The sequence below is a fragment of the Streptomyces sp. NPDC087845 genome, assembly GCF_044742755.1.
GTDB lineage: Bacteria > Actinomycetota > Actinomycetes > Streptomycetales > Streptomycetaceae > Streptomyces.
On the sequence record NZ_JBIUVC010000001.1, the window covers coordinates 1,141,989 to 1,186,552 of the forward strand.

44 protein-coding genes, 1 rRNA gene and 2 pseudogenes (1 of these 47 only partly in view) are annotated in these 44,564 nt (G+C 70.2%); 30 read left to right on the top strand and 17 right to left on the bottom strand.

Translation table 11 applies throughout. From position 1 onward, the window contains the following. Positions 1 to 340, bottom strand: the start of a protein-coding gene (locus tag ACIOMQ_RS05265; RefSeq protein ID WP_362206395.1) for a bifunctional metallophosphatase/5'-nucleotidase. 1,511 nt of this gene lie to the left of the window's left edge; only the first 340 of its 1,851 coding nucleotides appear in the window; the start codon lies at positions 338 to 340; its stop codon lies off the left edge, out of view. A 312-nt stretch (positions 341 to 652) separates the two neighbouring features. Between ACIOMQ_RS05265 and mshD the strand changes: the two genes are divergently transcribed. From mshD to pstB, 11 genes are all read left to right on the top strand, one after another. Further along, a complete protein-coding gene (mshD, locus tag ACIOMQ_RS05270) occupies positions 653 to 1,576 on the top strand; it encodes a mycothiol synthase (protein ID WP_362206394.1) in 924 nt (307 codons plus the stop codon). A gap of 184 nt (positions 1,577 to 1,760) precedes the next feature. Further along, complete coding sequence (locus ACIOMQ_RS05275; protein WP_362206393.1) at positions 1,761 to 2,171, top strand: GntR family transcriptional regulator; 411 nt, start codon at positions 1,761 to 1,763, stop codon at positions 2,169 to 2,171. Then, entirely contained in the window at positions 2,168 to 3,070 is a 903-nt protein-coding gene (locus ACIOMQ_RS05280) for an ABC transporter ATP-binding protein (protein WP_401758759.1), read from the top strand. The genes ACIOMQ_RS05275 and ACIOMQ_RS05280 overlap by 4 nt, the downstream gene beginning before the upstream one ends. Then, entirely contained in the window at positions 3,067 to 4,041 is a 975-nt protein-coding gene (locus ACIOMQ_RS05285) for an ABC transporter permease (RefSeq protein ID WP_362206391.1), read from the top strand. The genes ACIOMQ_RS05280 and ACIOMQ_RS05285 overlap by 4 nt, the downstream gene beginning before the upstream one ends. Before the next feature lie 289 nt (positions 4,042 to 4,330). Continuing rightward, the gene (locus ACIOMQ_RS05290; RefSeq protein WP_362206390.1) at positions 4,331 to 6,586 is read left to right on the top strand and encodes an RNA degradosome polyphosphate kinase; all 2,256 of its coding nucleotides are present in this window, start codon (positions 4,331 to 4,333) and stop codon (positions 6,584 to 6,586) included. Then, positions 6,573 to 7,571 carry a CHAD domain-containing protein gene (locus tag ACIOMQ_RS05295; RefSeq protein ID WP_401262764.1) on the top strand — a complete coding sequence of 333 codons (999 nt, stop codon included), beginning with the start codon at positions 6,573 to 6,575 and terminating at the stop codon, positions 7,569 to 7,571. Before ACIOMQ_RS05290 ends, ACIOMQ_RS05295 begins: the two co-directional genes overlap by 14 nt. After that, positions 7,568 to 8,020 (top strand): NUDIX hydrolase, encoded by a 453-nt coding sequence (locus ACIOMQ_RS05300; RefSeq protein ID WP_402187895.1) that lies wholly within the window; start codon positions 7,568 to 7,570, stop codon positions 8,018 to 8,020. The genes ACIOMQ_RS05295 and ACIOMQ_RS05300 overlap by 4 nt, the downstream gene beginning before the upstream one ends. Before the next feature lie 187 nt (positions 8,021 to 8,207). Beyond that, positions 8,208 to 9,344: a phosphate ABC transporter substrate-binding protein PstS gene (gene pstS, locus ACIOMQ_RS05305; RefSeq protein WP_362206387.1), complete on the top strand. Its 1,137-nt coding sequence runs from the start codon at positions 8,208 to 8,210 to the stop codon at positions 9,342 to 9,344. A 195-nt stretch (positions 9,345 to 9,539) separates the two neighbouring features. Next, positions 9,540 to 10,535, top strand: a complete 996-nt coding sequence (gene pstC / locus ACIOMQ_RS05310) for a phosphate ABC transporter permease subunit PstC (RefSeq protein WP_362206386.1) — start codon at positions 9,540 to 9,542, stop codon at positions 10,533 to 10,535. Beyond that, a complete protein-coding gene (gene pstA, locus ACIOMQ_RS05315; protein ID WP_401262760.1) occupies positions 10,532 to 11,617 on the top strand; it encodes a phosphate ABC transporter permease PstA in 1,086 nt (361 codons plus the stop codon). The genes pstC and pstA overlap by 4 nt, the downstream gene beginning before the upstream one ends. A gap of 28 nt (positions 11,618 to 11,645) precedes the next feature. Next, entirely contained in the window at positions 11,646 to 12,422 is a 777-nt protein-coding gene (gene pstB / locus ACIOMQ_RS05320) for a phosphate ABC transporter ATP-binding protein PstB (RefSeq protein ID WP_362206384.1), read from the top strand. Positions 12,423 to 12,569: 147 nt separating this feature from the next. Here pstB and ACIOMQ_RS05325 read toward each other — a convergent pair whose 3' ends face one another. Further along, positions 12,570 to 13,568 (bottom strand): inorganic phosphate transporter, encoded by a 999-nt coding sequence (locus tag ACIOMQ_RS05325; protein WP_362206383.1) that lies wholly within the window; start codon positions 13,566 to 13,568, stop codon positions 12,570 to 12,572. A gap of 5 nt (positions 13,569 to 13,573) precedes the next feature. Further along, positions 13,574 to 14,194, bottom strand: a complete 621-nt coding sequence (locus tag ACIOMQ_RS05330; protein ID WP_114245730.1) for a DUF47 domain-containing protein — start codon at positions 14,192 to 14,194, stop codon at positions 13,574 to 13,576. 200 nt (positions 14,195 to 14,394) lie between these two features. On the opposite strand from ACIOMQ_RS05330, the gene ACIOMQ_RS05335 reads away from it, so the two are divergent. Beyond that, positions 14,395 to 14,754 carry a metal-sensitive transcriptional regulator gene (locus tag ACIOMQ_RS05335; protein WP_362206382.1) on the top strand — a complete coding sequence of 120 codons (360 nt, stop codon included), beginning with the start codon at positions 14,395 to 14,397 and terminating at the stop codon, positions 14,752 to 14,754. Between the two features lie 15 nt (positions 14,755 to 14,769). Here the strand turns inward: ACIOMQ_RS05335 and ACIOMQ_RS05340 are convergent, their stop codons facing one another. Together ACIOMQ_RS05340 and ACIOMQ_RS05345 are read right to left on the bottom strand one after the other, a co-directional pair. Next, a complete protein-coding gene (locus ACIOMQ_RS05340; RefSeq protein ID WP_402187897.1) occupies positions 14,770 to 14,964 on the bottom strand; it encodes a hypothetical protein in 195 nt (64 codons plus the stop codon). Positions 14,965 to 15,226: 262 nt separating this feature from the next. Beyond that, positions 15,227 to 16,168 carry a hypothetical protein gene (locus ACIOMQ_RS05345; RefSeq protein WP_401936742.1) on the bottom strand — a complete coding sequence of 314 codons (942 nt, stop codon included), beginning with the start codon at positions 16,166 to 16,168 and terminating at the stop codon, positions 15,227 to 15,229. Positions 16,169 to 16,301: 133 nt separating this feature from the next. On the opposite strand from ACIOMQ_RS05345, the gene ACIOMQ_RS05350 reads away from it, so the two are divergent. Together ACIOMQ_RS05350 and ACIOMQ_RS05355 are read left to right on the top strand one after the other, a co-directional pair. Continuing rightward, positions 16,302 to 16,490: a hypothetical protein gene (locus tag ACIOMQ_RS05350; RefSeq protein WP_362206379.1), complete on the top strand. Its 189-nt coding sequence runs from the start codon at positions 16,302 to 16,304 to the stop codon at positions 16,488 to 16,490. Positions 16,491 to 16,664: 174 nt separating this feature from the next. Then, positions 16,665 to 18,302 carry an FAD-binding oxidoreductase gene (locus tag ACIOMQ_RS05355; RefSeq protein ID WP_401936739.1) on the top strand — a complete coding sequence of 546 codons (1,638 nt, stop codon included), beginning with the start codon at positions 16,665 to 16,667 and terminating at the stop codon, positions 18,300 to 18,302. Between the two features lie 174 nt (positions 18,303 to 18,476). Here the strand turns inward: ACIOMQ_RS05355 and ACIOMQ_RS05360 are convergent, their stop codons facing one another. From ACIOMQ_RS05360 to ACIOMQ_RS05390, 7 genes are all read right to left on the bottom strand, one after another. Further along, positions 18,477 to 19,208 (bottom strand): phosphatase PAP2 family protein, encoded by a 732-nt coding sequence (locus ACIOMQ_RS05360; protein WP_401262749.1) that lies wholly within the window; start codon positions 19,206 to 19,208, stop codon positions 18,477 to 18,479. Positions 19,209 to 19,561: 353 nt separating this feature from the next. Next, the gene (locus ACIOMQ_RS05365; RefSeq protein WP_401262747.1) at positions 19,562 to 20,572 is read right to left on the bottom strand and encodes an NlpC/P60 family protein; all 1,011 of its coding nucleotides are present in this window, start codon (positions 20,570 to 20,572) and stop codon (positions 19,562 to 19,564) included. Between the two features lie 237 nt (positions 20,573 to 20,809). After that, positions 20,810 to 21,415 carry a hypothetical protein gene (locus tag ACIOMQ_RS05370; RefSeq protein ID WP_362206375.1) on the bottom strand — a complete coding sequence of 202 codons (606 nt, stop codon included), beginning with the start codon at positions 21,413 to 21,415 and terminating at the stop codon, positions 20,810 to 20,812. Then, positions 21,412 to 23,760, bottom strand: a complete 2,349-nt coding sequence (locus ACIOMQ_RS05375) for an alpha/beta hydrolase (protein WP_401758796.1) — start codon at positions 23,758 to 23,760, stop codon at positions 21,412 to 21,414. Before ACIOMQ_RS05375 ends, ACIOMQ_RS05370 begins: the two co-directional genes overlap by 4 nt. A gap of 264 nt (positions 23,761 to 24,024) precedes the next feature. Then, positions 24,025 to 24,507 (bottom strand): hypothetical protein, encoded by a 483-nt coding sequence (locus ACIOMQ_RS05380; protein WP_401263468.1) that lies wholly within the window; start codon positions 24,505 to 24,507, stop codon positions 24,025 to 24,027. A 71-nt stretch (positions 24,508 to 24,578) separates the two neighbouring features. Continuing rightward, positions 24,579 to 26,372: an alpha/beta hydrolase gene (locus ACIOMQ_RS05385; protein ID WP_402187899.1), complete on the bottom strand. Its 1,794-nt coding sequence runs from the start codon at positions 26,370 to 26,372 to the stop codon at positions 24,579 to 24,581. Next, complete coding sequence (locus ACIOMQ_RS05390; RefSeq protein ID WP_362206372.1) at positions 26,369 to 26,740, bottom strand: hypothetical protein; 372 nt, start codon at positions 26,738 to 26,740, stop codon at positions 26,369 to 26,371. Before ACIOMQ_RS05390 ends, ACIOMQ_RS05385 begins: the two co-directional genes overlap by 4 nt. Positions 26,741 to 27,079: 339 nt before the next feature. On the opposite strand from ACIOMQ_RS05390, the gene ACIOMQ_RS05395 reads away from it, so the two are divergent. After that, positions 27,080 to 27,493, top strand: a complete 414-nt coding sequence (locus ACIOMQ_RS05395; RefSeq protein WP_401936729.1) for a hypothetical protein — start codon at positions 27,080 to 27,082, stop codon at positions 27,491 to 27,493. Between the two features lie 67 nt (positions 27,494 to 27,560). On the opposite strand, the gene ACIOMQ_RS05400 is transcribed toward ACIOMQ_RS05395, so the two are convergent. From ACIOMQ_RS05400 to ACIOMQ_RS05410, 3 genes are all read right to left on the bottom strand, one after another. Beyond that, a complete protein-coding gene (locus ACIOMQ_RS05400; protein WP_401262736.1) occupies positions 27,561 to 28,196 on the bottom strand; it encodes a GNAT family N-acetyltransferase in 636 nt (211 codons plus the stop codon). Positions 28,197 to 28,267: 71 nt separating this feature from the next. Continuing rightward, the gene (locus tag ACIOMQ_RS05405) at positions 28,268 to 28,639 is read right to left on the bottom strand and encodes a DUF1801 domain-containing protein (protein ID WP_362206369.1); all 372 of its coding nucleotides are present in this window, start codon (positions 28,637 to 28,639) and stop codon (positions 28,268 to 28,270) included. Between the two features lie 9 nt (positions 28,640 to 28,648). Beyond that, positions 28,649 to 29,011, bottom strand: a complete 363-nt coding sequence (locus tag ACIOMQ_RS05410) for an ATP-binding protein (protein ID WP_401936726.1) — start codon at positions 29,009 to 29,011, stop codon at positions 28,649 to 28,651. Between ACIOMQ_RS05410 and ACIOMQ_RS05415 the strand changes: the two genes are divergently transcribed. From ACIOMQ_RS05415 to ACIOMQ_RS05465, 11 genes and pseudogenes are all read left to right on the top strand, one after another. After that, positions 28,992 to 29,231: a Scr1 family TA system antitoxin-like transcriptional regulator gene (locus ACIOMQ_RS05415; protein WP_401758738.1), complete on the top strand. Its 240-nt coding sequence runs from the start codon at positions 28,992 to 28,994 to the stop codon at positions 29,229 to 29,231. The two genes, ACIOMQ_RS05410 and ACIOMQ_RS05415, sit on opposite strands and share 20 nt — an antisense overlap. 556 nt (positions 29,232 to 29,787) lie before the next feature. Continuing rightward, positions 29,788 to 30,151 (top strand): annotated as a pseudogene (locus ACIOMQ_RS05420) (PadR family transcriptional regulator). Further along, a pseudogene (locus tag ACIOMQ_RS05425) lies at positions 30,148 to 30,642 on the top strand (hypothetical protein); the annotation flags it as partial. The pseudogenes ACIOMQ_RS05420 and ACIOMQ_RS05425, both read left to right, overlap by 4 nt. Continuing rightward, positions 30,590 to 31,099 carry a phosphatase PAP2 family protein gene (locus ACIOMQ_RS05430; protein ID WP_362206472.1) on the top strand — a complete coding sequence of 170 codons (510 nt, stop codon included), beginning with the start codon at positions 30,590 to 30,592 and terminating at the stop codon, positions 31,097 to 31,099. The pseudogene ACIOMQ_RS05425 and the gene ACIOMQ_RS05430, both read left to right, overlap by 53 nt. Positions 31,100 to 31,217: 118 nt before the next feature. Continuing rightward, positions 31,218 to 31,847 (top strand): DUF402 domain-containing protein, encoded by a 630-nt coding sequence (locus ACIOMQ_RS05435; RefSeq protein WP_402187902.1) that lies wholly within the window; start codon positions 31,218 to 31,220, stop codon positions 31,845 to 31,847. 284 nt (positions 31,848 to 32,131) lie between these two features. Beyond that, positions 32,132 to 32,440, top strand: a complete 309-nt coding sequence (locus tag ACIOMQ_RS05440) for a hypothetical protein (RefSeq protein ID WP_018101695.1) — start codon at positions 32,132 to 32,134, stop codon at positions 32,438 to 32,440. A 179-nt stretch (positions 32,441 to 32,619) separates the two neighbouring features. Next, complete coding sequence (locus ACIOMQ_RS05445) at positions 32,620 to 33,495, top strand: hypothetical protein (protein ID WP_402187904.1); 876 nt, start codon at positions 32,620 to 32,622, stop codon at positions 33,493 to 33,495. Between the two features lie 61 nt (positions 33,496 to 33,556). Continuing rightward, complete coding sequence (locus tag ACIOMQ_RS05450; protein ID WP_401936709.1) at positions 33,557 to 34,846, top strand: hypothetical protein; 1,290 nt, start codon at positions 33,557 to 33,559, stop codon at positions 34,844 to 34,846. Further along, positions 34,843 to 36,393: an SCO6880 family protein gene (locus ACIOMQ_RS05455; RefSeq protein WP_401936706.1), complete on the top strand. Its 1,551-nt coding sequence runs from the start codon at positions 34,843 to 34,845 to the stop codon at positions 36,391 to 36,393. Before ACIOMQ_RS05450 ends, ACIOMQ_RS05455 begins: the two co-directional genes overlap by 4 nt. 42 nt (positions 36,394 to 36,435) lie before the next feature. Continuing rightward, complete coding sequence (locus ACIOMQ_RS05460; protein WP_401262712.1) at positions 36,436 to 37,854, top strand: ATP-binding protein; 1,419 nt, start codon at positions 36,436 to 36,438, stop codon at positions 37,852 to 37,854. A gap of 1 nt (position 37,855) precedes the next feature. Continuing rightward, entirely contained in the window at positions 37,856 to 39,511 is a 1,656-nt protein-coding gene (locus tag ACIOMQ_RS05465; protein ID WP_402187906.1) for a type VI secretion protein, read from the top strand. Positions 39,512 to 39,647: 136 nt separating this feature from the next. Here ACIOMQ_RS05465 and ACIOMQ_RS05470 read toward each other — a convergent pair whose 3' ends face one another. Continuing rightward, positions 39,648 to 40,274 (bottom strand): GNAT family N-acetyltransferase, encoded by a 627-nt coding sequence (locus ACIOMQ_RS05470; protein ID WP_401985546.1) that lies wholly within the window; start codon positions 40,272 to 40,274, stop codon positions 39,648 to 39,650. 220 nt (positions 40,275 to 40,494) lie between these two features. Here ACIOMQ_RS05470 and ACIOMQ_RS05475 point away from each other — a divergent pair, with 220 nt between their 5' ends. Genes ACIOMQ_RS05475 through ACIOMQ_RS05490 form a run of 4 tightly spaced genes read left to right on the top strand, consistent with a single transcriptional unit; the run spans position 40,495 to position 44,214 of the window. Next, positions 40,495 to 41,433 carry an ATP-binding cassette domain-containing protein gene (locus ACIOMQ_RS05475; protein WP_401262705.1) on the top strand — a complete coding sequence of 313 codons (939 nt, stop codon included), beginning with the start codon at positions 40,495 to 40,497 and terminating at the stop codon, positions 41,431 to 41,433. Beyond that, positions 41,430 to 42,251, top strand: coding sequence for an ABC transporter permease (locus tag ACIOMQ_RS05480; protein ID WP_402187908.1), 822 nt, complete (start codon positions 41,430 to 41,432; stop codon positions 42,249 to 42,251). Before ACIOMQ_RS05475 ends, ACIOMQ_RS05480 begins: the two co-directional genes overlap by 4 nt. Next, on the top strand, positions 42,248 to 43,552 hold the full coding sequence (locus tag ACIOMQ_RS05485; RefSeq protein WP_401758721.1) for a sensor histidine kinase: 1,305 nt from the start codon (positions 42,248 to 42,250) through the stop codon (positions 43,550 to 43,552). Before ACIOMQ_RS05480 ends, ACIOMQ_RS05485 begins: the two co-directional genes overlap by 4 nt. After that, the gene (locus ACIOMQ_RS05490) at positions 43,549 to 44,214 is read left to right on the top strand and encodes a response regulator transcription factor (RefSeq protein WP_362206355.1); all 666 of its coding nucleotides are present in this window, start codon (positions 43,549 to 43,551) and stop codon (positions 44,212 to 44,214) included. The genes ACIOMQ_RS05485 and ACIOMQ_RS05490 overlap by 4 nt, the downstream gene beginning before the upstream one ends. An 83-nt stretch (positions 44,215 to 44,297) precedes the next feature. On the opposite strand, the gene rrf is transcribed toward ACIOMQ_RS05490, so the two are convergent. Beyond that, positions 44,298 to 44,414 (bottom strand): 5S ribosomal RNA (gene rrf / locus ACIOMQ_RS05495). Positions 44,415 to 44,564: the final 150 nt, after the last annotated feature.

Below are 44,564 nucleotides of genomic sequence, written 5' to 3' on the forward strand. Positions count from 1 at the left end.
AGTACGGGTGCCCCTTGCGCGCGGTGCGCAGCGAGGACGCGAGGTACTCGACGCCACCGGCCGGAATCGCCTTGGTCGTGCCGTCGGCCTGCGTCTCGTTGACCGTGCCCGCCGAGCCGGCCGGCGGCTCCAGGTTCCCGTGCAGGTCGTTGAAGGACAGCAGCTGTACGTCGACGGTACGGGCCGGCTTGTGGTGGCCGTGGCCGCCGTGGCCGTGCCCGTGGCCACGGTCCTGGGCGCCGGCCGGCATCGCGGCGACGAGCGCGCCGACGGTGGCGAGCCCGGCCGCGGCGGCGAGCACCCGCCGGGGCGCGCGGTTCTTCTGCGGTGTCGCTGACATCGGTCCCCTTGTGAGTTCAGCGGGAGGTTTGAGGGTGATGACGAGTCTGGAGACTTCGTGCCGCAGCCTAGGGTCAACGCGCGTAGCGCGACAGACGTCCAGGGTTACGAACTGGTTGCCATGCGGTCGGAATCGGGGGCAACTTCCGCACATCGCCCGCTTGGCGTACATACACGGGCAGAAGCGGACCGGCCCGATCCCACGACCGGCCGGATCCACCCCGGTCACCGATCCCCGCCCAAGCTGTCCGGCAGGACGCCGGACCCCGTGCGCACCCCCACAACGCCCCTCGCCCCCCGTACGCTCGTACACATGACGACTGACGTACCTCTCCCCGCCCCCGGACGTGAGATCCAGACGCTCGACGCGCTCTCCCCCGAGCAGGCCGGAGCCGTGTCCGACCTGCTCGCCGAGGCGGCCCGGTCCGACGGCCGGCAGGCCGTGTCCGAGCAGGGACGGCTGCAGTTGCGGGGCGGGCGGCGCGAAGGGGTGCGGCATCTGCTGCTCAGCAGCGGGTCCGTCCTGGTGGGGTACGCGCAGCTGGAGGACACCGACCCGGTCGAGGCACCCGCCGCCGAACTGGTCGTGCACCCGGCGTACCGCGGACAGGGGCACGGCCGGGCGCTGGGGGCGGCGCTGCTCGCCCTGACCGGGAAGCGGCTGCGGGTGTGGGCGCACGGCGGGAAGTCCGCGGCGCGGCACCTCTCGCAGGTCCTCGGCCTCTCCCTCTTCCGTGAACTGCGCCAGCTGCGCCGCCCGTTGAGCCCGCCGGACATCGCGGAGCCGGTACTGCCGCCCGGCGTCACCGTCCGCACCTTCCTGCCCGGTGAGGACGACGCCGCCTGGCTCGCCGTGAACCGCGCCGCCTTCGCCCACCACCCCGAACAGGGCTCGCTGACCCAGCGCGACCTGGACGACCGCAAGGCGGAGCCCTGGTTCGACCCGAAGGGATTCTTCCTCGCCGAGCGCGACGGGGAGCTGATCGGCTTCCACTGGACGAAGGTGCACGCCGAGGAACACCTCGGCGAGGTGTACGTCGTCGGCATCCGGCCCGACGCGCAGGGCGGCGGGCTCGGCAAGGCGCTCACCGCGATCGGGCTGCGCCACCTGGCCGCCGAGGCGCTGCCGACGGCCATGCTCTACGTCGACGCCGACAACAAGGCGGCCCTGGCCGTCTACGAGCGGATGGGCTTCACGACGCACGAGGTGGACCTGATGTACCGCACGGAGACCTGAGCAGCCACGACGCGCAACAGGGGCGGTGTCGCCCGACGCCACCCGCGCAGGGGGCGGTCTCTCTCGATGCCACCCGCACAGGGGGCGGTCTCCCTCGATGCCACCCGCGCAGGGGGCGGTGTCGCTTGACGCCGCCCCTTTTCTGCGCCACCCTTTCACTACTTAATTAGTGAAAGGGGTGAGCATGGCAGGGACCGCAGCGGTCGAGTACCGCATCGACCGGCGCAGCGGCGTCGCCACGTACCTCCAGATCGTCCAGCAGACCAAACAGGCCCTCCGCCTCGGCCTGCTGGAGCCCGGCGACCGGCTGCCCACCGCACGCGAGGTCGTCGAGGCCACCGCCATCAACCCGAACACCGTGCTCAAGGCCTACCGCGAACTGGAACGCGAGGGTCTCGTCGAGGCCCGGCGCGGGCTCGGCACCTTCGTCACACGGACCCTCGGCGGCGCGGCGGCCGTCGACGACGCGCCGCTGCGCGCCGAGCTCGCCGACTGGGCCCGCCGGGCCCGCGCGGCAGGGCTGGAGAAGGACGATGTGAGCGCGCTCTTCACCGCCGTACTGGACAAGACCTTCGAGGGGGAACAGGCCGGATGACAGGCGCTGCGATCGAGGCCTTCGGCCTCGGCATGAAGTACCGGAACAGAGGCGGGGGCTGGGCGCTTCGCGACTGCTCGTTCCGGCTGCCCGCCGGGCGCGTGTGCGCCCTCGTCGGCCCCAACGGTGCGGGCAAGTCCACCCTGCTCGCCCTCGCGGCGGGCTTCCTGCGGCCGGTGAGGGGGACGGTACGGGTCCTGGGCACGACGCCCGGGGAGGCACGGGCCCGGATCGCCTTCGTGGCCCAGGACAAGGCGCTGTACCCGCAGTTGACGGTCGCCGGGACCCTCTGGGCGGGCGCCGAGCTGAACCCCGGAACCTGGGACCGGGACACCGCCGAACGCATCGCCGGGGAGCTCCCGCGCGACGCCGCGGTCCGCACCCTCTCCGGCGGTCAGCGCACCCGGCTCGCGCTGGCCCTCGCCCTCGGCAAGCGGCCCGGACTGCTCCTGCTGGACGAACCGATGGCCGATCTCGACCCCCTCGCCCGCCACCAGCTGATGGGCGCGCTGATGGCCGAGGCCGCCGAGCACTCCACGACCATCGTGATGTCCTCGCACATCCTCACCGAGCTGGAGGGCGCCTGCGACTACCTCCTGCTCGTCGACGGCGGCCGGGTCCGCCTGGGCGGCGAGACGGACGACCTGCTCGCCGCGCACGCCCGCCTCACCGGTCCCGTACGGGACACCGCACCGCACACCGTCGTCGAGTCCCGCACGGCGGGGCGTCTGCAGACCACGCTGGTGCGCAGGGAGGGCCCGGTGGACACCACCGTCTGGGAGGCCGCGGAGCCTTCACTGGAGGAACTGCTCCTGGCCCATCTGCGTTCCCCCGGGGCGCCCGCTCTGCTGACGCCGAGCGCGGAGGTCCGCAGCCTTGAGGCGGTGGCGGCCATATGAGCGCGATCGCCCTGCGCGGCCCGGCCCGCGTCGTCCTGGCCCAGCACCGGCGGCCCCTTCAGCTCCTGGGCACGCTCCCCGTCCTGGTGGTCGTCGTGCTGGCCGGCGCCTGGCTGTGGACCGACCACGTCATGGACGCCTTCGCCGCGACGGGCTGCTCGGTGCGGCACACCACGCCCGGCTGCGGCGACACGGTGCGCGAGTTCCTCGACCGCCGGCAGTGGATGCGGGAGGTCCTCGACTGGTCCGGCCTGCTGATGATGGTCCTGCCCGCGTTCGTCGGGATCTTCGTGGCGGGCCCGGTGATCGGCCGCGAGATGGAGAGCGGCACGTACCGGCTGGCACTGTCCCAGTCCGTGGCACCCGCCCGCTGGCTCGCCGCCAAACTCGCCGTGCCCGCCGTCGTGACGCTGGCCTCCGTCTCCGTACTGTCGGCCGCCTGCGCCTGGGCCCGGGACCGGGCCGACGGGGCGCACCAGGGGCAGGAGTGGTACGAGCGCACCGTGTACGGCTCGATGGGCACCGTCCCCGTCGGCTACGCCCTGTGCATGCTGGCCCTCGGCGGCCTCGCCGGCCTGGTGCTGCGCCGGACCGTGACCGCAATGATCGTGACGGTGGTCGGGTACGGCGCACTGGTGGCGGCCGTCAACTCCGTGCGCGACCATCTGTGGCCGACCCTGACGGACACGTTCAAGCAGGGGAGCGGCTACCGGTTCCCCGACGGGGCGGTCGGCGTCAGGACGGGCTGGCTGACCCACTCCGGCCGGCGGCTGCCCGACAACGCGTGCCTGGACTGGGCCTCCGACTTCAAGCAGTGCCTGACCGAGAAGAACATCGACCTCCGCTTCCACGAATACCACCCCGCCTCGCACTTCTGGCCGCTCCAGCTCGTCGAGACCGGGATCCTGCTCGCCCTGGCCGCGCTCGCCGTCGCCGTCGCCTTCCGGGTGCTGCGCCGCCGCCACGGCTGAAACCCGCTGCCCGTTCCTCCGTTCCGGGCCCTTCCACGGGGCCCGGAACGGTGGGTACGACGCATCCGCGCACCCGCACACCGCTTCCTGCACGTCATGTCGCCGTTACCGGCCATTCAGAAGCGCTTGCGAACCTTTCAGGATGCAGCCAGCTGTGCCGACCCCCCGCAACGGGAGAAATCCCGGTGGCGCCCGTGCGAACCCCACGAACCACACGGACCGCGTGTTCCCCGCGATCTCCGCGCTCTCCCGCGCGCCCTCGGACCCCCCGGCGCGGAAGAATGGGTCCATGAGCCAGCAGCCCAGCTCCGAGGTCCCGGTCCAGGCACCTGTCCAGCCGTCGGTCGGCTCGCTCGCCGCGCACCGGCCGCGCGCCGTCGCCTCCGCGTCGCCCAACGGCGCCGCGCTGTCCACCCGGGCCGACCTCGATCCCGACATCGACGCCGACGTCGACGCGTACGAACCCGACGTCGACGGCGACGAGCTGCCGCGGGGCCGTTTCCTGGACCGGGAACGCAGTTGGCTCGCATTCAACGAACGGGTGCTCGAACTGGCCGAGGACCCCGCGACCCCCCTCCTCGAACGGGCTAATTTCCTCGCCATCTTCGCCTCCAACCTGGACGAGTTCTTCATGGTCCGGGTGGCCGGACTGAAGCGCCGTATCGCCACCGGCGTGGCCACCCGCTCCGCCTCCGGACTCCAGCCCCGCGAGGTCCTCGACCTGATCTGGACCCGCTCGCGCGAACTCATGGCCCGGCACGCCGCCTGCTACCAGCAGGACGTCGCCCCCGCCCTGTCCGACGAGGGCATCCAGCTGATCCGCTGGCCCGAGCTGACCGAGAAGGAGCAGGCCCGCCTGTTCACCTTCTTCCGGCAGCGGGTCTTCCCCGTGCTGACCCCCCTCGCCGTCGACCCGGCCCACCCCTTCCCGTACATCTCGGGCCTCTCGCTCAACCTCGCCGTCGTCGTGCGCAACCCGGTCAGCGGCCACCGCCACTTCGCCCGGGTCAAGGTGCCACCGCTGCTGACCCGCTTCCTGGAGGCGTCGCCGCAGCGGTACGTGCCCATAGAGGACGTCATCGCCGCGCACCTCGAAGAGCTCTTCCCGGGCATGGAGGTCCTCGCCCACCACATGTTCCGGGTCACCAGGAACGAGGACCTGGAGGTCGAGGAGGACGACGCCGAGAACCTCCTCAAGGCCCTGGAGAAGGAACTCATGCGGCGCCGCTTCGGCCCGCCGGTCCGCCTGGAGGTCGAGGAGTCCATCGACCCGTACGTACTGGACCTGCTGGTCCGCGAGCTGAAGGTGTCCGACGCCGAGGTCTACCCGCTGCCCGGCCCCCTCGACCTCACCGGGCTCTTCGGCATAGCGTCCCTGGACCGCCCCGAGCTGAAGTTCCCCAAGTTCATCGCGGGCACCCACCGCGATCTCGCCGAGGTCGAATCCGCCTCCGCGCCCGACATCTTCGCCGCCCTGCGCGAACGCGACGTACTCCTGCACCACCCGTACGACTCGTTCTCCACCTCCGTCCAGGCGTTCCTGGAACAGGCCGCGAGCGACCCCGACGTCCTGGCCATCAAGCAGACCCTGTACCGGACCTCGGGCGACTCACCGATAGTGGACGCCCTCATAGACGCCGCCGAGTCCGGCAAGCAGGTCCTCGTACTCGTCGAGATCAAGGCCCGCTTCGACGAGCAGGCCAACATCAAGTGGGCGCGCAAGCTGGAGGAGTCCGGCTGCCATGTGGTCTACGGGCTCGTCGGCCTCAAGACCCACTGCAAGCTCTCGCTCGTCGTGCGCCAGGAGGGCGACACGCTGCGCCGCTACTCGCACGTCGGCACCGGCAACTACCACCCCAAGACGGCCCGGCTGTACGAGGACCTCGGCCTGCTGACCGCCGACCCGCAGGTCGGCGCGGACCTCTCCGACCTCTTCAACCGGCTCTCCGGCTACTCCCGCCGCGAGACCTACCGCCGCCTCCTGGTCGCGCCGAAGTCCCTGCGCGACGGGCTGATCGCCCGGATCAACAAGGAGATCACGCACCAGCGGGCCGGGCGGTCCGCCTACGTCCGCATCAAGGTCAACTCCATGGTCGACGAGGCGGTCGTCGACGCCTGTTACCGGGCCGCGATGGCGGGCGTACCCGTGGACATCTGGGTGCGCGGCATCTGCGCGATCCGCCCCGGCGTCCCCGGCCTCTCCGAGAACATCCGGGTCCGCTCGATACTGGGCCGCTTCCTCGAACACTCCCGGGTCTTCTCGTTCGGCAACGGCGGCGAACCCGAAGTATGGTTCGGCAGCGCCGACATGATGCACCGTAACCTCGACCGCCGGATCGAAGCACTGGTCCGGGTCACCGACCCCGCCCATCGCGCCGCGCTCAGCCGTCTCCTGGAGACCGGCATGGCCGACACCACCTCCTCCTGGCACCTGGGTCCCGACGGGAACTGGACCCGGCACGCCACGGACGCGGACGGCCAACCGCTGCGGCACGTACAGGAAATGCTCATTGACGCCCGGAGGCGCCGGCGTGCGACGCCATGACCACCAGACGACGCAAGCGGACCTTACGGCAGGGGCGGTGCTCACGCCCTACCTGCAGGAACAGGCCGCCGAATTCCTGCGCAGCCTGCGCCTGCACCGCGAGAACAGCGCTCCCACGGACGCCGGAAGCCACGCCGCCGACGAGGCAGCCGCCGCGCTGCGCCGCTCGTCCCGCCGGATCGGCGGCACGCTGCACACCTTCCGGGCGGCGCTGGACGCGGCCTGGGCCGAGCAGCTCCGCACCGAACTGGCCTGGCTCTCGGGCACCCTGGCCCGGGAGCACGCCTACGCGACCCGGCTGACCCGGCTCCTCGAAGCGCTGCACGCCCTGTCCGGCACCTCGCTGCCCGCCGCCCGCACGGGATCGGGCACCGACTCCGCCGGTGACAAGGAGCGCGCCGCCCTCGGCGTCGGGGCGGCCCGCGCCGGTGCGCTGCTCGAACGGCAGCTGACCCTCGCCCGGACCCGTGCCCACTCCGCGGCGCTCCAGGCTCTCGGCTCCTCCCGCTTCCACGCGGTGGCCGACGCGGTCGCGCTGCTGGCCTCCGACGTCCCGCTCGCCGCGTCGGCCGGGGCCCCGGCCGAGGAGATGCTGCACGGGCCCGCCGACCGGGCCGAGCAGCAGCTGCTCGGCGCGGTGGCCGCGCTCCCCTCGGACAAGACGGCCGAGCCGTACAACGAGGCGCAGGACGCGCCCTGGCACCGGACCCGGCTGCTGCTGCGGCTGCACCGGTACGCCCACGAGGTGGTACGGGGCGGCCCCGACCCGGTCCTGGCCGCGCCGGGCCACGCGCTCGATCTGCACCGGGACGCTTCGGAGGCGGCCGCCGCGGCGGCGTCGGCGGCCCGTACCCCCCGGATCGCGCCCGCGACCGCGTACGCCCTGGGGGTGCTCCACGCCGACCAGCGCCATGAGGTGGAGGCGGCCCGCAGCGTGTTCCGGGCGAGCTGGCCGTTCACCGCAGCGGCCGTGATCGCGCCATGAGCGGGGCGGTGGGTGCCCGCGGCGGCAGGCGCACCGTGAAGAACGGCCCGGTGCTCGCCGCGGGGTGCGTGCTGTGGCGCCGTTCGGAACGCTCCGGCGAGCTGGAGATATGCCTGGTCCACAGACCCCGTTACGACGACTGGTCGCATCCCAAGGGCAAGCTGAAGCGCGGCGAGCCCGCGCTGGACGCCGCCCGGCGCGAGGCCCTGGAGGAGACCGGCCACCGCTGCGCGCCGGGCGCCGCGCTCCCCACGGTCCGCTATCTCGCGAACGGCCGCCCCAAGGAGGTCGCCTACTGGGCGGCCGAGGCGACCGGCGGCTCCTTCGTGCCAGGCACCGAGGTCGACCGGGTGAGCTGGCTCTCCCCGGCAGCGGCCCGTACCCGGCTCACCCAGGACCGCGACCGGGACCTGCTGGACGCCTTGCTCGCGGCCCTGCCGAGCGTCTGACCGGGGGCCGGAACCGCACCGTCCTGCACGGTTCACCTTCCGTTCACTCTCCCCCGTAGGCCGCTTCACCTGTTCTGCCTAACTTCGGCAGTGCACGGTGCACGGCGCAACGCCGGAGCACCCACCCCATCGCACGCCGTCGTAGAACGAAGAGACCTCGGCGGCTCCTGGAAGGAACACCCGAAAAGTGAAGCTTCAGCGCAAGAACCGGCTTCGTGCCACCGCGCTCGGTGCCCTCGCCGTCTCCGGCGCCCTGGTCCTCACGGCGTGCGGTTCGGACGACAACAGCGGCGGCACGACCGGCGGCAACGGCGGCAAGACGAGCGCCGCGTCGAACATCAAGTGCGACGACGCCAAGGGCCAGCTGCTCGCCTCCGGCTCCAGCGCGCAGAAGAACGCCATGGACCTCTGGGTCAAGAACTACATGGCAGGCTGCTCGGGCGCCGAGGTCAACTACAAGTCGTCCTCCTCCGGTGACGGCATCATCGCCTTCAACCAGGGCACGGTCGGCTTCGCCGGCTCCGACTCGGCGCTGAAGCCCGAAGAGGTCGCCGACTCGAAGAAGGTCTGCAAGGGCGGCCAGGGCATCAACCTCCCGATGGTCGGCGGCCCGATCGCCATCGGCTACCACCTGGAAGGCGTCGACAGCCTCACGCTGGACGCCCCCACCCTCGCCAAGATCTTCGACGGCAAGATCAAGAAGTGGAACGACCCGGCGATCGCCAAGCTCAACAGCGGCGCGAAGCTCCCGGACAAGGCCATCCAGGCCTTCCACCGCTCCGACGACTCCGGCACCACCCAGAACCTCGGCAGGTACCTGGGCGCTGTCGCCCCGAGTGACTGGAAGTACGAGGCCGAGAAGAAGTGGCTGGCCCCCGGTGGCCAGGCCGCGTCCAGCTCCTCCGATGTCGCCGCTCAGGTGAAGCAGGTCGACGGCGCGATCGGCTACTTCGAGCTCAGCTACGCCACCTCGCAGTCGATCTCCACCGTCGACATCAACACCGGCGGCTCCGCCCCGGTCAAGGCGACCCCGGAGAACGCCTCCAAGGCCATCGCCGCCGCCAAGGTCAAGGGCACCGGCAAGGACCTGGCGCTGGAGCTCGACTACGCGACCAAGGCCGAGGGCGCGTACCCGATCGTCCTGGTGACGTACGAGGTCGTCTGCGACAAGGGCAACAAGGCCGAGACCCTGCCCACGGTCAAGTCCTTCCTGAACTACACCGCCAGCGACGAGGGCCAGAAGCTCCTCACCGACGCCGGCTACGCCCCGATCCCGACCGAGATCAACGCGAAGGTCCGCGAGACCATCGGCTCCCTCTCGTAACCGAGAACGGAACGCACAGGCAACACCTGCAACACCAGCCACATCAGCTTCACCAGCCACATCAGCTTCATCAGCCACACCAGCTTCACCCAGCAGGCCGGTCCGGTGCACCCCTCCGGACCGGCCCGCCACCACCCATCCGGTGCACCGCCGCCAGGGGAGCCACGCCGCTCCCCCACACAGACCGGAAAGACCATGGCTTCCACCACACCGATAGAAACGCCGCCGGCACCGCCGGTGGCGCGCAAGCGCGCCGGGACCAAGTCCGGGCGCGTGGGCGACAAGGTCTTCCTGGGCCTCTCCAGGGGCTCGGGCATTCTGCTGCTCGTGATCATGGCGTCGATCGCCGTGTTCCTGACCTACCGCGCCTCGCTCGCCGTGTCCAAGAACGAAGGCAACTTCTTCACCACCTTCGACTGGAACCCGGCCGGCGACCCGCCGGTGTTCGGCATCGCGGTCCTCCTCTTCGGCACGGTCGTCAGCGCGGTCATCGCGATGGCCATCGCCGTCCCGGTCGCCGTCGGTATCGCCCTGTTCATCTCGCACTACGCGCCGCGCAAGCTGGCCGCACCCCTCGCGTACGTCGTCGACCTGCTCGCCGCAGTGCCGAGCATCGTGTACGGCATCTGGGGCGCCCTCGTCCTGGTCCCGTACCTGGAGGGCGCGAACCTCTGGCTCGACCAGTTCTTCGGCTGGACGTACCTCTTCGAGAAGACCGAGGTCGGCGTCGCCCGCTCGCTCTTCACCGTCGGCATCCTGCTCGCGATCATGATCCTGCCGATCGTGACCAGCGTCAGCCGCGAAGTCTTCCTCCAGGTCCCGAGGATGAACGAGGAAGCCGCCCTCGCCCTGGGCGCCACCCGCTGGGAAGTCATCCGCCTCTCGGTGCTGCCCTTCGGCCGCTCCGGCGTGATCTCCGCCTCGATGCTGGGCCTGGGCCGCGCCCTCGGCGAGACGATGGCCGTCGCCACGGTCCTGTCGCCGAGCTTCATCATCTCCGGGCATCTGCTCAACCCGGGCGGCGGCACCTTCGCCCAGAACATCGCCGCGAAGTTCGGCGAGGCCAACGAGCTCGGGCGCGACGCCCTGATCGCCTCCGGCCTCGTACTCTTCGTCCTCACTCTGCTGGTCAACGGCGCGGCCCGGCTGATCATCGCCCGCCGCAAGGAATACTCGGGGGCCAACGCATGAGCCAGGCAGCCAACACCGGCATCCAGGAGCGCCCCGCCCCGGCGGCGCCCGCACGCCCGACCAGCCTGAGCAGCCGGGCACTCCCCCGCTGGGCCCCCTTCGCCTTCGCGGCCGTCGCGATCGTGCTGGGCGTGGGCACCGGCGCGGCGGCGGGCTGGCAGAGCCGCACCCAGTGGGGGCTGTTCTCCGCCCTCCTCTTCGTCGTCATCTCGTACATCACGACCTCGGTCGTCGAGAACCGCCGCCAGGCGAAGGACCGGCTCGCCACCAGCATCGTCTGGGTGTGCTTCCTGCTGGCCGTCGTGCCGCTCGCCTCACTCCTGTGGACGACGATCAGCCGGGGCGCGGAGCGCCTGGACGGGTACTTCCTGACCCACTCGATGGCCGGCGTGCTCGGCACCGAGCCGACCGGCGGCGTCTATCACGCACTGATCGGAACGCTGGAGCAGGTCGGCATCGCCACCCTGATCTCCGCCCCCATCGGCATGCTGACCGCCGTCTACCTGGTGGAGTACGGCAAGGGCGCCCTGGCGAAGACCGTGACCTTCTTCGTCGACGTCATGACGGGCATCCCGTCCATCGTCGCCGGTCTCTTCATCCTCTCGATCATGCTGATGACGAAGACCGCCCCGTCCGGTCTGATGGGTGCGCTGGCACTCACGATCCTGATGATCCCGGTCGTGGTCCGGTCCACCGAGGAGATGCTCAAGCTCGTCCCGAACGAGCTCCGCGAGGCATCGCTCGCCCTCGGCGTCCCGAAGTGGCGCACCATCCTGAAGGTGGTCCTCCCGACCGCGATCGGCGGCATCACCACCGGTGTGATGCTCGCGATCGCCCGGATCGCCGGTGAGACCGCGCCGATCATGCTGCTGGTCTTCGGCAGCCAGCTGATCAACACCAACCCGTTCCAAGGCGCACAGTCCTCGCTCCCGTTCTACATCTACGAGCAGTACAAGGTCGGCACCGATCAGTCGTACGACCGTGCCTGGGCCGCCGCGTTGGTCCTGATCGCCTTCGTCATGATCCTCAACCTGGTGGCCCGCGGCATCGCCCGCTGGAAGGCCCCGAAGACCGGCCGCTGACCGCGGCACGAAAGAAGCAGTGATTCAGATGGCCAAGCGCATCGACGTCAGCGGCCTGTCCGCCTACTACGGCTCCCACCTCGCCATCGAGGACATCTCGATGACCGTGGAGCCCCGCTCCGTGACCGCCTTCATCGGCCCGTCCGGCTGCGGCAAGTCCACCTTCCTGCGCACCCTGAACCGCATGCACGAGGTCACCCCCGGTGGCCGCGTCGAGGGCAAGGTGCTGCTGGACGACGAGAACCTGTACGGGGCGAACGTCGACCCGGTCACCGTGCGCCGCACGGTCGGCATGGTCTTCCAGCGCCCGAACCCGTTCCCGACCATGTCGATCTTCGACAACGTCGCGGCGGGCCTCAAGCTGAACGGCTCGTACAAGAAGAACCAGCTGCCGGACATCGTCGAGAAGTCCCTGCGCGGCGCCAACCTCTGGAACGAGGTCAAGGACCGGCTGAACAAGCCCGGCTCCGGTCTCTCCGGCGGCCAGCAGCAGCGCCTGTGCATAGCCCGCGCGATCGCGGTCGAGCCGGACGTACTGCTGATGGACGAGCCGTGCTCCGCCCTGGACCCGATCTCCACCCTCGCCATCGAGGACCTGATCGGCGAGCTGAAGGAGCGCTTCACGATCGTCATCGTGACGCACAACATGCAGCAGGCGGCCCGCGTCTCGGACCGCACGGCGTTCTTCAACCTCGCGGCGGTCGGCAAGCCCGGCAAGCTCGTGGAGATCGACGAGACGGAGCGCATCTTCTCCAACCCGTCCGTCCAGGCGACCGAGGACTACATCTCGGGCCGTTTCGGATAACCCCAAGGATGGCCTTGAGGTGCTGCATGGCGGTGCCACCACAAGGCGAAGGGGCCGCCCCCACTCCCCGCAGAGGGAGTGGGGGCGGCCCCATTTCCGTACGCACCGCCCGCCCGGTCACCCGAAGAGCAGCACCACCGGTCCGGGTCACCCGAAGAGCAGCGCCACCAGCCCGTAACTCGCGGCAGCGACCAGCGCCGCGGCCGGCATCGTGATGAACCACCCCAGGATGATGTTCTTGGCAACGCCCCACCGCACCGCGTTCACCCGCTTCGTGGCGCCCACGCCCATGATCGCCGAGGTGATCACATGCGTCGTGGAGATCGGCGCGTGAAACAGGAACGCCGAGCCGAACATGATCGACGCACCCGTCGTCTCGGCGGCGAACCCCTGCGGCGGGTCCAGCTCGATGATCTTCCGGCCGAGCGTCCGCATGATGCGCCAGCCGCCCGCGTACGTACCCAGCGAGAGCATCAGCGCGCAGACCAGCTTCACCCAGACCGGAATCGGGTCGCTCGGGCTCTCGACATCGGCGATGACCAGGGCCATCACCACGACACCCATCGTCTTCTGCGCGTCCTGCAGACCGTGGCCGAGCGCCATGCCAGCGGCCGAGACCGTCTGGGCGATCCGGAAGCCGCGCTTGGCCTTGTGCGGATTGGCCTTCCGGAACATCCACATGATCGCGACCATCACGAGGTAGCCGACGACGAGGCCGATGACCGGCGAGAGGAACATCGGGATGACGACCTTGTCGAGCACCCCGTCCCAGTGCACCATCGTCCCGCCGGCGAGCGCCGCCCCGACCATGCCGCCGAACAGCGCGTGCGAGGACGAGGAGGGCAGCCCGAAGTACCAGGTGACAAGGTTCCAGATGATCGCGCCGACGAGCGCGGCGAAGAGGATCCCCATCCCCTTGTGGCCCTCGGGGGTCGCGATCAGGCCCTCGCTCACGGTCTTGGCGACACCGCTGCCGAGAAACGCACCGGCCAGGTTCATCACCGCGGCCATCGCCAGCGCCGCGCGCGGAGTGAGCGCACGGGTGGAGACGGACGTGGCGATGGCGTTCGCCGAGTCGTGGAAACCGTTCGTATACGTGAAGCCGAGCGCGACACCGATGGTCACGATCAGCGCAAAGGTGTCCACGTGGTTCAGGACTCCTTGACCGCGATGGTCTCCACCGTGTTGGCGACATGCTCGAACGCGTCGGCCGCCTCTTCCAGCACGTCCACGATCTGCTTGAGCTTCAGCACCTCCATGGCGTCGTACTTGCCGTTGAAGAGGTGGGCGAGCAGTTTGCGGTGGATCTGGTCGGCCTGGTTCTCCAGGCGGTTGACCTCGATCCAGTACTCGGTGAGATTGTCCATCGTGCGCAGACCCGGCATCGCCTCGGCGGTCAGCTCGGCCGCCCGGGCCAGCACCTCGATCTGCTGAGCGACGCCCTTGGGGAGTTCCTCGACCTGGTACAGCACGACCAGGTCGACGGCCTCCTCCATGAAGTCCATGATGTCGTCGAGCGACGAAGCGAGGTTGTAAATGTCCTCGCGGTCGAAAGGCGTAATGAAAGAGGAGTTCAGCTGGTGGAAGATCGCGTGGGTGGCATCGTCCCCCGCGTGCTCCGCTGCCCGCATGCGCTCCGCGATCTCGACTCGGGAGGCAGAATCCGCCCCGAGCAGTTCCATCAGGAGTTTCGAGCCCGTGACGATGTTGTCCGCGGATGCGGAGAACATGTCATAGAAGCTCGTCTCCCTGGGGGTCAGACGAAAGCGCACGTGGGGTCCTCGGGGTGCTTTGGATTCGGTCAGGCTGATGCTAGGTGCATCATCCGGCCACGGCTAACCGGCGTTCTTCAGTGTCGCGCATCGGGCACGGCGATCGGCACGGGCCCCCGGTCACGTTTCGGCAGAATTCGTTAGGATATACCCACCAGGGGTATATAAACGGCAGGGTAATGGGAAAACGGGAGGCAGTAATGACCACCACCGAGGCCGCCGGTTCCACCGCCGCCACCCCGGCGACGGAACCGGTCGTCACCGACCACGACCGGGGTATACACGGCTATCACCACCAGAAGGCCGAGCACCTCAAACGGCTGCGCCGGATCGAGGGCCAGATCCGCGGTCTGCAGCGCATGGTCGACGAGGACGTCTACTGCATCGACATACTCACCCAGGTCTCGGCGTCCACGAAGGCGCTCCAGTCCTTCGCCCTCCAGCTCCTGGAGGAGCACCTGCGGCATTGCGTGGCCGACGCCGCGGTCAAGGGCGGCGAGGAGATCGACGCCAAGGTCGAGGAGGCCACGAAGGCCATCGCCCGCCTGCTCCGCACCTGATGCGGGGCTCCGTCCTCACTCCCGGTGGTCGGCCTGCCGGGGGACGGCGGTCCGTTCCGCGATCACCCGGACGTTCAGCACCTCGTCGATACGGTCCGCGCTGAGCCGTTCCCCGATCGCGGCCGAAGCGGCGATCATCAGCTCGCCGCAGAGCTCGATCTCGGCGAGGGCCACATGGTCGGATACGGTCCGCGTGCCGAGCATCACCATGTCACTCACCTCTCACTGCCGTCGCCGACTTCCTAGCGTAGGGAGCGGACCACACGCCGCGCATGGCACGGACGGACCATTTCGCGCCCGCCGCCCTGCCTAGGCCCCGCGCCGTCCGTCCATCGCCCGGCCGTCTCCGCCGATTACCCCGGCCGATGTACTCGGCCGAGGTCCTTTGCCGATGTCCTTTGCCGATCGCCGATCGCGGTCCACTGTCTGCTGGCCACTGCCCGCTGCCTGCCGCCTGCCGCCTGCCGTCCGGCTATCTCTGCTGGATCTTCCCGGTGTAGATGTCGCGGTCGTCCGGCAGTCGAACGGAGACCGGCACACCGAATCCGTAGAGCAGCGTCGTCGACACCACCTCCACCGCCGGCCCTTTGTCGGCGAAGGTGAAGCGGTGGCGCACCTTGCGCAGCCGCCCCTGTTCGTCGAGATACGCGTCGAACGGCACCGCGTGCGCACGGAACCCTTCTGCCGCGGCCGTCAGCGCACCCCGTGATTCCGGCGACGCCTCGCGCGCCGCCCGGCCGATGTCCAGAACACCCCGGTAGTGCCGCACGGCCACCCCGGCGAGCTCGGTCCGTCCCAGGTACGTCACCTGCCGCGCCCCGCACAGCAATTCGGCGGCGGTCATCGGATCGGTCACGCCGCCGGTGACCAGATTGCCGTCCTCCAGGGTCGTCGTGTCGACCCTGACCCACTTGTCCTCGGGCACTCCGGCGCCGCGGTTCATCATGTAGAGCGCGCCGGGGGCGAGCAGCTCGGTGATGGGGCGGTGCTCGTCCTCGCCGGCGGCGTCCTCGGGCAGCACGACCGTGAGCCGGCCCGTCCGGTGCCGGAAGTCGTACGTCCCCCGGCCCCTGATCGTCACCCGCGTCCCGCCCGCCGCGGTCTCCATCGACGTGCGCACCTCGGCGCTTCCACCGACGGTCCGGTCCCCGGCCCCGGTCACCGTCGCCGTGCCCGTCCCGCTCACCGTCCTCGTGCCCGTCCCGCTCACCGTCCTCGTGCCCGTACCCGCGAGCACCGCGGCCGCGCGGTGGACCGCGTCGAGGGATTCGGCACCGCCCCGTTCATCGGCCATGGCACGGTCACCGCCGCCACCGCCGCCCGAGCATCCTGCGGTCGCCGCCAACACGCCCACCACGGCAAGGGCGCAGACAGCGCGCGCCCCGCCTCCGGACCTGTGCTGCTGCACCACCATCGCCTGCCAACCCCCAACGACGTACCGCTTGCCCGAGCCCCCCCTCCGTTCCGCATAACGACGGCCCGTGTCCCCCGTCACGCCACTCCCTTATGCCACACCGCCGGGTGGCCGTGCCCAGTACCGTGGACGGGTGTACGTCCAACACACCGAAGAGGTACCGCAGACTCCCCCCGCCCCCGCGTCCACCGGGCACGATCCCACGACCGTGGAACGCGGCTCGTTCTGCACCGCCCGCTGCAGTTGCGGCTGGTCCGGGCCCGCCCGCCGCTCCCGGGACCGGGCCCGCACGGACGCCGCGGAACACCGCGCCGCACCCTGACCCTTCCCCCCTGACCTCCCCTCCCCCTCCCCGCTCCCTCCTCCCGCGCCGATCCCCCTTCCTCTTCCTCCCCTTCCTCTTCCTCTTCCTCTTCCTCTTCCTCCTGCGCCGATCCCCTCTTTCTCCCGGCGTCCCCCCACCGAACGGCCCATGAGCGCCCGCCCCGGAGGTCCGATGAACCCGCTGCCCCTGCCCGACCGGCGCACCCTGCTCCTCGCGGGGGCCGCGGCAGCCCTCACCGGCGCCACGGCGACCGCCTGCAGCGACTCGTCCGGCTCGGGTACCGACGCCGGAGCGGGTTCCGGCTCCGGCTCCGGCTCCGGCGGAAACGCATCGGGCACAACAGGTGCCACTCCCGCCTCACCGGCCCCGTCGAAGCCCGCCCCGTCCGGCCCGGCGGACTGGTCCGCCCTGGCCAGAAGCCTCGACGGCCCCCTCATACGCCCCCAGGACGCGGCCTACCCGACCGCCCGTCAGCTCTACAACACCCGCTTCGACGGTCAGAAACCCGCCGCCGTCGCCTACGTCAGCCAGGAGGCGGACATCCGCGAGTGCCTGGCCTTCGCCCGGCGCACCGCCACCCCCGTGTCCATCCGCAGCGGCGGCCACTCCTACGCCGGCTGGTCCAGCGGAAACGGACGCCTCGTGCTCGACGTCTCGTCGCTGTCCCGCGTCGAGGGGGACGGCACGATCGGCGCGGGCGCCAAGCTCATCGACGTCTACCAGGGCCTGGCCCGCAACGGCCTGACGATCCCCGGCGGCTCCTGCCCCACGGTCGGCATCTCCGGCCTCACCCTCGGCGGCGGTCACGGCGTCGCCTCCCGTGCGTACGGCCTGACCTGCGACAGTCTCACCGCGGCGACCGTCGTCACGGCCGACGGCAAGACCCTCACCGTGGACGCCAAGCACCACCCGGACCTCTTCTGGGCGCTGCGCGGCGCCGGCAACGGCAACTTCGGCGTGGTCACCGCGCTGACGTTCCGTACCCGCCCCGCTCCGCAGACCGTCACCGCGTACATGTCCTGGCCCTGGTGGCGTGCCCGCTCCGTCGTCACGGCGTGGCAGGAATGGGGGCCGTCCCAGCCGGACGAGATCTGGTCCTCCGCGCATCTCGACGCGGGCCCCGGCGGCCGCAACCCGACCGTCTCGGTGGCCGCGTTCAGCCTCGGTACCTACGGCGACCTGCAGAACGCCGTCGACCGCCTCGCCGACCGGATCGGCGCCCCGGCCTCCTCCGTATCGCTGCGCCGCCGCAGCTACCAGGAGTCGATGCTCGTGTACGCGGGCTGCTCGGGCATCACCGACGCCCAGTGCCATCTGCCGGGCACGACGCCCGGCCGCACCCCGCAGGGCGCGCTCCAGCGTGAGACGTACGCCGCCGCTTCCGACTTCTACGACCGCTCCCTGTCCCCGGCAGGCGTACAGGCCCTGCTCGACCGGGCCGAGGCATTCACCCGGATCCCGGTGAGCCAGGGCGGAGGCAGTGGCTCCATCGCGCTCACCGCACTCGGCGGGGCGATCAACCGGGTCTCTCCGGAGGCGACGGCCTTCGTCCACCGCCGCTCGCGCATACTCGCCCAGTACATCGGTTCCTGGCGCCCCGGCACGGCGGGCAGCGCCCCACAGGACTGGCTGAAAAATACCCATGCGGTGATGCGCCGGTACGCGTCCGGAGCGGCGTACCAGAACTACACGGACCCGACGCTGGCCGACTGGCGCCAGGCCTACTACGGCTCGGCGGCCGACCGGCTCGCCCGTCTGAAGACGCAGTACGACCCCGGGCGCCTCTTCGCCTTCCCGCAGGCGCTCTGACGCGCGGTCGCGGTCGTGACGCCGCACCGCGCCGCGCCGTCCGATCGCCGCCGCCGGGCTGCGTGCCCGCGCGTCTCCTGGGCTCTGTCCACGCGGCCGGTGAACGCTTTCGGTGAAGGTTCCGGTGAACGCTTCCGGTGAAGGCTTCCGGTGAAGGCTTCCGGTGAACGCTTTCTACGCGGCCAGGTCCTTCTCGCCGTCCCCGCCGGCCGTGCCCGGTCGCGGCTCCGGAATCCCGAACGCTCCGGCCCGCCCGCCGGACGCCACCGACGGCACCGGCCGGCGCGACCGCACAAGCCGGCCGAGCCGGTCCGAACGGGAGACGGCCGCCGTCAACGGAGTCAGCAGCATCATCGCCAGCGGGGCGAGCAGCAGGGCGACCGCCGTACCCAGCGCGAATCCACCGATGACGTCGGTCGGGTAGTGGACCCCCATGTAGATCCGGCAGAACCCTTCCAGCAGAGCGAGGGCGATCGCGGCGATGCCGAACTTCCGGTTGGCCACGAAGAGCCCGACGGCCAGAGCCATCGCCATGGTGGCGTGGTCACTCACGAAGGAGAAGTCGTTCTTCCCGTCCACCAGGACGTCCAGCCCCTGGTGGTCCTTGAACGGGCGCGGCCGCTCCACGAAGCCTCGGATCGGGATGTTGATCAGCAGCGCGATCCCGGCGGCGAGCGGCGCCCAGACGATCCCGGAGACCGCCGTCACCGAATCATCGGCCGTGCCGCGCCGGCGCACGCTCCACCAGCACCACAGGACCACCAGGACCATGCCGAGCATGATCCCGTACTCGCCGACGAACTCCATGACCCGGTCGAACCAGGTGGGAGCGGACTTCGCCAGTCCGTTGATGTCGTAGAGCAGGCTGACGTCGGGGTTCGACCCATCCAGTGCGAGTCCAGCCATCTGCTGCGGCCCCTTGCCTTGTCTGCTGCCGCGGGGCACACCCATGTGCACCGCTTTGACGAACCCCCGTGTCGGTTCGATCACTGCGTGGATCGGTAAATCGGTCGTACGTGGATCGGCACCGCGTGGTTCGGTACGGCGTGGCGGCTCCGCCCGTGAGGGCTTCCCCGGTCGACGACACATGGTCGGTGCACCGCTGATCCGGTTCATCCGGTCCACCCAGGGAACGACGTGCTCCGTGCGTGCGTTCCACTCTCCACCGAATGATCACCATGACGTTATCGAAGAGTGACTCATCGTCGCAGCTCAGGGCCCAGGCTTCACGGAGAGTTCCGGCCACCGCCGACCCCGCGTCATGCCGCCGGAAGGGCGGTCGGAAGAGCCGCGGCCCCGTCCTTGGTCACGCGCGTCGCGCCGAAGTAGTCGGGCGTGTCGATCTTGTCGAACCGGATCACGGCCCCGGTGTACGGCGCATTGATCATGTACCCGCCCCCGACGTACAGCCCCACGTGGTGGATGGCCCGCGAGTTGTTCAGGTCGTCCGAAAAGAACACCAGGTCACCGGGGAGCAGCTCGTCGCGCGAGGGGTGCGGGCCGGCGTTGTACTGGTCGTTCGCCACCCGGGGCAGCTCGATGTCCACGGTCCGGTACGCGGCCTGGGTCAGCCCGGAGCAGTCGAACCGTCCGCCCTGCTCGGCCGTGCCGTTGCCGCCCCACAGGTACTTCGTACCGAGCTTCTTCTGCGCGAAGTAGATGGCCCCGGCCGCCTGCTGCGAGGGCTGCACCCGTCCGACCGGCCGGGCGAAGCTCTTCTCCAGGGACCGGATGATGGTGACGTAGTTCTTCGTCTCCGTGATGTCCGGCACCCCGCCCGACCGGATCACCCGGTACGCGCCGGCGTTGTACGCGGCCAGCATGTTGTCCGTCTGATCCCCGGGCACCTTCTTCACGTACCCGGCCAGTTCGCAGTCGTACGAGGCGGCGGACGGAATCGCGTCGGCCGGATCCCATACGTCCCGGTCCCCGTCCTTGTCCCCGTCGATCCCGTGCCCGGCCCAGGTGCCCGGGATGAACTGAGCGATGCCCTGTGCCGCGGCGGGACTCTGGGCACGGGGGTTCCACCCGCTCTCCTGATACAACTGGGCGGCCAGGAGAGCCGGGTTGATGGCGGGGCAGAGGTTGCCCCACTTCTGCACCAGCGGCTGGTACTTCGCGGGCACGGCCCCCTTCGCCAGCCCGACGGCCCCGCTCATGCCCGAACCGGCGAGTCCCGCAGCGGCGGAGTACGTACCGACGACGAGCAGCCCCACGAAACACATGGCCATGCCGACGCCGATGCCACCGATCACCCAGAATTTACGCACCCCTCAACCATCCCCCATCGGGGCCGCGTTCATGGGCGGTTTCGCGGGTGTGTACGAATCAGCCGGGTCATCGGGGGCGCGGACCGGTCACTTCCGCGCACCGGCCGGGCACTCCGGTGCGCCGATCGGCCGCCCCTGTGCACCGACCGGTCGTTCCTGTGCACCGACCGGTCGCTTCTACGCACTGCGCAGTTGTTCCTCCGTACTGCGCAGTCATTTCTCCGTACTGAGCAGCCATCAGGATGCCCCGGTGGACCAGTAGTCCGAGTGCACGTTCGGACGAGGGAGGGGGTAGACCCCCTCGTACGCCGGTCCGTTGGGCTTGGACGCGGAGTCGGCGACCTTCGACTCCTTCACGCAGGGGCTGTCCGCCTCGAAGAAGGCCTGGCCCTTGCCGCGGAAGCTCACGCTGATGCCGAAGCCCGCCTTCGTCTGCGCGTAGACCGCCGGGAACTCCTCGTCGTTGTTCTTGGCCTTGATGCGGTAGTCGCTCTTGCGCCAGAACTTCTCGACCTGGTCCAGGAAGTTCTGCCGGCGCTCCGCCGACACGATGGTCATCACGGTGCGCCTGCGCGTCACGTCGCAGCTGCCCGTCGTGGTCGGCCCGTGCGCCCACTGCACCTCGGGGTTGATCTCCTTCAGTACGGCGTCGAGCATGCCGTCGGACCGTTCGGCGGCCTCCTGCATGTTCATGCCGTTCTCCTTGGTGCTCGTGGCGCTCTTGGCGCTTTTGGTGGAAGCCTTCGTGCCGCTCCCGCCCGATTGTCCGTCGTCGCTGCCGCAGCTGGACAGCGCGAAGCCGGCAGCCAGGGTCACCGCAACGATCTGGAACCTTCGCTTCATCGCTGTTCCTCCATCTTGAGCCTGTCGGAGTGTCCCGACACGATCAGAGCGATGCTGTCCGCCGACATAGCGTCTCGTACCGGATCGAAGTAGTTGGAGTGCGCGTCGAAGCTCACTCCGCCGGTGCTGATCAGGGGCTGGCCGGGGGCCACCGGGAATCGCCTGGCTCCGAAGGCCTTGCTCGCCGGGTCCTTGCCGAACCAGAGGTCGTCGTCGCCCGGATCGGCCAGGTCCCCGGCGAGGTACGCCCCGGCGGGGCCTCCCAGGATCATCCCCACCGTACCCACCGCGACCTGTGTCTTGGACGGGAGCTTGGTCACCGGGTCGTTGGCCGCGGCACCGACGAAGACGTGCCCGCTGCCGACGCCGAGGTCCACGGCGCGGTCCACACCCACCCCCGGGCTGCCGACCAGGATGATGTCGTCCACCCCCGGTATACCGCCGTCGCGCTGCGTCGCGGCGCCCACGGTGCGTGAACCGTAGGAGTGTCCGATGGCCGTGATGTGCGGGTCCCTGTTCTGGTTGGTGGCCACGATGCCGCCCATGAAGTCGTCATAGGCCACGCCGCCCTTCTCCGCCCGGCCGGTGCCCGCGACCGCCAGGCTGTGCAGCCCGTCCGGCGTCTGCGGTGCGTCGTATCCGAGCCAGACGATCGACGCGGTGGACGGGTCGTATCCCTGGGCGCCGATCGCCGTGTCACGGGCCCGCTTGAGGTCGTTCTTCGCGAATTCCTCGTCGAGGGACGTGTTCAGCCCCGGCACGTAGGCCGACACGTTCTTCGAGGTGTCGGGGTTGCCGTAGGAGACGATGGCCCGCCCGTTCCCCTCGTCGCTGATGCCGATCAGGTACATCGGCGGCTGGCTCCCCTCCTTCAGCTGCCGGTCGATCTCCTTCAATCCCGCCAGCTGGTCCTTCGACTTGGAGTCGGTCTTCCCCTCCAGCTTCGAGATCAGGTCCGGGAGGTTCTTCCGGTTGGCGGCGTCCCTGTCGGCCACCGGGATGCCGTCCAGATTGCCGATCTTGTCCGGGGAGAGGTCGAGGTACTGATCGCGCTGCTGCTGCGTCAGCCCCTCCCACCAGCTCTTGCGTTGGGCCGGGGTGGCACTCTGCGGGATGCGGTCGTTGAGGTAGTCGCGCTCCTTGTCCCGTACCGCCGCCTCGACGCGCGAACCGGAGCCGGGCAGCCCGGTGAGCGCGCCGCCGCCCCCACCGGAGGCCTTGGCCATGTCCCAGGCGGCACCCGCGTGGTCGCCCTTGCTCCACTTCTCACCGGCGCCCCGTGCGGCCTGGCCGTACTGGTCGACGATGCCCTTGACGCTGTCGGCCGGGTGGATGACCGTGTCGACGGCACCGCTGACGTCGCCCCACAGGCCGTCCTTGCCGATGACGCCCGTGACGAAGTCGCCGTCCGAGGGGTGGGAGGAGCCCGGCTTCTGCTCTTGTCTACCCGCGTCGACCTGCGTAGAAGAATCACCGCCGGCCGAGCCGCCGGCACCGCCGGAGGTGTCCGTACCACCGGAGCCGCCGGAGGATGTCGAACCACCGGAACCGGAACCGCCGGAACCAGAACCGCCGGCGGCGCCGGATCCGCCGGACGCGTCGGAGCCTCCCGAAGCCGTCGATCCGCCCGAGCCCGAACCGCCACCGGACGTGTCCGACCCGCCGGAGCCCGTGCCGCCGGTCACCGTGGAGCCCTCGGAGCCCGCCCCACCGGTGGATCCGGACCCTCCGCCGCTGTCCGCGCCCTTGCCGGCGACCACGTCGACGTCGGGTGCCGGGCAGGCGCTTCCGGTCAGTTGGCAGATGGCGTTCCGGATCTCCCCGGTCAGCTGCCCGCCGATACCCGTCGCCACGAGCCCGCCGATGAGGGCCACGACCACGAGGATCATGCCCAGGTACTCCATCGCGGTCTGACCGGCGTCCCGACGCCACTTGATCATCCGCGCGATACTGAACGGCCGGTGTTCGGCACGCTGTTCTGCGCTGAGCCCGAACCATTCACGGGAGCTGGGCCGGAACAGCAGGACGACGACGGCGACCGGCATCACCAGCTGCGCCACACCCTGCCCGCCGGTGCCCTCGCCCAGCGTCGCCAGGGCGCCGACGGTGAGCCAGGCGTGTACGGCGAGGAGCCCGCGCCAGATCCAGACGCCGCCGGTCCGCATGTACAGCGACAGCACGAATCCGGCGACGCCGGGCAGCGCCGCGTACAGCAGCATGCCCAGCAGCCGGCCGTCCACCGCGTCGACGGACGAGGCCACGACGAGCGCGTCGAGCACACCCACGACGGTGACGACGAAGAGCAGCCGGACGAGAATCAGCACCGCCTGTAGAGGACGCGACAACGACCGCCTGCCCGAAGGGGCTTCGGCAGCACTCATGTCGGCGCCACCCGGAATCGCTAATTCTCGTATGCCAGACACGACGGGTCTCCCAGCTTGGTGAGTGGGCGCAGTGACAGTTCAACCGGTCTCTGTATGCGACCACACCCACACCGGGCCCGGCATGGGCCCCAGGGCCCAATGCCAGACTCAAAGTCCCTGGTGGCCAGCCTGTCCCTTACCCCCACCGACTGGCTTGATATGGGTCATTGGGGCGGAGACGGGGCGTCAGGGGGCTCCGGCGGACCAGAAGCCGGAGCGGACGTTGGGGCGAGGGATGATCTCGACGTCGGCGTAGCTCGGCCCGTTGGGTCTGGCAACTGGATCCGCGACTTCAGATTCCTGTACGCAGGGGCTGTCAACCTCAAAGAACGCTTGGCCTTCACCCCCGATGATCAGGCTGACGCCAAACCCGTCCTGCGTCTGCGCAAAGATTGCCGGTACGTCCGCATCATTATTGATCGCTTTGATCCGGTAACCACTCTTCCGCCAGAAGCGATCGACCACACCCAGGAAGCTGCCTCGGCGCTCTGCTGACACGATGGTCATTACCGTGCGCCGTCGAGTCACATCACAACTGCCCGTGGTGGTGGGACCGTGCGTCCACTGCACTTGTGGATGGATCTCTTGAAATATGGCGTCGAGAATTCCGTCAGAACGCTCTGCCGCCTCCTGCATGTTCATGCCCAACATTCTCTCATTCGAATTCATGAAACCATCAGCGCACGCAGAGATGGGCGCCAACAGAAGTAACGCCAGCACGGCAAGCCAGATCTGACGTCTCACCGGTATTCCTCCACCTTCAGCTTTTCGGGATGCCCTGCTACTACCAGGGCAATATTGTTTGCCGATACAGAATCTCTCCTCGGATCGAAATAATGAGAGTGCGCACCGAAGGAGACCCCTTCACCACTGATCAACTTGGGGCCCTCATCTACTTGAAAGCGCCTTGCGCCGAATGATTCACTCGCCGGGTCCTTGCCGAACCAGAGGTCGTCGTCCCCCTGATCGGCGATGTCTCCCGCTACATAGGCAGCCACCGGCCCAGCAGCGATCAGCCCCACAACCCCGGCGGCACTCTGCTGCTTCGACGGGAGTTTCGTCACGACATCGTGCTCAGCCGCTCCGACAAAGACGTGACCCTTCCCAACCCCGAGATCCTCTGCGTGGTCGACCCCCACCCCCGGGCTGCCAACTAAGACGATGTCGTCGACTCCCGGGATCCCACCGTCTCGCTGCGTGGCAGCACCCACTGTTCGTGAACCGTAAGAATGACCAATGGCGGTCAAATGCGGGTCTCTATTTTCATTGGTCGCCGTCAGGCCACTCATGAATCCACTGAAGGCACGTCCACCCTTCTCTGCCCTTTCGTTGCCCATAACGTCCAGGCTCCCTAACCCGTCTGGGGACTGCGGCGCGTCGTAGCCGAGCCACACGATCGCCGCACTTGAGGGATCATGAATGCGAGTACCGATCGCAGTGTCGCGGGCACGCTTGAGGTCATCCTTTGCAAAGTCTTCATCCAAGGAAGTGTTCAATCCCGGCACATACGCCGAAACATTCTTTGCAGTGTCAGGGTTACCAAACGAAACAATCGCCCGCCCATTGCCCTCGTCGCCGATCCCGAGCAAATACATCGGCGGACCCCCAGGTTTGTTCCCCGCCCGCAGCTGTCGGTCGATCTCCCGCAACCCCGCCAGCTGCGTCTGCGACTTCGTGTCGTCCCGGCCCTCCAGCTTCCCCATCAGCAGCTGCAGGTTGTCCCGGTTCGCCGCGTCCCTCACCAGGGCCGGAATGCCGTCCAAGTTGCCGATCCGGTCCGGGTACACCGCGAGGTACTCCTCGCGCTGTTCGTCCGTCAGGCCGGCCCACCAGGCCTTCCGCTCGGCCGGGGAGGCGTCGAGGGGGATGCCGTCTTTCAGGTAGCCGCGTGCCGCGTCCCGTACCGCGGCCGCGTCGCCCGCCGCGTCGGTCCAGGTGGCGCCGGGGACCTTCAGGCCCTCCTCTGCCTTCAACCTGCGCAGGATCCGGGCGTACCGCCAGTCGATCTCGGCCGCCGTCCGTACCGCCTTCGCCACCCGGTCCGCGATGTCCTGCGCCTTCGGCGCGTTCGGGTTGGGCGCGACCAGGCCCGAGGGCGGCAGGAGGCCCGGCGCCGCCGCCACCGACGCCGTCCCGCCCGGTAGCGGTCTGCCGTCGATCAGGCCGCCGTCCGCCGCCGGGTATGTCACCGAACCGTCCGCGTGCACGGCGAACTTCAGAGACTCCGCGTCGTCCAGCGCCTCCCGCAACGCCCGCTGCTGGGCACGCAGCTCATGGGCCATGCTGTTCAGCGTCGTACGGAGCAGGCCGCACTCCGTGTAGGCATAACTCAGGTTCTGGCTCAGCTGTTTGAGCCTCCCGGCCGCCGCCTCCGCCGCCTCGCCACGCTGCGTGCCGCGCAATCCGTTCAGCAGTTGCGTCTCGATCCGGTCCCGGCCGGCGTCGGCACGATTGCTCGCTTTTCCCCAGCCGTCGGCCGCGCCTTCCAGTTCGCCGCACTTCAGGTCCCGCAACTGCGCCCAGGTGAGAGTCATTGCGCCCCACCCGCCACCGGCGCGAACGACGCCCTCACCGTCTCGTCCGTCCCGCCCTGGGTCCGGGCGACGGCCCTGAGCTTTCCGGCCAGGGCCCCGCACTCCCCCCGCGCCGACTCGAACCGCCGCTCCCACGACTCCCGTACGGCTCCCAGCTCCGCCAGCGCGGTCAGGCCGGCGGTCCCCGCGAGCAGCCCCTCGTGCGCGGTCTCCAGCTCCGACTTCACCGGGCCCAGATGCGTATGCATCCCTTCCGCACCGGCGGCGGCCCGCAGCCAGGCTCCGTCGCTGTGCTTCAGCACGTCCCCGCCGCCACCCGCCTCGCCCACCGGATCGCTCAGCCGCTGACGGCCCCCCGGCTGTCCCATCACTGCCACTCCGGCCACCCCGCTCCGTCCTTGATCGTGGAGCGGCACTGTGCCAAACCCCGGGTCGGCGACACGCCGCACCCGCACGCGCCCCACGGCGTATCGCCCCGCAGGCCCGGCGTACCAGGCCCCCACGGTTCACCCGAACGAGCTGCGCCCCGGGCCCGCACACGAGGCCGCCGGCCGGATCCGACAACGCGGGCGGTCGCCCCATGTCATCCATTTCCAGAGTGAGTTGGCGTGCCACGGACACGCACGCACAACACGGGGAACAGTCAGCGGGAAACAGTCAGTGGGGAACGGAGAGCGGGGAACAGTCAGTGAGGAACGGAGAGCGGGGTGACACGGGTTGTGGGCGTGCACGGTGCGGGCAAGCAGCTCATGGGCAACGGGATGCTGCGCGGCGATTGGTTTCCCGCCCTCTCCGACGGCCTTCGCCATGCCGGCCAACCGGTCCTCCCGGACGGGGAGTTACCCCCGGCGTCGTACGGAGATCTGTTCCGGCCACCGGGGCGCCCCCTGACCGCGGGCGACCCCATGTACACCGCGTCCGACATCACCGACGGCTTCGAACTCGACGCTCCGGGACCTCCGTACCGGCCGGCCGATCACCGGCCGGTCACCGGGCACGAGACCCCGGTGATCGCGGTGGACTGCACGCTCGTCGACGGCCGGTCCGTCGCCGTCACCACGTCGTCCCACGACCGCGCATGGCATCGGGCCCGCCTCGGTCGAGGCCATCCGCTGGCATGAAGCGGGGCTTGGGCCGCGCGCACACCATGCGGACGGCGGCGGCCGGGAGGAACCGGTCGTGCGGGGGTCAGACCGCGAGGCCGGCCGGTGCCGGGTCGGCGGCCAGGCGGGCGTGCAGATGCTCGTCGTGGTACGCGCCGTCGCCGTACCGGTGGGACTCGCGCAGCGTGCCCTCGGGAAGGTAGCCGCAGCGGTGGGCCACCCGGCAGGAGGCCTCGTTCTCCACGGCGTGGGCGATCTCGATCCGGCGGGCGTCGGCCGTGGCGAAGGCCCAGTCGGTCACCGCGCACGTCGCTCTGGTGGCCACGCTCCGTCCCCGGGCGGCCGGGAGCGTCCAGTAGCCGATCATCGCGAGGCCGTCCGCGCGGTCGACCCAGCGCAGGCCGACGGCGCCCAGGAGGGTGCGGTCGGCCGCGCCCAGTACCGCGAAGGAGGCGGCGTCACCACGGTCCCAGCCGCCCTCGCGCAACTCCACCCAGGTCATGGCCTTGGTGCGGTCGGCTGCCGGGAAGGGGTTCCAGCGGGCGATCAGCGGATCCCCGGCGGCGGCGACCAGGCCGTCCAGCATCGCCTCCAGCTCGGCGGCCTCCCGTCCCCACGGGCGCAGCAGTACGTCCCCCAGATCGAGCGTGGCGCGAACGAAGATCCGCCGGTCGGTGGGGTTCCGGGCAGCGACCGGGGGTACGGGGGCGGAGGCACTCATACCCCCCTTCCTACGCGCCCTTTCACCCGGCCGCCAGCGATTTTCGCCTGTCACGGGCCTGTCGGCACCGCTCAGCAGACCGCGCCCGGCCCCGCCGCCGTGGCCGTCGCCCGGAGCAGGTCCCGCACCAGGTCGTAGTCGATGGCCTCCGCCTTGCGGAAGCGCAGGCAGCCCTTCCCCATGTCCTGGCCGGCCAGCCGCTCCGCGAACGCCTCACGCACGTCGCCGCGCATCAGGTAGAAGGAGATGTACTGCTTCTGGGCGGCGAACGCGATCTCGACGGCGCCGTCCCGCTCGTACGCGGGCATCCCGTACGCCATGACCTCGCCGAACCCGGCCAGCTCCGCCCGGCACAACTCCCGCAGCCGCGCCAGGGCGTCCCTGCGTTCCTCGGGCACCTCGGCCAGATACCCGGCCACGTCCTTCGCCTCGCTCCGCACCATGCGACGAGGCTATGCCCGCCCGGTACGTCTGTCGCCCGGTACGGCCCCGGTCCCGTCCTCCTCCTTCTTCTCCTTCTCCTTCTCCTCCGTGGCCGCGCATTCCACCCAGAGCAGCTTCCCGCCCTGTCCGGGCAGCCCGCCGCGCATGGGGTATGCGCCCCAGTTCTCCGCATAGAGGGTGACGAGATACAGCCCCCGCCCGCGGTCGGCCAGTTCCGCCGGCGCCTCCGCGCTCCGGTGGAAGGGGGCGGGGACATGCGGGTCGGTGTCCCACACGCTCAGCCGGACGCGGCTGGGCCCGGCGTCGCGCAGACGCAGGGAGTACGCCCCGGAGGAGTGCAGGTACGCGTTGGTGACCAGCTCGCTCGCCACCAGCTCGGCAACCTCCGTGTCGGGTCCGTCCGTGTACTACGTACGCGGACCGGTTCCCGCGCTCGACACGGCGCAGCTCGACCAGTCGCACGGGCCCGTTCTCATCGACGCGGAGGCCCAGTTGGCCCAGTACCGCCTGCTGCTGGAACGGCCCGACGACACGGCTCTGAACGTCGAGCGGACCCGAGAACTCATCCACAAGGTCGCCCAGTGCCTGTGAAGGGAACCACGATGTCCGCACCCACCTGGCAGAGGTCGTCCTACTGCGCGCAGGGCGAGGCCTGCGCGCACGTGGCCGCGACAGGCACCGGAGCGGTACTCCGCACACCACGCCCGCCGCCTGGTCGGCCCTCGTACGCGCCCTCAAGGACAGCCGCACCCAGGACTGACACCCCCGCCTGCCTCATCTGACGGGTACACCTCCGCCCAGGATGTCCGGGCCGGCGCATTCCACCACTCCGTCGAGCGCGCGGCCAACAGCCGTACCCCCGAGCGAAAACGTGACACCGCATGGGCCAACCGTCACGTTCGCACACCATGCAGGATGGCCCCCGGGCCGCCGAACGCCCCCTCCCTCCCAAAGAGATGACGGCACCACCACCCCACAAGGCGTCCGGACGGCTGCACCCAACGACTCGTTCGTCGTGCACTTCAGCGACGGCCGCGCGAACGAATCCCCTGGGGACACAGGAACCTCCAGCGGTTCGCCGCCGACGTCGTGCCACACCCAACCGCGAAGTCCGGCCGCGCGGCACCCTCCGAGCCGCATACTTCGCATGCCGATACATGCTTCCGGCGTGGAGAAACGCCAGCCGACCCCAACCGAACCGCAGTACTTCATCCTCGCCGCTCTTCTGGACGGGCCGCTGCACGGGTACGGCATCATCAAGGCCACCGAACGCGCCACGGACGGACGGCTCAGGCTCGCCGTCGGCACCCTGTACGGGGCGCTGGAGCGGATGGAGCGGTCCGGGCTGGTGGCCGTCGACCGCGAGGAGGTCGTGGACGGGCGGCCGCGCCGGTACCTACCGGCTCACGCAGGACGGCACCGGCACGCTTGAACGGAAAGTGCTGCGCATGCAACAGGCGGCGGCCGTCGTCACCGGACGGCTCGGGACCCTCAAGACGGCCCGGGCATGAACCGTCTGCTGCTCGCCGCGTATCCCAAGACCCACCGCGACCAGTACGGGGACGAGCTGCTGGCCTGCCTCGCCGAGGCGCACCCCGGACGCGACTGGCCGCCGCCCCGCGAGATCGCCGCCCTGCTGCGCGGAGGGGCGCAGGCACATGCCCGGACCGCCGCCGACGACTCCGCCCGGCCGTGGTGGCTGGACGGCATTCATCTGGCCGCCCTCTCCCTGGCCGTGCTGGCGCTGGTGCCGTATCTGCAGGACGTGTGGGACTGGACGCTGCGCATCGACCCCGGCAGCCGCGCCATCGGCTTCCACGCCACCGGCTGGTATCCGTGGGCGCAGGGGCCCGGCACGCAACCGCTGATGCTGCCCTACGGACTGCTCCCGCTGGTCGCCGTGGTCGCGTTGCTGCGCGGCAAGCCACGGATCGCGCTCCCGGCCTCGGCTGCGATGGTCTACGCCGGAGGCACGCTCGGCAGCTCGACGATCTTCGGTGAGTTTCCCGAGCGGTCACGTGGCCATCGCCGCCGGGCTGGCCCTCGGCGCCGTTCTCGTCGCCTCCCCGCGCAGCCGTCCCTACGTAGCCGCCGCCGGTGCGCTGTGGCTCGCGGTCACCGCCGCCGCCGTACAGGCGCTCTACTGGCATCGGCCCAGCGACGCCCTCGGCGCCACGCTGCTGGCCTGCGCCGCGTACGCCGTCGCGACCCGGCTGCTTCCGCCCACCCTGCCGGGTGCCGCGCCGGGTGCTGCCGCGCCGGATCCCCTCCCGCGCCGCCGCGCGCTGCCGGCTCTGGCCCTTGCCCCGGCGGCGGTCGGTGCGCTGCTGGCCGGCGCACGGGAGGATGCCCTCGCGCGCCCGTTGGTGTTCGCCGGGGCAGCGTTCCTGTGCGCGGTACTGCTCTGGGCCACGGCGACGCGGCGGACCGGAAGGCCGGCACCGCCCCGTCAGCAGTGACTCGCCGAAGCGGACCGGCGAAACCGGGACCGCGGACCGGCTCACCCGGGTTCCCGGCCCGCCGGCTCCCACCGACGGCCACGTGTCCCCCTCCTCCGTCGCGGGCATGATCAACGGCATGAACGACGCCCCGGGCCGAATACTCCACTGGAACTTCTTCGTCGGCGGCCACCTGAGCGCCTCGGTCCCCGTACGCCTCGTCGAACGCACCGAGGCGGGCCAGTTGGTGTGGATGGAGACCGGCACGCCGATGTGGCGTACGAAGCTGCCGCGCGGGACTTCGCACCTGCGGGACATCGCCCCGCACGCGCGCCCGCCCGGCGGATTCCCGGTGGTCGCCGACCGGTGGCCGATGGGCAGCGCGCTCTTCTACCAGCCGGCCGGTGCCGCGCACTCCGTCCTCTGGCTCTTCGGCCGCAGACAGAAGTTCCGCGGCTGGTACGTAAATCTGGAGCGCCGGGTCCACCACGGGGACGACATCGACATCGCCGACCACGAACTCGACATCAACGTGGCGCCGGACCGGAGCTGGCGGTGGAAGGACGAGCAGTCCTTCACCGAGAAGACCGGTGACCCGGCCTACTGGTCGGCCGACGAAGCGTCAGCCATCAGGAGCGAGGGCAGGTCCGTCGTACGGCTCGCCGAGGCCGGAACGTTTCCCTTCGACGGCACCTGGTGCGATTTTCGGCCGCCGCCGACCTGGACGACACCGCCTCGCCCGCCCGTCCCGCGCCACCCCTTGCTCTGACCAGGACCGGAGCTGACCAGGCGCTGCGCGACGGTCTCGGCCAGGGTGGCGGGATGGCAGTCATTGCCCGGGGTCACCCCCCGTGATACACAGAGTAACCATATGTATTCGGTCATTCCCCGATTCGATGCGCAGGTCAGGGGGTCGGACCGGTCAAACGTGCGAGATCCAGGTAAAGAGAGCCGTCAAGTCGTCGTACGAGACCACTTTCATCAGCGAAGATAGAGAGCGACCCATGTCACGTGACAGGGGCAACGAACTACCCAACAGGGGCGGTGACTTACATGATCCTGGCAGCTGAAAAGGGCGACATCACCACCATCATCGGCGGAATCGCCCCGAACTGGGGGCCGTTCGGGACCTTGGGCAACGAGGCCCGCGTAATGATCGAGGTCGTGATGGCCATCGCCATCCTGCTCTGCCTCGGCATCGCGGTCTGGGGTGCGGCAAAGCAGCGCATCGGCGCCACGGCACTGCGTGACACATTCAGCGCGGAGCAGGGCAAGGGTCTGATTGTTGCCGGTCTGACCGGTGTGTTCATCATCGGATCGCTGGGAACCCTGTTCACCATCGTCTACGGGATGGCCGTCTGACCGGCTGCCATCCCGCGCCAGGGGCAGTCCCGCCCACTCCCACACCATCCGTCCGTCGTGCCCACCGGCAGAGGTTGCGTCTCCCTGATGTCGAGTCACCACACCGCGCCCGCGCGGGAACCCGCACGGCTACCGTCGTACTACCCGGTTCAGGAAACGGTTGAGGGAGCGTACGCGGCATGAGCCTCGGCGACGACAAAGGCTACGGCAGCGGCTCGGGCCGTACGGACGATGGCTACAGCACCATCGGCGGTACGCGCCAGACCCGCACCCGCCTCCCCGACGGCGAGGGCGGCGACAGCTACGGCACCCCCCGCCGCCCCGCCCGCAGCTCCCGCTCCCTCGTCACGGTGGTCGGCGTCGTCGTCCTCCTGATCGCGGCCATCGCCTTCGCGAACATGGGCGGAGGAGGCGGGAACGGCAGCGGCGGCGGCTCGGGGAAGACGGGGAACAAGCCGGATTCGTCGTCCACGGCGGCCACGGGGACGAAGCCGGTGACGGGGAAGAACGGCTCGATCCCTTCGGGCTTCGCCCATGACGAACAGGGGGCGCAGAGCGCGGCGGCGAACTATGCAGTGGCGCTCGGCTCTGCCGACATGTTCGACAAGGACCGTCGTCGCACGGTCGTCACCGCCGTATACGCCCCCGCGGTTGCCGCTGCCCGTCAGGGAGATCTCGACAAGGTGTACTCCGGTCAGGACTTCCTCACCAGCATCGGGCTGAACGCTGACGGCACCGCACCGGCCGGCCTGACCTTCATCTCGCGTTCCAACCCGGCCGGCACCAAGGTCGTGAAATTCAACGGCGACACCGCAAGCGTCGCCGTTTGGTACTCAGCCCTGTTCGGGCTTGCCGGCGAAGGTTCCAAGAACCCCGTCTCCGAGAGCTGGTTCACCAACACGTTCGACCTGGCGTGGATCAACGGAGACTGGAAGGTCACCGACTTCACGCAGAAGGACGGCCCTACACCCGTCGGCCGCGACCAGGCCGCTTCTCCCGCTGAGGAAATGGCTGACGCCGTCGAACAGTTCGGAGGGTTCACATATGCCCGGTAAACGATCCAGTCGAGCCCTTTCACTCACGGCGGCAGCCACCAGCCTGCAGGTCGCTCTCGTCATGCTGGCCAGCCGCGCATTCGCTGAGCCTTCCCCGAGCCCGACGCCCAGCAAGAGCAACAATGCGTGCGACCTGATCCGCGGCCCCGCAAAGGACTACTGCGAGAAGGGCGACGCGGGCGCCCCCAAGACCGACGCCCCCTCCGGCCTCGACAACTCCCTGGACCCCCTCTCCTCCCTCGCCCGCGGCTGCGCCGACGCCGCCGCATGGATCGTCGGCAAGCTCAGCGAGGCCGTGAAGGGCACCGCGAACGTCGACTTCACGAACACCAAGTTCCTCCAGCAGTACGCGATCGTCTTCGCCGCCTCCACCGTCCTCACCCTCGTCCTGTGGCTGCTCGCCGTGGCCAAGCGGGCCATCCGCGGCGTACCGCTGACCACCGCGATCTCCGAGGCCGTCGGGTTCCTCTGGCTCACGGTCCTCGCCTCGGCGTTCACCCCGCTGATCCTCTACACGGTCGTCTCCGCGACCGACGGCGTCACCGAGATCATCGCCACGTCCTCGGGTGGCCAGACGGACGTCTTCTTCGGATCGTTCGCCGAAGCGCTCAAGAAGGGCTCCGACATCGGCGGCGGCCCGATCATGCTGATCGTCGTCTCGCTCGTCTCGATCCTCGCCGCGGGCATCCTCTGGCTGGAGCTCGTCATCCGGGCCGCCCTGCTCTACGTCGGCGCCCTCCTCGGCACCGTCGTCTACGCAGGGCTCGTCGACAAGAACATGTGGGGACACGTCCGGCGCTGGGCGGGCATCATGATCGCGGTGATCATGGTGAAGCCGGTCATCGTCGTCGTGCTCGGACTGGCCGGCGCGCTCGCCGAGGACGACGGGCCGAACGCGTTCTCCGCCGTCGTGTCCGGTCTCGCCATCATCCTGCTCGCGATCTTCGCCTCCGCCCTGATCTACCGTTTCGTCCCCGGCTTCGGCGACGAAATCCAGGGCGCCCGCACCAACCGCAAGCAGGCCACCGACGGCTCCCAGGCCGCCGCGATGATCAGCTCCCCGGCCGCCCTCGTCTCCCAGGGCATCAAGACCCACAGCAGCCGCAGCGGCCAGAACGGCGGCGACAGCGGCAGCGGCGGCGGCCGGCCCGCCAACCCGATCAGCGGCGGTGTCGCCGCGCACAGCTCCCGCAACTCCGGCGGCGGAGCCGGTGGCGGAGCCGTCCCCGCCGCGCCCCCGCCCCGCAGCGGCTCGGGGCCGACCTCCGGCACCCCGCACGGCAGCCGCTCCCCCCGAGGTGGCGGATCAGGCAGTTCAGGTAACAACAGCACGGGAGGTGGAGGGCGTTGACGACTCCGTCCCACACGATCACGCCCCGCCGTACGTATCTCATCGGCCGCGCCCGGCCGAACGCGATCGTCGGCAAGAACCGCGAGACCGGCGAGATCACGCTGATCATCGCCGGTGCGTTCCTCGGCATGATGAGCGGACTGGCCGTCCCCTATCTGGGGCCGCGGATCATCCTGCTCGTGGGCTTCCCCCTCCTCGCCCTGGCGATCGTGTACCTCCCGTACAAGCACCGCACCATCTACAAGTGGTTCGAGATCAACCGCAGCTACAAGCGCACCCTGCGCCGCGGTACGACCTACCGCTCCGCCGCCATGGAAGCCGGCATCGGCGCCGACGGCCGTGAGGTCGAGATCGGGCCGCCCCCCGGCATCGGCCGGATCAACTGGCTCGCCGCCCCCTTCGGCCCGGACGAGATCGCCGTCCTCCTGCACGCCGACCGCCGCACCGTCACCGCCGCGATCGAGATCGAGGGCCCCGGCGTCGGCCTGCGCGACAGCGAGGACCAGGAGGCGCTCGTCGACCGGTTCGGCACGCTGCTGAAGCATGTCGCCAACGGCGACGGCTTCGTGACCCGCATCCAGATGCTGGCCCGCACCCTCCCCGCCGACCCCGACGCCCACGCCAAGGACGTCGCCCAGCGCGGCGACAAGACGTCCCCGGGCTGGCTGCAGGAGTCGTACGACCAGCTCCAGTCCATGGTCTCCACCTCCAGCGAGCAGCACCGCGCCTACCTTGTCGCCTGCATGCACTACACCCGCGAGCTGGCCGCCGAGGCCAACGCCATGGCCCGCGCCGCCCGCCCCGAGGCCGGCCGCAAGCTCGACCGGGACGCGGGCCTCGCCGTCGTCATGGCCCGCGAACTCACCGACATCTGCGCCCGCCTCGCCGAGGCCGACATCCGGGTACGCCAGCCGCTCGGCCAGAGCCGGCTCGCTTCCCTCGTGCACTCCATGTACGACCCCGACCACCCCATCGACCACATCCAGGCCATGACCAAGCGCAATGCCTGGCCCGCCGAACTGGACGCGGTCGAGCCGACGTTCCTCCAGGCCAAGACCCGCGAGTCGGCCACCCGCGCGCCCTGGTGCCACTCCACGGCCTGGGTGAAGGAGTGGCCGATGACGCCCGTCGGCGTCAACTTCCTGGCCCCGCTCCTCGTCCACACACCCGATGTGATCCGTACGGTCGCGGTCTGCATGGACCTCGAACCCACCGAGGTCGCCATCGAACGGATGCTCACCGAGAAGACCAACGACGAGGCGGAAGCCAGCCGCCAGGCCAAGATGAACCGCACCGTCGACCCGCGCGACATCGCCGCGCACGGCCGTCTCGACCAGCGGGGTGAAGATCTCGCGAGCGGCGCGGCCGGGGTGAACCTGGTGGGGTACATCACCGTGTCCTCGCGTTCGCCCGAGTCCCTCGCCCGCGACAAGCGGACGATCCGGGCCTCGGCCGGCAAGTCGTATCTCAAGCTGGAGTGGTGCGACCGCGAGCACCACCGCGCCTTCGTGAACACCCTGCCGTTCGCCACCGGCATCCGTCGCTAGCCGCACACAACCGAGAGAAACGAGAGGGAGGTCGGTCACGCCATGCGAGATCCGCTGTCCGCACTGTCGGATGCCTTCACCGCCTTCCTCTTCGGGAAGGTGGAGACGACGAGGCTCCCCGTCCGTACGTCGACCGGACAGGCCCAAGCCGTCTACCTGCCCACCGCGGCCCCCGGCCTCGGCGACTCCGGCGTGATCATCGGCCGTGAGGTCTACTCCGGCAAGGGCTACATCTACGACCCCTTCCAGCTGTACGGACAGCAGCTCCCCGCCCCGCACTGGCTGGTGCTCGGCGAGTCCGGCAACGGCAAGTCCGCGCTGGAGAAGACGTACGTGCTCCGCCAGCTCCGCTTCCGCGACCGCCAGGTCGTCGTCCTGGACGCCCAGGGCGAGGACGGCGTCGGCGAATGGAACCTCATCGCACAGGAGCTCGGTCTCACCCCGATCCGCCTCGACCCGACCGCCGCCCTCAACGGTGGCATCCGGCTCAACCCGCTCGACCCCGCGATCACCACGACCGGCCAGCTCGCCCTGCTCCGCACGATCATCGAGGTCGCGATGGGGCACGGCCTGGACGAACGGTCCGGCTTCGCGCTGAAGGTCGCCCACGCGTACGTCAACGAGACGATCACCGACCGGCAGCCGGTCCTGACCGACATCGTCGACCAGCTGCGCCACCCGGAGCCCGAGTCCGCCGAGGCGATGAACGTCGACATAGACGACGTACGAGCCTGGGGCCTGGACGTCGCCCTCGTCCTGGACCGCCTCGTCGACGGCGACCTGCGCGGCATGTTCGACGGGCCCACGAGCGTCGGCATCGACCTCGACGCCCCGCTGATCGTCTTCGACCTCTCGCACATCGACCGGAACTCGATCGCGATGCCGATCCTGATGGCGATCGTCGGCGTGTGGCTGGAGCACACCTGGATCAGGCCCGACCGGAAGAAACGCATCTTCCTGGTCGAAGAGGCCTGGCACATCATCAACTCACCCTTCGTGGCCCAGCTCTTCCAGCGCCTGCTGAAGTTCGGCCGACGGCTGGGTCTGTCGTTCGTGGCCGTCGTCCACCACCTCAGCGACGTCGTCGACGGAGCGGCGGCCCGCGAGGCCGCGGCGATCCTCAAGATGGCCTCCACCCGCACGATCTACGCCCAGAAGGCCGACGAGGCCAGAGCCACGGGCCGGGTGCTCGGCCTTCCCCGATGGGCGGTCGAGATCATCCCGACCCTCACCCCCGGCATCGCGGTCTGGGACGTCAACGGCAACGTCCAGGTGGTCAAACACCTGATCACCGAGGCGGAACGCCCCCTGGTCTTCACCGACCGCGCGATGACCGAGTCCTCCGCGCCCGAGCTCGTCCCGGAGGACGTACGCGCCGCCGACCTGGAGGCGGAGCAGCGCGCGGCACGGATCGAGCACCAGCAACGACTGAACGAGTCGTCCGAGTCAACGGTGGCCTGACATGGCGGGGCGCGGCGAGGTACGTACCGACGGCGGCGGAGGTGGCGGCGGAGGTGGCGGCGGCATCCCGGACGGCCTGCTGATCGGCCTGCTGGCCTTCCTGCTCGGGCTCACGCTCCTGGCATGGACGGCCACCGGCCTGGCCGGACTGTTCGCGCACGGCGCCTGGCCGGAGGGCGTCTCCCTCACCGAGACCCCCCTGGCGATGCGCCGGCTCGTCGCCGCACCGCACGACCTTCCGTCCGCCTGGCCGAACACTCCGGCGGACGAGCTCTCCGGGTACGGGCTGTTCTGGGGCCTGTTCATCGGCGAACTGATGGTGCTGTTCGTGCTGACGGTGTTCGTGCTCGGGGTGGTGGCCCGCTGGCGCGCGGTACGGGCGCGGCAGCGCAGCGAACGGTACGGGGACGAGGGCGGCTCGCCCGTACGGTCCCCGCTGCACGAGCCCCGGCCGGAGGCGCAGACCCCACCGCAGCAGCAGCCGCAACCAAACCTGGAGACACAACCGCAATTCCAACCCCAACCGCCCCAGCCCCAGCCCCAGCCGACGCTCCAGCACACAGCGGTCGCATCCGCCCCACCGGCGCCCCATACCCCGGAACCGGGCCCCGCTACCTCCACCTCCATCCCCACCCCCACCAACATCCCCACTCCCCTCCCCACGGGGCACCCCCCGTCCGAGACCACAGCCCTCCCCGCCCCCGCCCTCCCCACGCTGCCTGCCCCGCGTACCCCCCTCGTCGTCTACGGACCGGCCGCCACCCGCCGCCCCACCGTCCTCCAGGCGATCCAGGAGGCCGACGGGCCCGCGCTCGTCCTCACCTCCGACCCCACGGTCTGGGCCGAGACGAAGGACGCCCGCGCCAAGCTCGGCCCGGTCCTCGTCTACGACCCGGGCCACTTCTGCGACACCCCGGCCCGCCTCCACTGGTCCCCCACGACCGGCTGCGAGGAGCCCGACACGGCCGCCGCCCGCTCCACCGCGCTGCTCGCCCCGGTCCGCCCGCAGGCCCGCATCGACGCGACGACGGCCGACACCGCGGAAACGCTCCTGAAGTGCTGGCTGCACGCCGCCGCCATCGACGGCAGGCCCTTCCGCCAGGTCCACCGCTGGGCCCTCGGCGGCAGCGCCCACGAACCGGTGCGCCTCCTCCGTACCCACCCCAAGGCGGCCTCCGGTTTCGCCGGGCTGCTGGAGTCCGCCCTCACCGCGCATCCCGAACGCCGTGAAGTGGCCCAGGAGTTGACCGTACGAGCCTTCGCCGCGCTCTCCTCGGTCCACATCCGGGAGGCCTGCACGCCGAACCGGGCCGATTCGCTCGCGCTGGAATCTTTTGTCCGCGAGGGGGGCACCCTCTATGTGGTGGGCGAACCCATCGAGGATCCCCGCTCGGGCCCCGGAGCAATGCCCCTGCTCACGGCGCTCGCCTCACACGTGGTCGAGCACGGCCGCCGCTTGGCCGCACGGTCAACCGCCGGTCGGCTCGACCCACCAATGACGCTGGTACTCGACGATGTCGCCGCGGTGGCGCCCCTGCCCCGGCTCCCCGAGCTGCTGTCGACCGGCCACGCCCAGGGCCTGCCGACCCTGGCCCTCCTCCGCTCCCGGGAACAGGCCCGCGCCCGCTGGTCCCAGGAACTCACCGACCCACGCTAGCCGGCACCTCCCGGCCCACACAGGCCACCACACCACCCGGGCCCACACCCGCCCGGCGACCCCGGCGCCACACGCCCACGGCAACCACCCCGTCCACTCCCACCACCACAGCAGCCCCACCTACCAGCCGCCCCGCCTACGGCCGCCCCACCGCGTACTCGATCTCCCGCGCAGACGGATCGCTCGGCACCGGCACCGACTGCCCGGTGGGCGCGAACCCGATCCGCCGATAGAACGCCGCGGCCCGCGCGTTGTCCTCGTGCACATACAGCCGCACACGCTCGATCCGGGGCTCCCCCAACGACCACGCCCAGTCCGTCCCGGCCCGGAACAACTCCTCGGCCAGACCCGCTCCCCGCGCCTCCGGCCGTACGAACACACCGACCACGTGCGCCTGGTGGAGGCCGGCCGGGGCCCCGAACGGCACCGCACCACCACCGCTGTCCCCGTCCCCGTCTGCGTCCCTGTCCCTGTCCGCGTTCTCGCCCTCACCCTCATCCCCGTCAGGCCGCTCGATGAGCACGGTGACGCTGCCGTCCCAACGCCCGTCGGGGGCGACGGCGACGAACTGCCGCACCTCACCGCCCCCGGCCTCGGACGCGCTGAGCGCCCGGTCCCGCCAGAACTCGTCGGAGTGGGCCGCGCTCTGCGCGTAGGTCTCCAAAAAGGCCATCGGCGCCACCGGGTCCCGCAGCGCTGACAGCCGCAACTCCTTGACCAGAGACCATTCGTCGGCGCGCACGGCACGAATCACGTGTTCCATTCGCCGATCCTGCCTCTCCGCGCCGGACCTGCGCAAACACCATCCCGCTCACCACCCGGCTCACGGCCACGGGCACCCCGGCCCGCCCCGCCGCCGACCATCCCCGACCGCCGCAGACCGGCCCCGACCGTCCCCGCGTCGTACCCCGGTACTACGCCACCCGCCACATCCCGCCCCTGGTCCGACGCCCGCCGCGCGCCGTCTCCGTAGCGTCGACCGCATGATCAGGGCATACGAACTCACCAAGAGGTACGGCGACACCACCGTCGTCCAGGACCTCGACTTCACGGTACGGCCCGGCACCGTCACCGGATTCCTCGGCCCGAACGGCGCCGGGAAGTCGACGACGATGCGCATGCTGCTCGGCCTGGACGCGCCCACCCGCGGCCGCTCGACGATCGGCGGACGGGCGTACGCCGCCCACGGCGCACCGCTCGCCGAGGTCGGCGCGCTCCTGGAGGCCCGCTCCGTCCACCCGGGCCGGACCGCCTTCAACCACCTGATGGCACTCGCCCACACCCACGGCATCGCGCGCCACCGCGTCGAGCACGTCCTCGGCCTGGCCGGTCTGACCGCGGTCGCCCACAAACGGATCAAGGGCTTCTCGCTCGGCATGGGCCAACGCCTCGGCATCGCCGCCGCGCTGCTCGGAGACCCGGCCACCCTCATCCTGGACGAGCCGGTCAACGGCCTCGATCCGGAGGGCGTGCTGTGGATCCGCAACCTCCTCAGGTCCCTTGCCCAGCAAGGCCGTACGGTCTTCGTCTCCTCGCATCTGATGAGCGAGATGGCCCTCACCGCCGACCATCTGATCATCATCGGCCGGGGCCGGCTCCTCGCCGACACGACGATCGCCGACTTCGTGGCCACGGCGGGCGGCGCCTCGGTCAAGGTCGTGACCCCGCAGGCCCACGCCCTGCGTGCGCTCCTCACCGGCCCCGGCATCGAGATCTCCACCGGCCCGGCCGCGCCCCCCGACGAGCTGGAGATCCACGGTACGGACGCGGCGCACATCGGCCGCACCGCGGCCGCGCACGCCATCCCCCTGTACGAACTCACCCCGCGCACCGCCTCCTTGGAACAGGCCTTCATGGACCTGACCCAGGAGTCGGTCGAGTACCGGATCACCACCCCCGAACCGACCGGAGCTCTCACATGACCACCGCAGCCGGCCGCCCGGCCCGACTCCCGACACCGCACCAGCACCAGCACCAGCACCGAGTCACAGCGACCCGCGTCCTGCGCTCCGAATGGCACAAACTCCGTTCCCTGCGGTCCTCCTGGATCACTCTGGTCTCGGCGTCCGCCCTGGTTCTCGCCATCGGTCTGGTCATGGGCGCGACCTACACCTCCGACGGCGGCGACTCCGACGTCGACCCGGTCGTCCTGGTCCTCTACGGCTCGGTGCTCGGCACGCTGTGCACCGTGGTGCTGGGCGTCCTGGTGACCGCGGGCGAGTACTCGACGGGCCTGATCCGCGCCTCGCTCACCGCGGTCCCCCGCAGACTCCCGGTCCTGTGGGCGAAGGCGGCGGTCTTCACCGTCACCGTCTTCGTGGTCATGTTCACCACCGACCTGCTCACCTTCGTCACCGCCCAACTCCTCCTCCACGACACGGATCAGGCGGCCTCGCTCGGCGACCCGGGCGTGTTCCGCGCGGTCGTCGGCAACTCCGTGGGCATCACCCTGCTCAGCGTGATCGCGCTCGGCCTCGGCGCCCTGATCCGCTCGGTGCCGGGCGCGATCGGCGCCTTCATCGGAGGCGTCATGGTCCTGCCGGAGATCCTCACCATGCTCCCGTACGACGCCGTGCAGAGCGCCGTCACCTACTTCCCGACCCAGGCGGCCGGCGCCCTCGGCTCCGCCACCCCTCTCCCGGGCGAGGCCCCCGTGGGCGGGGCCCTGCTCGCCCTGTGCCTCTGGGCCGCTGCGGCCCTGGGCGCGGCCGCCCTGCTGCTGCGCCGTCGCGACGCATGACGAAGGGGCAGCCCGGACGCCAGGATGGACGTGTGACGGACGACGACGAGAACCGGCCCCCGGGTCCGGGCGGCTCCCCGCTCACCGGCCACCTCCAGCGCCTGCTCCGGCGCGTCCGCGCGTTCGACCTGCGCCGACCGGTGGTCTGGAACGGGCTGCTCACCACGTTCTGGGTGATGTTCGCCGTACTCGACTTCACCTCCGGCGGCTGGCGCACCGTGGCCGCCGACCCGCGGGCGCCCGAACCACTGGTGCTGCTGACGAGCCTGGCATTCTCCGTACCGCTGCTGTGGCGTCGCACGCATCCCCTGGCCGTGCTGGCGTTCATGACGCCGTTCGCCCTGGTCAACGTCTGGACGGGGGCGGTCGTCCAGGCCGCCCACCTGCAGGACATCGCCGTCTTCAACATCGCGCTGCGGCTGTCGATGCGCACTCTGGCCTGGGCGGGCGCCCTGGTGGCAGCCCCGCTCGTCATCGGCATGCTGCGCTTCCCGCACACCTGGGACCTGCTGTTCGTCCCTCACCTCTGGGCGTTCGCGCTCTCGTCCCTGCTGGGGATCGTGGTCCGTACGCGCAAGGAGTACACGGCAGCCCTCGTCGACCGCGCCCACCGGCTGGAACTCGAACGCGACCAGCAGGCCCGGCTCGCGGCAGCCGCCGAACGCACCCGTATCGCCCGCGAGATGCACGACATCATCGGCCACAACCTCTCCGTCATCACGGGCCTCGCCGACGGTGGCGCCTACGCGGCCGCCAAGAGCCCGGACCGGGCCGCACAGGCCCTGGAAGCCATCGGCGCCACCAGCCGCCAGGCCCTCACCGAACTCCGCCGGCTGCTCGGCGTCCTGCGCGACCACCCCGCCGAGGCCGACCGCGCCCCGCAGCCGACCCTCGACGACATGGACGCGCTCCTCACCGGCGTACGAACGGCGGGCCTCCCCGTACGCCTCCGCGTCCACGGCTCACCTCCGACGCCCCCGCCCACCGCGGGACGCCAGTTGACGGTCTATCGGGTGGTCCAGGAGGCTCTGACGAATACGCTGAAGCACGGCGGCACGGCCCCGCCACTGACAGCGGAGGTCACTCTCACCTACCGGGCGACGGAGCTGGAAGCCCTGATCACCGACACGGGTACCAGTGGCGGCGGGCCCGAGGGCGGCGGGCAGGGAATCGCCGGGATGCGCGAACGGGCATCCCTCTACGACGGCACACTCGAAGCAGGCCCGCTACCGCAGAAGTCGGCCTCCGCAGCCGGCTGGCGGGTCCGGCTCCGGCTTCCCCTGGAGGACACACTCTCGTGACGACCGTGCTCATCGCGGACGACCAGCCGATGCAACGCTTCGGCTTCCGCATGCTGTTGGAGAGCCAGGACGACATGACCGTCGTCGGCGAGGCCGCCAACGGCCATGAGGCCCTGGACCTCGTCTCCCGGCACCGTCCGGACGTGGCCCTGATGGACATCCGTATGCCGCTCCTGGACGGCATCGAGGCCACCCGACGCATCATCAGGGCCGGTTCCCGTACCCGTGTCCTCATCGTCACGACGTTCGATCTCGACCGGTACGCGTACGACGGCCTCCGCGCCGGCGCCAGCGGCTTCCTCATCAAGGACGCGCTGCCGGAGGAGCTCCTCTCCGGTGTCCGAGCCGTGGCGAGCGGCGACGCAGTGGTCGCCCCCAGCCTCACCCGCCGCCTCCTGGACGCGTATGTGCAGCATCTGCCGACCGTTCCCGGCGGCCCTGCCGCCCCGGACGCACGTATCGCGACCCTCACCGAGCGAGAGAGGGAGATCCTCACGGTCATCGGCCGGGGCTGGACCAACACGGAAATCGCCGAACGACTGCACCTCGCCGCATCGACCGTGAAGACACACGTCACCCGCATCCTCGCCAAAACAGGATCCCGCGACCGAGTCCAGGCAGTGATCCTGGCGTACGACACCCACCTGGTCACCCCCGCCTGAACAACAGCCTTCACCCGGGAAAAAGAAGGGGTAAACGCAGAAAAGCCCCGTGCCACAAGGGCACGGGGCTTCTCACAAAAGGAGTTCGGCGGCGTCCTACTCTCCCACAGGGTCCCCCCTGCAGTACCATCGGCGCTGAAAGGCTTAGCTTCCGGGTTCGGAATGTAACCGGGCGTTTCCCTAACGCAATGACCACCGAAACACTATGAAATTAACCAACACCGGAACAACACGGCCGTTCGTTATTTCAGAACAAACACAGTGGACGCGAGCAACTGAGGACAAGCCCTCGGCCTATTAGTACCAGTCAGCTCCACCCGTTACCAGGCTTCCACATCTGGCCTATCAAC

Bases quoted from the DNA above. Each gene is read 5' to 3' on its own strand.
- ACIOMQ_RS05435 (WP_402187902.1), top strand. From the start codon at position 31,218: ATGAACGACGCCCCGGGCCGAATACTCCACTGGAACTTCTTCGTCGGC.
- ACIOMQ_RS05290 (WP_362206390.1), top strand. From the start codon at position 4,331: ATGAGCCAGCAGCCCAGCTCCGAGGTCCCGGTCCAGGCACCTGTCCAG.
- pstB (WP_362206384.1), top strand. From the start codon at position 11,646: ATGGCCAAGCGCATCGACGTCAGCGGCCTGTCCGCCTACTACGGCTCC.
- ACIOMQ_RS05345 (WP_401936742.1), bottom strand. From the start codon at position 16,168: ATGGTGGTGCAGCAGCACAGGTCCGGAGGCGGGGCGCGCGCTGTCTGC.
- ACIOMQ_RS05485 (WP_401758721.1), top strand. From the start codon at position 42,248: ATGACGAAGGGGCAGCCCGGACGCCAGGATGGACGTGTGACGGACGAC.
- ACIOMQ_RS05280 (WP_401758759.1), top strand. From the start codon at position 2,168: ATGACAGGCGCTGCGATCGAGGCCTTCGGCCTCGGCATGAAGTACCGG.
- ACIOMQ_RS05355 (WP_401936739.1), top strand. From the start codon at position 16,665: ATGAACCCGCTGCCCCTGCCCGACCGGCGCACCCTGCTCCTCGCGGGG.
- ACIOMQ_RS05470 (WP_401985546.1), bottom strand. From the start codon at position 40,274: ATGGAACACGTGATTCGTGCCGTGCGCGCCGACGAATGGTCTCTGGTC.
- ACIOMQ_RS05385 (WP_402187899.1), bottom strand. From the start codon at position 26,372: ATGACTCTCACCTGGGCGCAGTTGCGGGACCTGAAGTGCGGCGAACTG.
- ACIOMQ_RS05440 (WP_018101695.1), top strand. From the start codon at position 32,132: ATGATCCTGGCAGCTGAAAAGGGCGACATCACCACCATCATCGGCGGA.
- ACIOMQ_RS05370 (WP_362206375.1), bottom strand. From the start codon at position 21,415: ATGAAGCGAAGGTTCCAGATCGTTGCGGTGACCCTGGCTGCCGGCTTC.
- pstA (WP_401262760.1), top strand. From the start codon at position 10,532: ATGAGCCAGGCAGCCAACACCGGCATCCAGGAGCGCCCCGCCCCGGCG.
- ACIOMQ_RS05460 (WP_401262712.1), top strand. From the start codon at position 36,436: ATGCGAGATCCGCTGTCCGCACTGTCGGATGCCTTCACCGCCTTCCTC.
- mshD (WP_362206394.1), top strand. From the start codon at position 653: ATGACGACTGACGTACCTCTCCCCGCCCCCGGACGTGAGATCCAGACG.
- ACIOMQ_RS05360 (WP_401262749.1), bottom strand. From the start codon at position 19,208: ATGGCTGGACTCGCACTGGATGGGTCGAACCCCGACGTCAGCCTGCTC.
- ACIOMQ_RS05390 (WP_362206372.1), bottom strand. From the start codon at position 26,740: ATGGGACAGCCGGGGGGCCGTCAGCGGCTGAGCGATCCGGTGGGCGAG.
- pstC (WP_362206386.1), top strand. From the start codon at position 9,540: ATGGCTTCCACCACACCGATAGAAACGCCGCCGGCACCGCCGGTGGCG.
- ACIOMQ_RS05380 (WP_401263468.1), bottom strand. From the start codon at position 24,507: ATGAATTCGAATGAGAGAATGTTGGGCATGAACATGCAGGAGGCGGCA.
- ACIOMQ_RS05340 (WP_402187897.1), bottom strand. From the start codon at position 14,964: ATGGTGATGCTCGGCACGCGGACCGTATCCGACCATGTGGCCCTCGCC.
- ACIOMQ_RS05300 (WP_402187895.1), top strand. From the start codon at position 7,568: ATGAGCGGGGCGGTGGGTGCCCGCGGCGGCAGGCGCACCGTGAAGAAC.
- ACIOMQ_RS05445 (WP_402187904.1), top strand. From the start codon at position 32,620: ATGAGCCTCGGCGACGACAAAGGCTACGGCAGCGGCTCGGGCCGTACG.
- ACIOMQ_RS05400 (WP_401262736.1), bottom strand. From the start codon at position 28,196: ATGAGTGCCTCCGCCCCCGTACCCCCGGTCGCTGCCCGGAACCCCACC.
- ACIOMQ_RS05275 (WP_362206393.1), top strand. From the start codon at position 1,761: ATGGCAGGGACCGCAGCGGTCGAGTACCGCATCGACCGGCGCAGCGGC.
- ACIOMQ_RS05335 (WP_362206382.1), top strand. From the start codon at position 14,395: ATGACCACCACCGAGGCCGCCGGTTCCACCGCCGCCACCCCGGCGACG.
- ACIOMQ_RS05465 (WP_402187906.1), top strand. From the start codon at position 37,856: ATGGCGGGGCGCGGCGAGGTACGTACCGACGGCGGCGGAGGTGGCGGC.
- ACIOMQ_RS05405 (WP_362206369.1), bottom strand. From the start codon at position 28,639: ATGGTGCGGAGCGAGGCGAAGGACGTGGCCGGGTATCTGGCCGAGGTG.
- ACIOMQ_RS05475 (WP_401262705.1), top strand. From the start codon at position 40,495: ATGATCAGGGCATACGAACTCACCAAGAGGTACGGCGACACCACCGTC.
- ACIOMQ_RS05480 (WP_402187908.1), top strand. From the start codon at position 41,430: ATGACCACCGCAGCCGGCCGCCCGGCCCGACTCCCGACACCGCACCAG.
- ACIOMQ_RS05450 (WP_401936709.1), top strand. From the start codon at position 33,557: ATGCTGGCCAGCCGCGCATTCGCTGAGCCTTCCCCGAGCCCGACGCCC.
- ACIOMQ_RS05285 (WP_362206391.1), top strand. From the start codon at position 3,067: ATGAGCGCGATCGCCCTGCGCGGCCCGGCCCGCGTCGTCCTGGCCCAG.